Source organism: Facklamia lactis, from assembly GCF_015863205.1.
GTDB lineage: Bacteria > Bacillota > Bacilli > Lactobacillales > Aerococcaceae > Facklamia > Facklamia lactis.
The window spans coordinates 1-57,671 of record NZ_JACBXQ010000005.1 but is presented as its reverse complement, the minus strand read 5'-3'; the positions used below and the strand labels follow the sequence as shown (position 1 = coordinate 57,671).

Here is a 57,671-nt window from a genome sequence, read left to right as displayed (position 1 = left end):
CCTTGTTAATTTTTGGTTTGGGTCCTGTGCCGGCTTTGGGGATTCGGGGGGCTGCGATTGCGACTGTCTTGGCACAAGGAGTTGTTTTCTTGCTCTTTTTAAATATAATTCGTCAACAAGATGACTTAATAGGACAGAGTCATTTGTTGCGATGGACGTTTGATCGATCTGCTTTATTTAAAGTAATTAAAATTGGGATTCCTGCGTCCTTACAAGCTAATATTCATGCTTTGATCAGTGTGTTATTGAATCGTTATGTGGCTTCTTTTGGGGCCTTAGCCTTGGCGGTTGGAAGTGTGGGATCGATGATTGAGTCTATTTGTTGGATGACAACCGAAGGAGTGGCGATTGCGATCACAGCGCTTGTGGGTCAAAATTATGGAGCGCATCGCTATGATCGGGTGCAGAAGATTTATCGTGTCTGTATTCAGCTATTAGGCACGATAGGAATGATCTCGACTTTCATTATAATGGTTTTTCGTTATCAACTGTTCCAACTCTTTGTACCGGGAGATCGGGAGGCAATTGCCTTAGGTGCCGTTTATCTCTTGATTTTGGGAGTCAGTCAATTCTTTATGAGTTTTGAAATCGGGTGTAGCGGCTTCCTCAATGGCATTGGTGAGACTCGACAGCCGGCGATGGTGAATACCGTTTTTAATTTGTTGCGGATTCCGCTTGCCTTGTTGTTGATGCCACTTTACGGGGTTGAAGGGGTTTGGGCGGCGATGAGTCTTTCGACCATTCTGAAAGGGATTTTACTTTTTTTCCTTTCGAACTTTCAAGGGCGACGATTAGACTTGAGAGCTGACCACTAAGTGGTTTTGCCCCAAGGGGAAAGATGGGATCTTTGTTTGTGGTAAAGATGACTGGTAAGGTGATGGAGGCAGTATAGAAGAATAGAGATGAATAGTAAAAATAGATTTTCTTGTGCTATACTCAAGTTAGTTTAAGTTGTGTTGTAGAGTTGGGAAGTAGAAAAGGAGAAAAAAATGAAAAAATATTTTTCAGAATTATTAGGAACATTTATTCTGGTGTTCTTTGGTACAGGGACTGCTATTATGTCGGGATTAAATCCAGATACTTCGGTGGGAGCTTTGGGGATTGCCTGGGCGTTTGGTTTATCAGTAATTGCAGCTGCTTATAGTATTGGTCATATTTCAGGCGGTCATTTAAATCCAGCGATTTCTTTTGCGATGTTTCTCGATCGAAGATTATCGGGACAAGATTTTGCTTTATATAGTGTCTTCCAAACGATTGGGGCACTATTAGCAACTGCCTTGCTGTATTTGATTTTTAGCAGTTTGTCGAGTCCAAATGAATTAGTCCTTGGAGCGAACAGTGTGGGTGAATTAAGTGTTATGACGGCATTTCTTGTCGAATTCATCCTGACATTTGTTTTTGTTTTTGTGGTTCTTTCAGTGACTAAAACTAAGTTTATTGCTCCTAATCTGGCGGTTGTGATTATTGGTTTCACCTTGACAATGGTTCATTTAGTGGGGATTCCCTTAACAGGGACTTCAGTTAACCCAGCCAGAAGTATTGCACCAGCTGTCTTTATGGGTGGGGCAGCCTTATCTGAATTATGGGTGTTTATTGTAGCGCCGATGGTAGGAGCCGCTATTGCGGTCTTGGCTAATAATTTATTGGATTCTTCGGAAGTTCATCCAGAAGTAAACGAGTAAATTTTAAACTCCTCAGCAAAGCCTGGCTTTGTTGGGGAGTTTTTGTGTGGACATAAGATCTAAAAGAAGGATGGTGATCATTTTTATCAATAGGGTATAGAATAGAAAGCTGAATGATGAGAATCGGTTTATTTTTTGTCGAAGAAAGGTTGCGTGCCTCTGGTCGCTATACAATTTAATTTTTTATAGTCTATAATGAGAGTACGGCTTGCTTTTTGTCAAGTGAATCGAAAAAGAGCAAGATGAGAAACACTTATCAGATTGATAAAATACAGGTAGCAATCGATGCTATAGAAAGAGGATATGATGATGGAACCGATTTTTTTAAAGCCTGTTCTCCAAGAGAAAATTTGGGGTGGCAGTCAATTAAAAGAGCATTTTGCTTTAGAAATACCGAGTGATCAAACGGGGGAAGCATGGGTAATCAGTGCTCATCCCAATGGATTATCGACAGTAGAATCGCCGAAGGAATTAGCGGGTATGACTTTAGATCAACTGTATGCCGAATATCCAGCATTGTTCGGTCCTCAAAGAGCTAAGACATTCCCATTATTGGTGAAAATTTTAGATGCGAGAGAGGACCTATCTATTCAAGTCCATCCTGATGATGCGTATGCTCAGCAACATGAAGGAGTAGATGAATTAGGGAAAACGGAATGTTGGTATGTGATTTCTGCAGTGGAGGGGGCCAAAATTGTCTATGGCCATCATGCACAGAATGAAGAGGAATTTCGTGCTTATGTCAACCAAGGGCGCTATGAAGAATTGTTTAGAGAAATTCCGGTACAAGCTGGTGACTTCTTTGATGTTCCAGCTGGTACGATTCATGCGATCGGTGGCGGCATTACCATTCTAGAAACGCAACAAAGTTCAGATACGACCTATCGGGTGTATGATTTTGACCGAGTGGATGCAAATGGTAACTATCGAGAGTTGCATTTGGAGCAATCAGTGGAAGTGACCCTATTTCCTCATCAAGATAGCCCTTATACCAAGCAAGCTTTATCCATTGAAAAAAATACTCTTTTTGAATTGGTAAAGAATCAGTATTTTGAGGTCTATAAGTTGGAGGTATCAGGGACAATGGCTCATCAATTTAAGCCGAATTATTATTTAGCGACGGTTATTGAGGGGCAAGGACAAATGCGTGTAGCGGGGGTTGAATACCCACTCACTCTGGCCGATTCCTTTATTCTCCCTTATGGTTCTGAGAAGGTAGAATTTTCAGGTGATATGAGTCTGATTATTTCTTGCCCTCGGGAAGTAAACTAAGAAAGGATTTAGCATGAGAATAGAACATATCTTAATTCAACTACTGTCTATTCTTGCTAGTCGTTCAACTGTCTTTTATGAGGAGTTAGCGGATCAATTACAGGTGTCAACGCGTACTGTTCAACGTTATCTGCAGGAATTGGAAGAGATTTTTAAGCAGCTTGACCTTGCTTTGCAGATAGAATACTTAGCTGGCCAAGCCGTTCGTCTTCATGGTGATTACGATAAATTGGCTCTAGCTATGCAACAATTAAAACGTTTATCGATTAATGAAGAACGTGATCGAATGGCTTATATCATTAGTCTTCTGATCAATAATGAGCAAGCTGTTACCATTCAATCGATTGCAGACAAACTATTTGTCGGTCGTAGTACGGTTGAGAAAAGTTTGATGGAGGCACGTGAGTTTCTAAAAGCTTTTGAGGTCGAGATAGTAGGAACAAATAAGGGGTTAATTTTAGAAGCGGACGAAAGAACAAAACGAAAGATTTTATCGGAGCTAATAAAGGGATATTGGCATGGGGTGGTGGTCAATCCTCAATCACTTCAAAACAATCTTCCTTTAGACATTGCCCTAAATTTTCAATCGACTTCCATGTTTGAAGAAGAGCTTATCAGAAAGATTCAACTTCTTGTCAATCAATTCATCTATGAGCATCGCTTTAGTGTGACCGAGTATCAATACCAATCGCTCATTATTCATATTGCGATTGCGATTGATCGGATTGAAAAAGGTCAATTTTTAAAATTAAGTGGGCAAGCTGTTAAATTGAATGAATGGACACCACAACTCATCACTTTAATTGAAAAAGAATTTGATCTGACTATTCCCTCTATTGAGAAAGCTTATCTTAACTTGCATATAGAGGGGATTGTCTGTGGCCCTGCTTATACTTTTGATTCGATCCGGATAGAAGACCTAGAATATGGGGCACTGATTCAAGAAGTCTTAAATACTCATTTGTCGTCTCTTTATCCGGATGAAGTCTTGCTTAAAAATATTGCGATTCATTTGAATACAACCTTAAAGCGCTTAAGTCAGAAGATTAGCATCAAAAATCCATATAAGGAAACCATCAAAAATGACTATACGACTTCATTTAATTTAGCAGTGGAGATTGCCTTAGATTTATCTCACCATACGGATTTAATTTTTAATGTGGATGAGATTACTTATATTGCCATTCATATTCAGTCTTTTTTTGAAAGAAAGCAAAAAGAAAAATTAGAAATCGTGCTCGTTTGTGCGAGTGGTGTGGGGACTGTTCGTTTGTTGGAGCAGCGTATTTTACAACACTTTGGTGATGAGATCAAAATTAGTGAAGTGGTCGGACTGAATCAATTGAACGATTTGAATGCTTCGTCTAAATTGATCATCAGTACGATTCCTATCAAAAGTTCCTCAGATAACATTGTGCTTGTGAGCCCGCTGTTAACAGACCGTGATATTCAGTGTCTTTCCAAGAAAATTCATCGACAAAGAAGTGGAAAGCATGGAGCTTTTAGACAATTGTTATCACCTGAATTTTTGTTTTATTCAAATGGAGAAAATGAGAATTCACGTACGGTGATTGAATTCATTACTAGCCAGTTAATTTTTCGTGGATATGGTCAAGTGGGCTTATTAGAAAGTGCTCTCCAGAGGGAACAGTTATCTTCGACTGCCATGGGATCTTTCTCGATGCCGCATGGGGATCCTCAGCTAATTGATCGGTCAGTGATTTGTATATATGTTAATCCAAATGGCATTGAGTGGGGCGACCAGTCGGTTAAGGTTGTCTTCTTCTTTGCCATTAATCCTCAAGAAACGCTCTCTATCACGCAAGTATATAAAGAATTTAATGATTTGATTTCTACAGAAGCATTGATTGCAACATGCTTAAAGTTTAAAAGTCAGGAAGAATTAAAAGATTATTTTTTAGGAAAAGGTGAAAAATTTGAGTAAAAAAGTGATTGCGATTACAGCTTGCCCGGTTGGGGTAGCCCATACTTATATGGCTGCTGAGAATTTGGAACGTGCTGGAAAAGAATTGGGTATTGATATAAAGGTGGAGACTCATGGTTCGATAGGCGTTGAACATGCTTTTACCCAGGAAGAAATTGAACAAGCAGAAGGTTTAATTATTGCTTCGGATAAAGAAATTGATAAAACGAGATTTAGTGGTAAGCCAATCATTGAAGTGTCAGTTCGCGAAGGGATCGATCGTCCGAAAGAATTGATTCAAGATATTCTAGATGGTAAAGGCAAGAGGTATGAAGGGGCTGGAGAAGTTTCTAAAGAATCAGCATCTGGTCAGGGAAATCTGCTTTACCGGGCTTTAATGAATGGTGTTTCTTACATGGTACCTTTTGTGGTAACAGGTGGATTACTGATCGCCATAGCACTCTCTATTGGGGGAAATCCAACCGCAGCTGGATTTGAAATTCCTGAGGGAAGTTTTTGGTCACAAGTAAATGCGATTGGTGGAGCGGCCATGGGATTCATGGTGCCGATCCTAGCCGGATATATTGCGTATGCGATTGCCGATCGACCAGGTTTAGTTCCAGGGATGGTAGGGGGAACGATTGCGGCTAATGGTGCTTTCTATGGTTCTGAAGCGAATACTGGTTTTATTGGCGGGATTATTGCTGGTTTTCTAGCGGGTTATATTGCCAAAACGATTAAGAAAATACCGGTTCCTAAAGCTCTAAATTCGATTATGCCGATTATTGTGATTCCTGTCTTTTCTTCTTTAATCGTTGGTTTACTTTTTATTTATTTGATTGGGCAACCGGTTGCCTCTCTCTTCTCATCGTTAACGAATTGGTTAGCGAGTATGCAAGGTGCCAACTCTATGATCCTTGCTTCAATTATTGGCGCCATGATTGCAGTGGATATGGGGGGACCCTTTAATAAAACGGCGTTTTTATTTGGTTCCGGTCTGATTGCTGAAGGGGTTTATAATGTGATGGGGGCGGTTGCAGTTGCCGTTTGTATCCCACCGATTGCCATGGGATTAGCTTCTCATATACTTAGAAAGAAATTTACGGATGCTGATCGTCAAGCTGGAACGGCAGCAGCCTTCATGGGCTTCTTTGGGATTACAGAAGGCGCGATCCCTTTTGCAGCCAAAAACCCAGCCCGAGTGATTCCAGCTATCATTGGTGGTTCGATGGTGGGATCAGTGATCGCAATGTTAACCAATGTTGGAGGACACGTGGCTCATGGGGGACCGATTGTAGCACTACTAGGCGCTGTTGATCAAGTTCCAATGTATTTTCTCGCTGTTTTGGTAGGGGTTCTAGTGACCTTATTATTAATTGCTGTCTTATTACCTAATATTGAAGAAACAGTGGATGTATTAGCGAATGATAATCAAGTAGAGACTTCTAAGGATAACGTCATTGACGAGGATGCATCTTCCTCAAAGGCTGAAGTTGCTAATGAGACGATTGCTTTAACTGATTTAATGTCAGAAGATTTGATTATGATGGATCTTCAAAGCAATGATAAAAATCAAACCTTGAGTGAATTGCTTAATTTGACCGCTTTATCAGAACGAATTGACCAGCCGGCAGAGGTATTAGCGGCTGTTCAGAAACGTGAATCACAAGGTTCAACAGGTATGGGAGAAGGGATTGCGATTCCGCATGCCAAATCAGAGAGTATCATTGCCCCGACAGTTCTATTCGCTAGATTATCAGAGGAAGTGGACTGGGAAAGCTTGGATGGATTACCAGTTAAGATGGTCTTTCTTATTTTAGTGCCAAAACGTCACCAAGGAGACGTTCATTTAAAGATTTTACAAATGTTAGCTCGTAAATTAATGGATGATGATTTCAAGAACAATTTGTTAAATGCGAAGACCACTGAAGAGGTCTATCAAATTTTAAGAACAGTCAAATAACAACCAGGACCAAGTGATGGTGTGAGTATAAATAGATAAAATAGTGAAGCTGTTTCGAGTGTTTATCTCGATCAGCTTCTTTGCATTTGGGTTGACATAACTTACTACTTTTTATAGGCTATAGAAGAATAGGTGTTGAAGAGACTAAAAAGGAGGTAATATGGAGTTAAAGATTAGACAGATTGAACAAAAAGATATTGGATCGATGGTGGACTTGATCCATGAAGCATGGTTTAAGGGAACGTATTCTAATGAAGCGTTTGAGAAAGCGGCCTCGACTATTTCCTTGAATAAGGCCTTGTATCATACAACGATTGGACGGGTTGCTGAAGTAGATGGAGAAATACTTGGTTTAATTCTCTGTGCGGTGAAGGATCAGAAGCCGATTTATCGACAATTTCAGGTTCATCCATTAGACCCCTTGATTGAACTTTCTTCTCATGGGAATAATGAGGAGTTTGATCGATTGATTGAAACCTTTAAAGCAGAATGCACTGTTTATGACCAATTTTTAGAAGAAATCGATCAAAGTTTTGATGCCAGTATCGAGTACATTGCTGTTTCATCTAAAGCTCAAGGTAAGGGAATAGGCAAAAGTTTAATCTTTGAGAGCTTACAGGAATTCAAGCAGGAAGCATGTCGGAATTTGTATTTATTTACAGATACAGATTGCAATTATAAATTCTACGATTATTTAGATTTTGATCGGATTGCTCAGTCGACGATTGATCTCCCGACCCAGGAGGGGAGTCGACAGCGTGAAGAATTTATGTATGCTTATTCGTTAGATTAGAATCAAAAGATAGCTAAATAAATACCCTCTTGATTGGACCGTCAAGAGGGTGTTTTGCTTTCCAATGTGACCAGAGAAAATTCATGAAATATTATTTGAATTTGGATGCATTAGATTTATTCTATACTTAATCCATTTGTATAGAAAGAAGGTCGCTCATATTATTAAGTTATATGGTAGGCAAAAGGATAAAATAGTCGAGCATAACCCTGCAAAGTTATTTCTATTCAGTTACCTTGCCTTAATTATCATTGGAGCCCTTTTGTTGAATTTGCCGATCGCTAACCAGTCAGGGCAAAGTCCTCCTTTTATTGATAGTGTCTTTACCGCTACCTCAGCGGTTTGTGTGACTGGGTTGGTCACGCTGACATCTGCGACTCATTGGACAAGTTTTGGTCAGCTGGTGATTATCCTCTTGATTCAAATTGGAGGAATTGGAATCATGACGGGCGCGGGAGCGATCAGTTTGCTAATTAATAGAAGGTTCTCGATTAGAGACCGATTGTATTTAGCGGAAGAGAAAAGTGTTAATTCAATTAAGGGTATTGTGAAATTGACAAAGAATATTATTTTTCTTACTTTATTTATTGAATTGATTGGAGCCTTGCTTTTATCTTTTCAATTTGTTCCTGAATTCGGTTGGTTAAAAGGGATTGGTTTCTCAATATTCTACTCCATCTCAGCCTTTTGTAATGCTGGATTTGATATCATTGGAGAAGCCAGTTTGGCCCCTTATGTGGATCATGCATTAGTATCGCTAACGATTATGGGATTGATTATATGTGGGGGATTGGGCTTTTCGGTTTTTATTGATTTGTTTATTTGTCGGAAGTGGCAACGATTTAAGTTACATACGAAATTAGTACTGGTGACGACTGGCTTGTTAATTATGATTCCTTTTCTCATATTCTTAATAGCCGAATGGAATAATCCTGATACGATGGGACACTTAGATTTAAATGGGAAGCTAGTGGCTTCTTTATTTCAAGCGGTGACGCCGAGAACAGCTGGTTTTTTAAGTATTTATCAGGATAAACTGACCTCGCCGAGTTTATTGGTGACTCTTTTTCTCATGTTTGTAGGGGGAGCACCTGCAGGGACAGCAGGAGGACTAAAGGTGACCACGCTCACTATTATCTTACTTTTTGTCTATTCAAATATTATTAAAAGGAAAGATACGGTGATTTTTCATCGTCGAATTCCTAAGTATATTATTAATAAAGCCATATCGATTATGGTTGTTTCGATCGTTTGGATCGGGGTGGTCCTTTTTCTATTGACCCTAACCGAACCGCATTTAAGTTTATCAGATTTGGTTTATGAAGTGGTCTCGGCTTATGGAACGGTCGGCTTATCAAGAGGGATTACGGCTGATCTATCGTTGATCGGTAAGTTATTAATAATGGTGACCATGATCTTTGGTAAGATTGGACCCATGGCAATGGCTTATGTCTTTTTGACGAAGAATGCTAGTAATAGTTATCGCGAAGCAGAAGAAAGTGTGATGGTGGGATAAAATGAAAGATTATTTAGTTATTGGAGCAGGACGATTTGGCCAGAGTTTATCATTAAGTTTAATGGATTTGGGAAATGAGGTCGTGGTGATTGACCAGAACGAAAACACGATTAATAAGATTTCGCCTTATGTGACCCATGCCATTTGTGCAGATATTCAACGAATTGAAATTCTTGAAGAACTAGGTCTTGGCAATATTGAGACAGCGATTGTGGCGATTGGGTCGAACCTTGAGGCTTCCGTACTGGCTACCATTACTTTAAAAGAACTGGGTGTCTCTCAAATTATTTGTAAGGCGAAGACGAAGACCCATTCAAAAGTTTTGAAAAAAGTAGGAGCGGATCAAGTGGTGATCCCGGAGTTTGATATGGGGAAAAAATTGGCCTATAATCTCTCGACTCAAAATGTTGTAGAGTACTTTAATATTGTGGAAGATTATTCTATTTTTGAAATCCTTGCTCCTCAAAAATGGTGGAATAAGGCCTTGGTTGATCTGGATATCCGTAATAAATACGGAATTAATATTATTGGGATCATACGAGAGAATGATCAATTTATTGGGAATCCAGGACCGGAGACCATGATTGAAGAAACCGATAAATTAGTGATCATGGGAAGTTCTGAAGACTTTAGAAAAATCGAGAAATTATTAAATAAGAAATAGTAAGTGAAGTCCTGATTAACAATGATCAGGACTTTTTTGGTGGGCTGAAGTGCTATTGGTTCGAGTCTTTTTGAGTCGAAAGATTTATTTGATCTTTAATTTTGAGTGGCGGTTTTATTAAATTTCGACTGGCAGAAGAAAAAAACTGAAATTATAAACCAAATTATGTTAGGATAAAAACAATAAAATCCAGAAAATTAGAAAAGAGTGAGAAAGATGGAAGTGTGTATAAGAAAAGTAAGTTTAGGCGACGAAGGTCAGCTAGCTTATATTCAGATCGAAAGTTGGAAAGCTGCTTTTGGCGATATTCTTGATCAGGCAACCTTAGACCAGTATACAGAATTCAAGCGTATCGAAGACATGTATCGTCAGCTGTTAGAAGAACACACAGGCAACGGCTATATTCTTGAATTGGATCACCAAGCGCACTGTATGGCGTGGTGGAATCAAGCGAGAGACTCTGATAAGCTTGGAATGGCTGAAATTATATGTCTTCATAGTTTGCCTAATAATTGGGGAAAAGGGTATGGGTCACTCATGATGAGTAAAGTCTTACAAGAGATTAGAGAGGCGGGGTATGATCAAGTGATCTTATGGGTATTTGCTGAGAATGATCGCGCAAGAAAATTTTATCACCATCATGGTTTTAGAGAGACAGGAGAAAGTAAACGGTCATGGGATTGTCAGGAATTGTGTTATCTGAGGCCTTTATAGCTAGTAATGTTAGAAAGTTGCGTGAATGAAAATCATCTACATCATGGAAGCGCAAAGGGGAAAGCCCTCAGATCGACTCCGATACTTTTTAAGCAAACTGGAAATGGAAGGATTAACTTTACATAATCTTAACACGAAAGGTAAGACTCTCGATCGGAAGTTTGATATGATGAAAGAAACTAAAAGAAATGAGGGGTTAAGCATGGCAAAGTGGTGGAAGAAACATTTGATCCTGTTGGCAATGACCAGTGTTTTATCTCCAAGTATGGTGGGAGTTCAAGCTTTTGAAGGAAAAGAAGTCGATCTTAACGAAACGTTAACGGAACTAATTGAAAGTGAGCGCGTTTATGAGAAAGCTCATTTCAACGGAGAGGCCTTTTTATCGATTAAGAATCCAAATTCTTATGTGGAAGAAGGAAATTGGGAGTTTGACCTTGAGTTTGAAGGGGCTTATAATTTGATCGAAGAGCCTGAAGCTCAATTAGCAGTGCGTTTGGAACACCAGATGAAGACACCAAATGCTGAATCAGACCCAAGTCGCTTTAGAGCCAATGAGATGAGTGCTACTTATACAGCTGATGCAACACTCGTGGAAGGAATCCTTTATGCCTATTTCTTAGATGAATGGATGGTGCAAGATGTTAGTAATGAGATAAAGAAAGCTCGTTCAGACATTGAGTTAGGCTTAGAAACCGGTAAAGAGACTGTTCTAGAAGGAATGAAGGATGTGACGGAGGTTTTTGCTGATTTTATCTGGGTGGGAGATAATGGATCCGACTATGTTTTTGCGCTTGATCAAGAGGCTTATACACCTGAAAAATTCTTGAACAGTTTAAAGTCTAATCAAAAGTATTTAGATTTGAAACAAGATTTTCTGAATGAAGCGAAAAAGAAAACCCCTCAAAATGAATCTTTTAACAAAGTCGAAAAAGAACGCGAGTGGGATTCAGGGGTGACGATTTTTGCTTATTTGATGAAGGAATTTGAGGTTCGTTTTGATAAGGAAAGCAAGCATTTAACTTACTTGAATCTGGATTTTTCGATATTTGATGAGGAAGTGGCAAAAATTAAAGAGCATTTCTTAACCCTCTATCCCGAATATGAAGAAGAGATTATGAATCAAGTGGAGGGAAGCAATGCGGCGGCGCGGATTGAAATGGAGTTTACAGACTTTGATCGTCAAGTGGAAATTGAGAAACCAGAAGATGCCCCCAATTTAGAAGAGTTTCAGCGAGAAGCAAATCAGGCATATTAGGAAGTGCGAAAAGTTGAATGAATAAAAGTCATGGGTTAAACTATGACTTTTTTGTTTGGAGAGGAAGTTTCTTTCCCAAATTGGAGGGTTTCCTTGATATGTTCTTGAAGTCGGCTTAAGATGGAGAGAAGAAAGATGTTAGAAAGGTGGAACATTGATGAAGAAAGAAGAAATCTATCAATGGCTAGAGGATCAAGGAATTCCTTATGAGGTAACCGAGCATCCAGCCGTCATAACGATGGAAGATTTAGAGGCGATTGAGTGGCCTTATCCTAATTCAAATGGGAAAAATTTGTTTGTGCGAGATGATAAGAAGAGAAACTACTATCTCATCACTGTTAAGAATGATAAGCGGGTGGATTTGAAAGATTTTAGGAATGAGCACGGAACACGGCGCTTATCCTTTGCTTCTGCAGAGGAATTGAAGGAGCGTTTGGGCTTGGAACAAGGATCGGTATCACCTTTAGGTCTAATCAATGATACGACGCATTCGGTTCATTACTATTTTGATCAGGCCTTCTTAAAGGGGACTGGCATGCTAGGGGTTCATCCGAATGATAATACGGCCACAGTTTGGCTGAAGGCGGAAGACTTGATCGCTTTGGTTGAGAAACTTGGAAATCCTGTCCATGTGGTGGCGATTGACAGTCCCGAGCTTTTTTAGAAACGTTACTTTTGAATCTTTAAGGAGAAGCGGTTCTGAGTAGGCATGAAAAATGCCTAAATCTTTTCGCATTAGAAAAGGGATTATCATTTTTAAACCTAAAGAGTATAATGACCATAGAGTAACTTCAAGGAGGAATGAAGATGGAAAGAATTATGAAATCGACATGCAAAGAGGTATTCGATTATTTTCAGGAGTTAAATCAAATTCCAAGAGGATCTGGTAATGAACAAGCAGTCAGCGATTGGTTAGTTGCATTTGCAAAAGATCTCGACTTAGAAGTCATTCAAGACGAGGCGCTGAATGTGATTATTAAAAAGCCAGGAAGTGTTGGCTATGAAGAATCTGATGTGGTAATTCTACAAGGCCATATGGACATGGTGCCTGAGAAAGCGGAAGGATCTGATCATGACTTTGAGCGCGATCCGATTGATTTTATCGTAGAGGGAGATTTTGTCCGGGCTAATCAGACGACTTTGGGCGCGGATAATGGGATTGCGGTGGCTTATGCTTTAACGATTCTAGCCTCTAAAGAAATTCCTCATCCTCCTCTTGAAGTGTTAATCACGACTAATGAAGAAACAGGAATGGATGGGGCTTTAGGGTTGAATCCAGCTCACCTACAAGGTCGTAAGTTGATCAACATTGACTCGGAAGTAGAAGGCGAACTCCTCGTCTCTTGTGCGGGAGGAATTGGAGCGGTGACTTCTCTTACTTTGGATAGAACCATGAGTCAAGCGGATACTAGCGTTGAAATTAAAGTGTCTGGCTTAAAAGGTGGGCATTCAGGGATGGAGATCCATAAGCAAAGAGGAAATGCTGTTCAAATTTTAGGGAGAGTCTTAAGTGAAATCGCAAAGGAAGTTAGCTTTGAAATGGTTTCGATCGAAGGGGGAAGCAAGCATAATGCGATTCCATTGAGTGCGGTAGCGCAACTTGTCCTTGCTCAAGCGGACGTAGCAGCTTTCGAAGCGTTAACAAAAAATTGGAGCCAGCAATTAAAAGAAGAATTGCATGGCATTGATGAGGGGGTTGAAGTGGTGTTGACGCAAACAGAAGCGACTCCTGAACAAGTGATGACTCAAGAAGTGAGAGATAAGGTCTTGGCGATCCTCAATTTGACGCCGACGGGTGTTCTGATGATGAGTCAAGATATTGAGGGGCTGGTTCAAACTTCTAATAATTTAGGCATTGTTAGAACAGAAGAAGACCAGGTGACCTTCCAATCAACCGTTCGTTCTTCTATAAGAAGTCTGAAATTTGAAGTGGCAAATCGATTAGAACAATTAGCAAACTTGGCAGGTGCAAAGATTGACTTTGATGGAGGCTATCCTGAATGGCAATATCGTCAGGAGTCCGAATTAAGAGAGGTTTTTGTGGCAGCTTATCAGAAGCAATATGGTCAAGAGCCAGTGGTTACCGCTCTTCATGCTGGGCTAGAGTGTGGAGTTTTCAGTGAAAAATTTGAAGGGGAAATTGATCAGATTTCCTTTGGTCCAAACCTTTTCGATGTGCATACAGCCCAAGAGAAGATGGAAATTTCTTCGGTTGAACGGACCTTTGACTTGCTAAAGACGGCCTTAGCCATGTTAAAATAATGGATGCTAAATGTCAGAATGAGGCCTTAGAAATTTCTAAGGCCTTTTTAATTGGCGATTGTGAGTGAATCTCTTTAGCGCTTTCTCAAAGTTTATGAAAGGAGGTAAGGTAAATGAACTTGGTACAATTTATGAAGTTACGTGAATCATTAAGTCCAACAGAAGCATTAGTTTTTGATTTCTGTTATGAGAATAAAGCAAAGCTCGAGCAGATGACGATCCAAAGTTTAGCGAATCAACTTTATATTTCTCCGGCGACGATTTCAAGAATGGCTCAAAAAATGGGCTTTTCTGGGTTTAAAGAATACAAATACACTTTGTTATTATTGAATACGGAACCAATTTCGAGGGATCAGCCCTTGCCAGACTATCTTGAGCATTATCAGCAAGAGGTGGTGCAGAATATTAATCACACTTTCCAATCGATTCATTTAGAACAAATTGAGAGTTTTATGGATTGGATGACGCAAGCTCAAAGCATAGAAGTGTTTGCGATTGGAGGCAGTAGTATTTCTGGCCTGGATTTCGCTAGAAAATTGCAAAGTCTCAATTATAATATCCATGCCCGTCAGGATTGGGATGATCTGCTTCGTATCTCTAAATTACTTAAAGCCAATGACCTTGCAATCTTCTTTAGTTTATCAGGAACGACGAAGTTAATATTAGATTGTGCAAATAATTTGTTGGCCAATGGTGTAAAGATGATCGCATTTGTAGGAAATCCTGAAGCAGAATTGTTAGAAAGGTCGGATTTATCCTTTGTGTGTCCTTCTATCTATCATTATCAAGGAGAGGCTGATCTCAGTTCTCGAATCAGCTTTAATACGTTAACTGATTTGCTTATCTGGCGTTTAAATGAAAAAAATTGAGAACTAGAGAAAAAATTTTCGCTTTGTTTGTAAACGATTTCCACCTGTCTATTCTTCGATATAATAGAAAAAAGGAGATGGATAGAATGAATAAAAAAAGTAGTAAAATGGAATTTTTGCAAGGCTTAGGAAAGACCTTCATGTTGCCGGTGGCTCTATTGGCTTTCATGGGGCTTTTATTAGGGATCGGTAGTTCTTTTGCGAGCCCTGCTGTGAGGGAACAAATCCCAATACTCGATCATGAGGGCTTGCAATTTTTCTTTAATTTTTTATCAACGGTGGGCGGTTTTGCCTTTACTTATTTGCCGGTTATGTTTGCGATGGCGATTCCTTTAGGGCTTGTTAGAAAAGAAAAAGGTGTGGCAGCATTTTCAGGTTTTGTTGGCTATACGGTCATGCATTTGACTATTAATTTTGTGTTATCAGCTCGCGGCTTATTAAGTGATGAAGAGAACTTACGAATGGCTGGGCAAGGGTTAGTTTTTGGTATTCAGACTTTGGAAATGGGAGTATTAGGAGGTATCATTGCAGGGTTAGTGATTTATCAATTACATCAGCGTTTTTATCGCATTCAACTGCATGACAGCTTTTCTTTCTTTTCGGGTGTGCGTTTTGTTCCCATTATTAGCGCCTTAGTCATGGCGATCTTGGGCTTGTTTCTTCCCTATGTATGGCCGATTTTTGCTTCAGGGATTGCTTTAATTGGAACACTTATTCAGAAGTCAGGCGTTTTTGGGCCATTTCTATTTGGGGCAGGCGAGCGGTTACTGTTACCTTTTGGTTTGCATCATATTCTAGTCGCGATGATTCGTTTCACTCATGCAGGAGGATCGGCTCTAGTTGATGGCCATCAAGTGGATGGAGCTTTAAATATTTTTTATGAGCAATTAAGTAAAGGTGAACTTATTTCTCCTCAAGCAACTGCTTTCTTATCTCAAGGAAAGATGCCAACTTTTATTTTTGGTTTGCCGGCTGCAGCATTAGCCATGTATCACACCGCCTTACCTGAGCGAAGAGATTCGATCAAAGGGTTATTAATTTCAGGTGTGGTGGCAACAGCTGTGACAGGTATTACAGAACCGATTGAATTTTTATTTTTATTTGTGAGCCCACTATTATGGGTATTCCATGTGGTGATGACAGGGCTTGGTTTTATGGTAATGGCTTTGTTAGGTGTGACGATTGGAAATACGGACGGAGGCATCCTTGATTTCGCTATCTTTGGAGTGCTTCAAGGAAACGGTACGAAATGGTACTTGGTGTTACTTGTGGGGCTCATCTGGTTTATTGTCTATTATTTCGTATTTAAAATCGTGATCCGTAAGAAAAATCTTCAAACGCCAGGACGTGCTATTAAAGAAGTTGAGACTAACTATTCTGATCAAGAACTTACGACATCTGGAAAGGGGCATTATGATATCCCTGCTATTCTAGCGAATTTGGGTGGGAAAGATAATATTCTTTCTTTAGATAATTGTGTGACACGCTTGCGTTTGGTTGTAAAGGATGGATCTATGGTGGATGATCAAGCTTTAGAAGACTTAGGCGCTCTCGGAGTGGTTCATCTGGATGATCAGAATGTGCAGGTTATTATTGGGACTAAAGTGACGTCGGTTAAGAATGAACTAGAAGATTTGATATAAGGTTGTGGTAGGATGAATTTTGATAAAGTAATTGACCGAAGAGGAAGCTACTGTACGCAATGGGATTATGTGGAAGATCGTTTCGGTCAGAGTGGACTTTTACCTTTTACCATTTCTGATACCGATTTTGCACTGCCCGACATGGTGCTATCAGCATTACATGAACGAGTGGAGCATGGTGTTTTTGGTTATACGAGATGGAATCATGATGATTTTAAAGGAAGTGTAGCAAGCTGGTTCGAACGTCGCTTTAGTACAGACATTGATTCGAACTGGGTCGTTTATAGTCCGAGTGTAATGTATGCAGTCTCTCAACTAATCCGGCTCAAATCGGAGCGGGGACAAGGAGTAGTGATTCAAACTCCAACCTATGATGCCTTTTATAAAACGATTCAACAAAATCAGCGCCAAGTGATAGAAAACCCTCTTTTGTTTGACGAGACTGGGTATACGATTGATTTTGAACATTTAGAAGCGGTTCTGAGTCAACCTGAAAATGTGATTTTACTTTTTTGTTCGCCGCATAATCCTTCTGGGCGTGTGTGGACACCCGAAGAGTTAGAGAAAGTGGTTCGTTTATGTGAAAAGTATCAGGTATTTATGATTTCAGATGAGATTCATATGGATGTTATTCGTTCAAAATTTCATCATATTCCTGTTTGCCAATACAGTCAGAAGAATGTGGCGCTTTTGAGTTCTGGATCTAAAACGTTTAATTTTGCAGGTTTATTATTTGCTTATGCGATGATTCCAGATGCTGAATTGCGAGCAGCATTCCTGAAACAATTAAAGCAAGCGGATGGTCTTTCTTCGCCAAGTGCCTTGGGAATGATAGCAACAATGCAAGCTTATCATGATTGTGAGGACTGGGTTGATCAATTGAACTTCTATATTGAGAAGAATGATCAATACGTTTGTGCTTTTTTAGAAGAGCATTGCCCTAAATTAAAAGTGATCAAGAGTCAATCGACTTATCTGATGTGGATTGATATTAGACCAACAGGGGTCACGATGGACACTTTACAGAGCTATTTGGTAAAGGAAGGGAAAGTAGCCATTATGGACGGAAAGGTGTATGGCGGAAATGGTCATCACTTCCTAAGATTAAATATCGGGTGTCCCCGAAGTAAGCTAGCGGAAGGGTTACAACGTTTAGCAAAAGTCTATCAGATGTTGATAGAAAAGTAAGAGATGTTAAAGTATCTAATTCAATTAAACAAGCTAGTCAACGAGCATTACGACGTTGACTAGCTTGTTTTGTCTTAACAAATGAGACATTCTATTTATAAATTTTTAAATTATTGTTGAGGAAGACTCCACGCTTTGAGTGTTTGTTCTAACTCAGTATAGGATTTAGGAATGGAATAAGTCTTGGATTTTTGTTTCTCATCCGTGTAGCGAATGTCAAAATCATTGTCACTTTCTCCCATCCATTTCGCTTCATACATTGGGGTGATGGTAGTGCCTGCCTTGATTAAATCTTTGATTTGCTTTGAATGTGGATCTTTTTTATAGGTGGTGACGATATCGAAACTGTATTGATCGTTTTGCGCGTTCTTACGAACTTCTTGGGATTGTTGGTAGATCTTCTTAATTCGACCGAATTTTGTGATGGCAAAGTCTGGATTTCCTCCACCTTGGTGGAATAAGCGCCATAGAATTTGGTCTTCATCAATCACATAAACTGAGCGATATTTGATTGCTAGTTGGGTTTCAAAGATGATGGCGGCAATAATAATGGCGAGACCAACTAAGAGGGCTAGAATGAAAATGACTGGATTTCCGTCACTGGTGGAAATCGAGAAATAGAGAAGCAAGAGGGCAATCGCAATGGAGCCAATTCGCATTAGAAACGAGAGAGTAGAACGAAACTTTTTTGTGTTACGATAAATGGTCATATGAAACTCCTTTTTTAATAGATAGTTTAGGATCATTATATAAAATGTCCCTTATTTCTCAAGTGTCTTAGAGGGAACTTATAGGAAAAAAGAGTAGGAAAGATTGATTAACAAACTTTATAAAGGTTTAACAAGTAAGTTTACAGTAATTTTACATTTTATTTTATTTTTTTTACATAAAATTAATATTGGGTCGTTAAACTGAACCTATCAAATATTATTTGGAGGTTATGATGAAAAAAGTTTTCCCTTTTAAACCAACGGCCATGTTGTTATCCTCTGTGGTAATGTTCGGAGTATGTCATCAAGAAATTGTGAAAGCGGCAGATGCAGAAGAAGTTCAAGAAATGATTGAAGAAGCTCCAGCTGAAGCGGTTCATACGGTTGTTAATGAGAATGGTGAAGTAGAAGTAGAGAATACGGGCGACTACTATCAGGAAGAAGCAGATCCGCTTGACTTATCGGAAGAAGGACAGTTAAAGACTGATGACAGCATTCCAACTGATGAGCGGACGGTGACAGGAGAATTCCATAGTCATACGAACCAGTCAGGTGATGCCTCTGAACCGTATATGGTTCTGGAAAACGTTCTGGATGCGGCATTCCATGAAAATGTGGATCAGTTACCGGAAGAAGGGAAAGCATACCTAGAAGAAGGAGAAGCATTTGATTATTATATGACCGCTGACCATCTTCGTAAATCTCCCCGTGATGTGAATGGGGAAGAAGTTGATCCACAGCCTACTTGGAAAACGATTCGCGATGATGTGAATGAATTTATTCGTCTACAAGAGGAAGAAGGAAAATATAAAGGAAAAATCTATTATCCTGGTTTTGAATGGGATATGTTTGGTTTAGACCATGCGACAGTTGCGATTGTTGAAGATGGCAGCAACCGCGTACCGATTGAAGCTTACCGCCACTTCGAATGGCTGTATGCCTATGATACACCCACTGAAGCCTTCACGGATAACGAATTGGAAGTCTTTGGTCCTCGTGACAATGTAAAAGAAGATAAAATGAATTCTTACGATGGCTTGCGCTGGTTACAGAAATACTACCCAGAATCGTTTCTTCAAGCCAACCATCCTTCCCGTCATAACGGTGGTGGCGGAGAAGTTCGAGCAGAAGATTTACGGGATATGCAAGATATTGCACCTGATGTGGTAGCTGGCTTCGAAGGAATGCCGGGTAATCAGTTAGGTGGAGACCGTGGCGAAATGCGCGATATCTACGGTGGAGCAGATGAGATGATTGCGAAGGTAGGGGGAGTATGGGACTCTTTACTAGGTGAGGGACGTGATCTCTATAATTATGCGAACTCAGACTTCCACTTCAAGGTTTCATCCAATGAACTTTATTCATCTGGCTACTGGCCATCAGAATACTCACGTAATTATACAGAAGTGGAAGGTAATACCTTCCAAGATATCGTCAAAGGATTAAAATCAGGGAATTCATGGTCAGTATTTGGTGATTTAATCTCGGGTCTAGATTTCTTTGTGACAGCAGGAGACCAGACAGCTACCATGGGTGAGACGCTTCATTTAGATAAGAATACAGAAGCTAATTTAACGATTCGTTTCCAAGAAACGCTAAAGAATAATTACAAGCACCTCTTCGAAGATTATGAATCAGATGTTACCAATAATCCGATCTTAGATCATATTGATTTAATCGTGGGAAATATCTATGGTAAGGTAGCGGATAAGCGAACAGACTTCAACCCGACGACGCGAATTCAAGAACGTTTTGATGCGGATGATTGGGGACAAGCGGATGAAAATGGTTGGTATTCCATGAGCTTGCCTTTCCATGTCAATGAGGATATGTATATGCGCTTGCGTGGTACTAATCATGAACTTGGAAGTGAAGGTGAAACAGATTGGGAAGGCAATCCATTATTAGATGAATACATGGAGAAACCTAACCAAGATGATTTCGAAACAGAAGAAGACTTCATGGCCGCTTTACGTCTATACTTTGATCAGATCAATGATCGTAATTACAGTGACTTATGGTCCTACTCGAACCCGATCAAATTATTAGTGAACGACAACCATACTTATACGGTGCCAGAAGTGTTTGAATCAGCCGTTAAAGACATTGTCGAAGATCCATCCACGATCAATGTGGCTGCTGCAGAGGAACCCTCTGAGGATCAGCCCTCTGAAGATCAACCTTCAGAGGACATCCCAGCTGAAGAAAGCCCAGAAGTTGAAACACCTGAGCAAGAAGATTCGGTTGTTGAAGCGCCTACCCCTTCGAAAACCACTAAGGAACAAAGAGGAACATCAGAGACTCCTGCTACGGTTAGTCAAGCCAGCGTTTTACCGGAAACAGGTGAGGGAGATAACACCATCCTTTATACTAAAGCCGCTTTTGCGATTCTAGCAGGTCTTGGCTTATTAGCGATTGAAGGACGTAAGAAAGAATATTAAAAGAAGTCTGTTTTTATCATGGATGACTTTGCCCTTTTCATTGCGGGAAGGGCTTTTAGTTTGTCTTTTTTTGAAAGCCCTTTAATCAAACTTTAACTCGACTTTTGTAGGTAAAAGGAGTATCGTTTAGGGTGTCCTAAAGATTACGAAGTTTTATATTTAAAAAAGATTGAAGGAGTGTTAAGAATGGCTTGTACAACTTTATTAGTGGGGAAGAAGGCTTCTTATGATGGGGCAACCATCGTCACACGTTCAGAAGATGCCCCAACTGACATCTTCGATGCCAAGCATTTTGCGGTCGTTCAGCCAGAAGACCAACCCAAGCGATATAAGGCCGTGATTTCTGGCTGTGAATTTGATTTACCTGAGAATCCGATGCGGTATACGCATTTACCTAATAATGATTTAAAGGATGGGATTTGGGGAGCCGCTGGAATTAATGCAGCCAATGTGGCGATGACAGCGACGGAAACTATTACATCAAATGCCAGAGTTCAGGGAATCGACCCGATTCTAGTGAATCATAAGGATGGCAAAAAAGAAGGCGGATTGGGAGAAGAAGACTTTGTAACCGTTGTTCTGCCTTATATTCATTCAGCTCGAGAAGGCGTGGAGCGTTTGGGTCAGTTATTAGAAGAACATGGAACTTATGAAATGAATGGGATGGCCTTTCAAGATGTAGAAGAAATCTGGTGGCTAGAAACCATTGGTGGACATCATTGGATGGCTCGTCGGGTTCCAGACGATGCCTATGTGGTCATGCCTAATCAGTTAGGGATTGATTACTTTGATTTTGAGGATGCTTACGGAGAACAAAAGGAGTTTATGTGTTCGGCTGATTTGAAGGAACTCACAGAACGTTATCACTTAGATCTTTCGATGGATCCAGAAGCAGGTTTTAATCCTCGTTTAGCTTATGGCTCTAAAGCAGACTCTGACCATCTCTATAATACACCCCGGGCTTGGATGATGTTGAGGCATTTTAATCCTAGAACCTATCTCTGGGATGGGCCTGAGGCAGATTTTCGGCCAGAAGATGATGACCTTCCATGGGCGATGGTGCCAGAGTGCAAGATTACGATGGAAGAAATTAAGTGGGCTTTATCGAGCCATTATCAGGGAACCCCGTATGACTGTTATGGCAAATATGGTGAAAGTAACCAACGTGGTAGGTACCGGCCGATTGGAATCAGTCGTCAGAATGTGACCGCCTATACGCAAATTAGACCTTATTTACCAGAAGCTATTCGAAGTCTTCAATGGTTATCCTTTGGTTCGAATGTCTTTAATGCGATCGTTCCTTTCTATACCAATGTGAAAACAACGCCTGAGTACGTTGCTCACCCAGCAAAATCTGTTACAACGGACAGCTTTTATTGGACTAATCGAATTATTGCCGCCCTTTGTGACGCTCATTACCAAAAAACTGATAAATATGTGGGACGCTATCAAGAGGCTGTTCAGGCGAAAGGGCAGGCCTTGCTAGCCAAATATGATGCGAAATTCTTAGCAGGTCAATATTCAGCGGAAGAGACCCAAGACTTGCTGGAGCAGTCCAATGAAGAAATGGCAGACTTCCTTAGACAAGTGACGAATCAATATCTAGATAAAGTGCTCTATGCCGCTAGTTGTGAAATGAAGAATGGCTATGCACGGAGTGATAATTAGAAAGTTTGAACGCTTAGACATCCCGATAAGGGGTGTCTTTTTGATTTATAGCAAAGAAAGATGGCTTGTCTTTTTTAAAAGGAAAGAAACTACCTTTGATTTGCTTAAACATTTATAAATGGAGAGATATGGCTAGAAATACAAAAAATTTGCTGTTTTTTTGTTGGAAAATCGGTATGATTAAAGCACTATTATATTTAAAGAGGTGAAGGAATGGGGCAGAAGCGTCGAATCCTTTTCGCAGCGATTCCTCTAAGTGGGCATTTAAATCCCCAATTGGATCTTGCGCGTTATTTGGATCCTGATCACTATGAGATCTCTTTCTTATCGACTCGGCATGCGGCAGGAAAGTTTCAGGACAAGGACTATACGTTTATAAGTATTTTGGATCAGCGCTATGAAGAGATTTCAGCCTTATTAGAGGTCTCGACTGATCCAACGATTGAGCAGACTTATTTTAGGCTTTACAATACGGTGAGTCAATTGTTGCCAATTCTGATCGCAGCTTATCAAGCGATGACGATCGAGATAGAACACTTGCAGCCTGACCTCGTTGTGACGGATTTTTCAACTTTGTTTGGGAGTTTTGCGTGTGAATCAGCCGGAGTTCCTTATATGACGACCAATCCTTCGATTGGGATTGTGGAGTCTACTAATCAGTGGGAGGATGCTCCTTATTTCCTAGGGGGGTGGAAACCTGCCTCGTCGTTCTGGGGTAAAATTAAAAATCGATTGGGTTGGTTGTTTCTCTCTTGGGTGAAAAGATCAATTTTTCTGTTTCATCCTAGAGTGAAGGAAACGCCGATGCGAATTTATCGATCGGATGGAACGGAAGCCTATTATTCGAACCGGATGATGTTAATGTTGGGCTTGGAAGAATTAGAATTTAATCGTTATTTACCAACTTATCTGAGATATATTGGTCCTTGTATCAGTCCCTCAACCTCTGTTCAACGGGAGGCTTTGCCAGACAAGTATGAGAAAAAAGTCTTGGTGACCTTTGGAACGCTTCTTGACGGGAGACAGGACCAGCATTTAGACCAGATCAAAGTGCTAGCTCAAGCCTATCCTACTTATTTATTTATTTTGACGGATGGAAAGGTTGAGTGCCAAGGGGATGCCCCGACCTATGAAGCAGATAATATTATGCGTTATGGCTACTTGTCTTATAGTGAAAATTTTGATCAATTTGATTTTGTGATTCATCATGGAGGAGCTGGGATTCTCCATGAGTGCCTCAAACACGCTATCCCGAGTCTGGTCTTACCTGTGATGTGGGATCAATTTGACCAAGCGGCTCGCTTAGAAGCGGCTGGAGCGAGTCTCTGGCTGAAAAAAGGAGAAGCAATTCTTGACCGGTTTACACAACTTCAAACAATGGATCGAACAAGGCTCAAGCAATTACAAGCAGCGTTGAAAGGTTATGATACGGCGCAATTATTCAATGAAGCGATTGATGAACTTTTAGGAGGGAGTATGGATGATACTCGTAACAGGAATTAGTGGCTTTCTAGGGCGGTATGTTGCTCAACAACTATTAGCACAAGGTTATGAAGTGGTGGGCGTTTCTCGGCATTCTAATGATCGCATTCCGAAAGGTGTGGATTACCAGTCGGTCGATTTGGCTGATCAAGCGGCAGTAGCGGCCCTCTTTGAGCGTTATGATTTTAAAGGGGTGATCCACTGTGCAGCCAAGTCCTCGGCCTGGGGAACTTATCAAAGTTTCTACTCTGCCAATGTCCTAGCGACTCAACATATTGTCCAAGCTTGTCAAAAGCATGGTGTTGACCGCTTAGTTCATATTTCATCTCCTAGCGTTTATGCTCGGTTGGACCACCAACTAGCTGTCAAGGAGACCGAACCTTTTAGCCAGCCACCCTTGAATCATTATATTGAAACCAAGGGGAAAGCAGAAGCAATCGTGAAGCAGTCAGGCTTGTCATATAACATTTTGAGACCTCGGGCTTTAATTGGAGATGGCGATACGAGTGTGATTCCACGCCTACTCCAGACAGAAGCGAAATCAGGGATTCCGCTGTTTAATCAGGGGCAAAATTTGATGGATGTGACCTGCATTGAGAATGCGGCTTATGCGTGTCTTTTGGCACTGGAGAGTGAGTCCAGCGGGGGGATCTATAATGTGACCAATGGTGATCCTAAACCTTTTATTGAGTTAATGACTCTCTTATTTGACCACTTGGGACGTTCGCCTCGTTTTAAACGTTTACCTTATGGTTTACTCATTAATTTGGCTCGTTTAATGGAGAAAGTCTATCCAGCGCGTAAGGAGCCACCTTTGACTGTTTATACCTTATCGACGATTGCCTTTAGTCAAACGTTGGATATTTCTGCCCTCCAAGAGGAACTTGGCTATCATCCTCTGGTGACTTTAGAAGACAAGGTAGGTGATTACGCTGACTGGTATCGTCACTTCTTGTCATAAAATAGAAGTTGGAGGGTGTATTCGACCTGAAAAAACCTTGATTAAAGGGGGATCACCCAATTCTCTCTACTTTCCGGCTTCTTCTTATCTGATTGAACATACCGAAATGGGAAGCCTCTTAGTCGATACGGGTTACGGCGAAGCTGCTTACCAGGTGATGCGCCAACGACAGGCCGGTCGCTTACCGATGAGCCAATTTTTATTGAATATTTATGACCGCCTATTGCCGATTCAACCCTATGAAGAGGATCTTGCTACGAGTTTGGTCAAGAGAGGTTATCGTGCTGAACAAGTCAATCATCTCCTGATTACTCATGCGCATCTGGACCATATCGGCTGCCTAGTGAACTTCCCTCAGGCAAGACTTTGGATGAGTCGGTCGACCTATCGACACTTGTGGTCTTTCAGGAAGTATTTGCCCCAATATGGACGAGCTTTTTTAGGCGATTTGGAGCAAGACATTCACTTAATTGATTTTAATGAAAGGTTATGGATCGATGGGGTGGATACAGGAATTGATGCTTATCGATTGGCAGACGATTTAATTGCGCTAGACCTAAGTGGGCATGCAGAGGAGATGACCGGTCTCTATCTGCCTAGCTTGCGTCTCTGTCTAGCCATTGATGCTGGCTGGCGGAAGGCTTATTTATCACCGGAAATGTTGGACCGCTTTACTTGGATTGCTCGCCGAGTTCAATGGTCTTGGCCGCATTATCGGGCAACTTGTGAGAAATTAAGCGGGTTAATGCAATTAGGAATTACCGTTGATATTTGTCATGAACAAGGAGGTGGCGATCAATGATTCTCGATTTTTTGAAAACTTTTTACCAGACGCGTTATCAAATGAAGACTTGGTCGAAAGACCAATTGAAAGCTTATCAAGAAAAAATGTTGCATCAGCATTTAGCTTTTTTAGAACAGCATTCTCCCTTCTACCAAGGAGTGTCGTGGGAGAACTTTGACCAAATTCCGATCGTCAATAAAAAAAGGATCATGGATCAATACGATCAAATGAATACCCGAGGCTTAGTGCTAGAGCCGTTGATGGAAGCAGCATTAGAAAGTGAGCGAACGCGTGATTTTTCTCAGCGTTTTGAGGATATATCGGTGGGACTCTCATCGGGGACGAGTGGCCATCGAGGCATCTATACGCTTTCGCGGGCAGAAGAAATTCGCTGGGCAGGCAATGCTCTGGCCAAGTTCTTACCCCAAGGGAAGTGGTTGGGACATCGGATTGCCTTTTTTATGCGGGCGAATAATAATCTGTATTCCTCTTTAAATTCTCCCTTTCTGAGCTTAGATTATTTTGATATTGAACAAGCTTTTGATTCCTTGATGGAGCGGTTGGCTAATTATGACCCGAGTATTTTAATTGCACCTGCTTCTGTCCTTTATGATATCTGGCAATATTTTGACCAGAATCCTTGTCCACACCTGATCAAGGTTATTTCAGTGGCAGAAGTTTTGGAAGAGGCTTATAAGGATGACCTGGCTCAATTCTTTAACGTCCCTTTTATTGATCAAGCCTATCAGTGTACGGAAGGTTTTCTAGGCTACACTTGTCACCATGGTTCCTTTCATCTCTGTGAAGATGTGGTCTATTTTGAACGAGAATGGCTAGATGAGCGACGTTTTATCCCAATTGTTACGGATTTTAATCGTCGGGTTCAACCGATTATTCGTTACCGTCTCAATGATATCTTGGTAGCCGGATCAACATGTGCTTGTGGTTCACCTTTGGCAACGATTGAGAAGATTGAAGGGCGTGAAGATGATGCCTTTCGGATGCAGGGAATCGAAGGGAAAGAAGTGACAATCTATGCGGACTTTATCCGGCGTGCCCTTTTATTTGTGGAGGGGATTAGCCGTTATCGCGTGACTCAATTAGCGGATGCGATTGTCATTGAATTAGAAGATGCAGGAGATGAGCGGATTCAATCGGACTTGACGAGCGAATTGGAGAAACTTTTTGCCCATTTTCAAGTTCAGCCTTTACCTTTAAAATTTGAAACATTGAAACGACAACGAACAACAAAATTAAATCAAGTAAGAGTAAATAAGGAGCAAAATTATGAGACATTTAAAAATTGTGAGTCATAGTCGAACGCAAGGGAGTGAAAAACTTGAATTTCAAGATGGAACGCGTTATCGGTTTCCATATCAAGCCCTTAATGATTATCAATTACAGATGTATGAAGAAGTGGCTCAAGAGGCCTTAAGTCGTGCTGAGATCACCATTCAAGACATTGATCTGATAGTGGTCGGCTGTGCCGGAATGGTCCAGATGATTCCCTCTACTTCAGCCTTATTACAAGAAAGAATCGGCAAAGGAACGGGGATTCCGTGTTTCGACGTGAATTCGACATGCACTTCCTTTGTGACGGCGCTTGATGTGGTTGGCTCCTTATTAGAAACGGGTCGTTACCATCGGGCCTTGGTGGTCTCTGGTGATTTGGTTTCACATTATATTAATCCAGCCCAAGAAGAAAGTTATCGTCTCTTCAGCGATGGGGCAGCGGCCTTTATTGTCGAAGCAACTGAGGAAGAAGTAGGGATCGTATACGCTAGTCAAGAGACTTGGTCAGAAGGGGCTCACGAAACGGAAATTCGTGGCGGCCTCACGCATTTATCACCGACGCTTTGGTCGGAAGACAATGCCCAGGAGTATTTATTTGATATGGATGGTTTTGCCGTTTTGAAAATCGCCATGCGTAAACTGCCAAAAATGTTTAAACGAGGTTTGCAAGAAAGTGGCTTAACAGTGGATCACTTGGATAAATTAATTCCTCATCAGGCTTCACCGGCCCTATCCTTGGTAACCAAGAAGCTTAAATTAAAAGAAGGACAACTGATTGATTACTATGCGGAATTTGGGAATATGGTTTCCGCTTCCATCCCTTACACCCTCTCTGAAGCTTTAGATCGTGGTGAGATCCAAGAAGGAGACTTGGTGGCCTTATATGGAACCGCAGCGGGCTTGACACTTAATTTGATGTTTCTGCAGTTGTAAAAGCAATAGATTAAAAATACCAGCACTTTCCTTTCAAAAAGGAGGTGCTTATTTGTTTTATGGAATAATATGAGCGAAAAAATATTGAATTTAGGGAAAGAGGAAGGAGCAATTAATGGAAAAGCTCAAATTAAAAACTTCTAATCTTTATTCTTAGAATCATAAAAGATATGGTATTCTATAATTGAATGATAGCGTTTGTGTTATATGATAGGGTGGTCTTATGAATATTAATCATATATTGGAAATTGATAACCTAGCAAATTTAGAAGTGTTGGCAGGACATAAAGGGCTAGTGAATGAAGTAGAAAGTGTTTCGGTCTTAGAAATCCCTAACTCCCAGCTCTATATCAAACAGGGGGAATTATTAATTACGGCGTTTTTCAGTATTAAAGATGAAATAGAACAACAAGAAGCTACGATTAGAATGCTCAAAGAAGCTGGAGCAAGTGGGCTAATTTTGGCTCATGTTGGAGTGATAATGCTCCACATTGATCAAAGAATTATTAATTTATGTGAAGGATTGGAGTTACCACTATTAAAGGCACCGAAAGATCTTGCCTATATAGACATTATTTCGCCCATATTGGATCAGATTTTAACTCGAAAAAATAAAGAATTAGAAAAAGTAGTAGAAATTCAAAATTTGATTTCAAATGTATCAATTACAGATAATAGCTCGGAGAACTTATTGAATACATTATCAAATATCTTAGATGATGATGTTTATTATATTGATATAAATGGGCTGATCCATCAATCAGCTACGAAAAGATATCAACTAAAACAGTCAGATTTAAGTACTAAATTACAAGATAGTTCTTTAGATAAGAAAGATGTCATTAAAATTCAGGATGAAATCTTTTTGAATTATCCCATAATAAATGAACAGAATTTTTATGGAAGCCTACTTTTTAGAAAAAGAAAGGCTTTTAATAAAATAGAAGAAGTAGCTATTCAGCAAGTGGAATCATCACTTATCAGATCGGCTTTAAATAAAGTCAGTAAATTAGAATATAATAATCGATTGAGGTCAGAGATGTTTAATGAATTACTTTTCTCAAAAGAAATCAATACGAATTTAATGAAAAAAAGGGCAGAGTATTTAAATATAAATCTACAAGAATTCATTGCGATTATAGTATTGGATCTCAAAGGATTTAATATTTTAGCGAATCAGACTTCTGAAGTTCACCTCTCTAAATATAAAGAAGAAGTTGTTAATAGGGTAAAAGAGGTGATGCCGATCGCATCAAATAGTTATATTATGACCCAAATGAGTGATAAAGTAATTATTTTGTTGAAGCATATTCCTACTTATGAAGATGAGTATTTGATTGATTTTATTTGCGATTCTCTCTTAAGAAAATTGATCAGTCATCATAACATTGAGATTAGAATTGGATATAGTAGAGGGATTGAATCGATTGAAACGATTAAACATCATTATGATAAAGCGATGTGTGCGATCAAAATCACCAAAAAATTATCCCCTGATCTTTTTGTTACAGATTATGAAGAGATCTTTATTTATGATCAATTGAGTAAAAAATACACTGAAAGTGACGTTGCTAAAATAAAGGATAGTTTGTCTCCATTAATTGAGTATGATAAGTACCATCATAATAAATTGATAGATACACTATATACATTGATTCGCTTTCAAGGGAATGTTTCGAAAACTTCGGAAGTGATGTATTTACATAGAAATACCATTAATCAAAGGATAGCTAAAATTGAAGAATTATTAGGTGTAAATCCTTTATCAGAAAATAACATTATGCGATATACTTTATTATTAAGTTTATACAAATTAAATGAGTAGTGTGCAAAGTGCACAGAAATTGAATGATAAAATGTATGCGTTTTCCTTTTCGTGTTTATATACTAAGGATGTATATATAAGCTTATATAAAAAAACACAAAAGGGAGATTTTACTATGGGGAAAAAGGTATTAAAAACGAGACAGGAAGTAGAAGATTTTGTAAGAGGTTGTACCTTTTATGGTGTAGGGGGTGGGGGATTGCCAGAGAATGGGATTCAATCTTTGATGTCAGAAATTGAGAAAGGAAACGAAGTTGGTTGGATTGATCCAGATGATATTGCAGATGATGCAGTCACGATCTGTCCATTCTTGATGGGGTCCATTGCTCCGCATACGGAAGAAGTTAAGAAAGAGATGGAAGGTTTTGGATTAACAGAAATAAAATATTCAGAAAAAGAACAATTAGCGATGGCTATGAAGTCGCTAGCTGATTATATGGGAGTTAAGATTGATGCGATGGTTCCGATTGAATTAGGTGGAGCTAATACTCCTGGGGGCATTGCGGCTGGTGTGTTAAATGGCTATCCGAGTGTAGATGGTGATTACACAGGAAGAGCGATCCCAGAAGTTCTACAAACAACTCCTTATATTGCGCAAAAGAAAATATGGCCGGTTGCTTGTGTAGATGCTTATGGGAATAAGTCATTTATTGAAGATGTTGTGAATCATCGAATGGTTGAAAGAATTGGTAAATTAATAGCTTCAGGTTCCTATGGTTTAGCAGGTCAAGCTGGATTTATTCTTTCTGGAAAAGAAATGAAGGAATTAGTTGTTAAAGGAACAATGACAGAATGTTTAGAATTAGGGAAACGAATAAGAGAAGCGAGAGAAGCAGGTGAAAATCCGGTTCAGGCCAGTATTCAACATTTAAATGGTCATCTGATGGCTGAAGGAAAAGTTATAAAAAAAGAAACGGATGATCGCTTAGGTTATTATTGGGGTACTTATACAATTGAAGGACAAAATGAGTATGCGAATAATGAATATAAGATATGGTTTAAGAATGAAAATCATATGATGTGGGAAAATGAAGAACCGATTATTACGAGTCCAGATGTGATAACGATTGTGGATATCAAGACAGGGGAGCCTTTCCCTAATCCAATTCTTGCAGAAGGTCAAGAAGTGGCTGTTATCGGGGTGAAATCTAGAGAAGTCTTTAATAATAAGCGAGGATTAGATGTCTTAGGACCACGCTATTTTGGATATGATGTCGATTATATTTCTGTTGATGAACGACGTAATGGTCAGAAAGGATAATATTCATGGAACAGGAGAATCGAGAAAGAGAAGATAAATTTTATGATTTTCCAAGTGAACCAGTGCCGACAGAAAATCGTCGATCTTTTTTTAACATCGCAATGGTGACGACTGGAATGGCTGTCGCTATGTCCACCTTATATACCGGTGCAAGTTTAGCCATGGTTCTGACATTTAAAGATGCTGTGTTAAGTGTTTTAATTGGTTGCGTAATTTTGTTCATCATTGCCTCATTAACGGGTAGTATCGGTGCTAACGAAGGGGTGGCATTTGCGATGTTAGCAAGGTATCCTTTTGGTAGAAATGGCTCAAAATTAGTGGGATTAATTTTTGCTATTTCTATGTTGGGTTGGTTTGCTTATCAAACAGGTTATTTTGGAGAAACCATTTATATTCTTGCACCGGATCATTTTTTGACTTCTGTCAAAATAGCCTCTTTATGGGGTGGTCTCCTGATGATGTCTACTGCCATTGTAGGCTATAAGGGGATGACGATTTTGAGTTATATCGCCTCTCCGTTATTATTAATTCTTTGCATTTATGGTGGTTATATTGCAATCCAACAAGTAGGCTTAGAAACAATAATTAATAATGTTCCGGAGAATCCACAATCATTGGGAACAGGTATTACAATTGTGATTGGTGGTTGGATTACAGGAGGAATTTTACAGCCGGATATTTCAAGATATGCCAAGAAGGCAACTGCGAATGTCGGTGGAGTCTTTATTGCCATGATCATCTTTTCAGTTGCCAATATTGGTGGACTATTAATTGCTAAGGCGACCATGGCAAATAATGTGATGGAAGGGCTTGTCATCTTGGGAATGGGGACAATAGCGCTGATGATTGTAATACTTGGCCAGTGGACAAGTAATGATAACAATTTATACTCGGCCTCTCTAGGGATTATTAATATATATCCTCATCTAAATAAACACGTTGTGAGTGCTGGAGCGGGTATCTTGTTTACGGCGATTGCTATTTTAGGGATTCAAAATTATTTTGTTGAATTTTTAAATTTCTTAGGTACCTTTTTACCTCCTTTTGGTGCCGTTCTCATTACAGACTATTATTTGTTGAATAATAGAAATCAGTATGATTTTAGTGACACCGCTGTGTTTCCGCCGATTAATTATTTAGCTTTTCTTTCGGTTGTAGTGGGTGGAACTTCGGCTTTCATATTAAAATGGGGATCGGGAGCCATTAATTCAATCCTTATAACAGTGATCGTGTATTATCTTCTGATGAAGACTTTTAAAAAGAAATAGTGATTATATAGAAGATGTAATTAGCTTTTAAGAAATATTCAATAAAACAAGACTAAGAAAAATATTCTTAGTCTTGTTTTATTTACAGATCATTATATTTAGTGAGTATAAATGAAGCCTGCTAATGTTTCTGTGTTCTTAAGACATATGCATCGAGTAAAATCCGAGCTAAGATTGATAAGGGTAAACGGGACCTCACTTCATAATCAGGGAAGAGTGAAACTTCAGATTTAAAGCCGATAAAGGGTATTTCAATATATTTCATGATGCTACCTGTCCGGTTTGCGGTTAATAAGATCGTGCCTATTTCGTTTCGGTAACAATTTTCTGCAGCAATTACCAGTTCTTCTGTTTCACCATTTAAGGATACAAAAATGACCACTTCATCATAAGTGATGCGTTTGCTGATACTTTTGATAATTTCTGGATCAGTGTGTAATTCGCAATATTTATCAGTTAATTGGAATTTAATCATCATTTCTTGAGCGATTAATTCTGAAAATCCACGTGCAAAAATAATGACTCTTTTAGCGACGCTGATTTTTTGTATGGCATCTTCTATATTTCCTATTTCGATCATATTGATGGTTCTAATCACTTCATGTTCATTTTTTAAGATAGCGGTACGGATTCCATGATCTGCTTTATCAAGGAGTGAGAAATTTATGTTTTGGCTGTCTTTTTCTTTTAAGTGATGTTTAAAAGCTGTAAAGCCTTCAAAGCCCTTTTTTTTCATTAGTCGAACAATGGTCGCAGTCGAAACATTTGCCTGTTCACTTAATTTTACAATCGAAATATTAGAGATTTCACTGATATTTTTTTGAATAAAATCCCAAAGATATTTTTCTGATTCACTTAAATTATGATCCATACTATCACCTCTATTCATATTATACGAATAAAATTTCGTAATATTAACTCTATTGAGAGAATATTGTAAAAGTTTTCTATCTTTTATTTGAATGTTGAAAACATATTCATCATATTTTAAAGGATAATAAAGTCAGAGGAGGCGACAGGGTGAAAATATATACTTGCACATTAAATTTAGCTATAGATCTGTTTATCGAGACGGATGAAATGGTTCCCTTAAAAGTAAATCGAACGATTGATGATGATATTCAAGCGAATGGAAAAGGAATTAATGTTTCTTTGGTATTAAACAAATTAGGTTATCAGTCAACAGCTTTAGGTTTTAAAGCCGGCTTTACAGGGCAGTTTATAGAGGACGAAATTAACCAAGAAGGGATTCAATCTAATTTTATCGAAGTTCCTGGTAATACTCGCATAAATGTATTCACTAAAGTTAATAATGAAGGCAAAGAATATAAATTAGTTAATAAAGGACCTTTTGTACCTCAAAAAGCAATTAGATCATTATTAGAACAGATTGAACAAATTGAACCGGGTTCGTATTTATGTTTGTCAGGCAGTTTTCCTAGAGGTGTAAAGCCAAGTCTTTTGATTGAAATTAGTGAAATTTGTTATCAAAGAAATATTAATTTGATTATTGATAATAGTTCGGCAGAGGTTATTGAGACTTTACCTTTTAAGCCGTTTTTAGTGAAGCCAAATGAAGAAGAAATATATGAATGGTTAGGGAAAGCAATTGGAAGTATCGATGATGCGAGACAACAGGCACAAAAATTAGCAGAATTGGGAGCACAACACGTTCTATTATCATTGGGTGCTAAAGGTTGTGTATATGCAAGTAAAGAAAAAACGTTATTCGGAAATTCTCCGAAAGGGAAGGTGATAAACACTGCTTGTTCTGGCGACACATTATTGGCTACTTTTTTGGCAAATTATTTAAGTCATAAGTCGCTTAAAGACGCTTTAAGAGAATCAATTGCAGCTGGAAGTTCAACGGCGTTCAGACAAGGTTTGACAGATTTTTCAGATGTGGAAGAGTTAAAGAAACAGATCAAAATAAAATAAGGAGAAATGAAAATGGAAAAATATAAAATAGTGGCAGCTACAGGTTGTCCAACTGGTATTGCTCATACTTACATGGCTCAAGAGGCACTTGAACAAGCGGCAAATGCGAAAGGTGTCTCTATAAAAGTAGAAACTCATGGTCAAGTGGGGATTGAAAATGAATTATCAGAAAAAGAAATTGCTGAAGCAGAGGCTATTATTATTGCTTCAGATAAGGATGTTCAAGCTGAGCGATTTGCTGGTAAGCGGGTCATTGATGTTTCTGTTGGAAAAGGGATAAAAGAAGCAGATAAGTTGATCGAAGATGCTCTAAGTGGAAAAGGAAAGATTTATAAAGGTGAAAACTCAGAATCGAAAGTTGAACCTATACAAGATGATCATGATGATCGGACTTCTCTGGGACATAATATTTATAAGCATTTAATGAACGGTGTTTCTCATATGCTTCCATTTGTTGTAGCTGGAGGAGTTCTTGTGGCAATATCTTTTGCTGTTTGGGGAGTGTTCTCATTTGATCCTGAGCATGCACAATACAATCCAATGGCTGCAATGTTAAAAGACATTGGAGGGACTGCGATGGGGCTCATGGTTCCCATACTCGCCGCTTTTATTGCGGAAAGTATAGCTAAACGATCTGGATTGGTTGCTGGATTTGTAGGAGGGGTAGTTGCTAATAATGGAGGTACTGGATTTTTAGGAGGTATTCTTGCGGGATTCCTTGCAGGATATGTTATTTTATTGCTTCAAAAAGTGTTTCAAAAATTACCAAAATCTTTAGATGGATTAAAAGCCATTTTTCTCTACCCAGTTTTTGGTGTAGCAATTGTGGGGATAAGCATGTCTTTACTTTCCGGTCCAATGAATGCGATTAATCAAGGTATGATGGATTTTCTAGCTAGTTTTGAAAATTCTAATCCGCTATTATTAGGGATTATTGTCGGTTGTATGTCCGCATTTGATATGGGAGGTCCTGTTAATAAGGCTGCTTATGTAACCGGAACAGCGTTATTAGCACAGGGTAACGCAACGTTTATGGCAGGAGTTTCAGCAGCGTGTATTGCTCCCCCGTTGATTACTGGGTTTGCGACATTATTTTTTGGGAAATATTTTTCTAGAAACGATCGTAATGCCGGACTCGTTAATTTTATTTTAGGATCGACACATATTACAGAAGGTGCCATACCGTTTGCTGCTAAAGATCCCTTGCGTGTCCTTCCGACGATGATGCTGGGCTCATCCATTGCAGCAGTCATGACCTACTTGTTTAAAGTTAAAGTTCCGGCTCCTCATGGGGGATTTCTTGTATTACCGGTTGTTGAAGGGAAAATACAGTGGGTTTTAGCTATCTTAATTGGATCAATTATTGGTGGTATTATTCTAGGATTTATACAAAAAAATCAATTTCAAAAAGATAATGCAAAATAAATAGAATGGTTAAGGAGAGGTGCATATGAATTTCATTAAGCCAGAATTGGTATATTTAAACCAAAAATTTCTGAATCAAAATGAAGCATTAAACTTTATCGCAATACAAGCGGTAAAAAATAACATCGCAAAAGATCAGGATTCATTATTAAGTTCTTTCATTCAAAGAGAAGAAGAAGGTTCTACTGGGATGATGGATGGTTTTGCGATTCCGCATGCTAAGCATGAAACAATTAATGCCGCTAGTTTAATGATCGTTAAATTAGACTCAGGATTAGATTGGGCAAGTATGGATGGATTGCCAGTAGAGGTGATTATTGCCTTAATGGTACCGTCGGAAGAATCAGGAACCACTCATTTAAAAATTTTATCAAAATTGGCTCGTTTATTGATGCATCAGGATGTTGTGAACTATATAAAAGAGAGTCAGTCAGAAAATGCTATTGCAGAGTTTTTAAATTCTAAATTAGAGGAAGCATAGTATGAAAAAAATCAATAAAGAAAAGTGGAAACATGTTGAAAAGTTATTGAATGATCAAGGGATCATTGGGGCTCTAGCGATTGATCAGCGAGGGGCTTTAAAACGTATGATGAAATCATATAAAGAGCCGTCTGATCGTGATATGATTGATTTTAAAACAATTGTTTCAGAAAAGCTTACTCCTTATGCCTCTTCCATTTTATTAGATCCTGAATATGGTATTCCTGCAGCTGATAATAAAGATGCGAACTGTGGTTTACTGCTTGCATATGAAAAGACGGGTTATGACAGTAATGATTTAGGAAAAATGCCAGATTTGCTTGATGAGTGGTCTGTTAAAAGATTAAAAGAGGCAGGAGCAGATGCTTGTAAATTTTTAATCTATTATGATGCTGACCAAATAGAAATTAACCGATTAAAGAAAATTATAATTGAGCGAATTGGTTCAGAATGTATTGCCGAAAACATACCTTTCTTTTTGGAAATCTTAACCTTTGACCAGGAGATATCAGATAATAAGTCAAAAGAATTTGCAAAGGTTAAGCCACAAAAAGTCATTGATGCTATGAAGGAGTTTTCTGATGATCGCTATAATATTGATGTATTGAAGGTAGAAATTCCCGTTAATATGAATTATGTTGAAGGCTATGGGCAGGAAAGTGTATATACGCAACAAGAAGCAGCTCAATTATTTATTGAACAGAGTAAATGTACAAATTTACCCTTTATTTTTCTTAGCGCAGGTGTGAGTCCTGAAATGTTTCAGGAGACTTTATTATTTGCTAAAAGTGCGGGTTCTGAATTTAATGGCGTACTATGTGGACGTGCAACTTGGGCAGAGGGTGTCAGAGTGTATGCTAATGAAGGAGAACATCAGGCTAAGCAGTGGATGGGAGAAAAAGGTAAGAAAAACCTTTTAAGCTTGAATGAAGTGATTTCTCAGACTGCTTCACCTGTTTCTCAAAGATTACAATCTTTAGAATAATAGTTAAATTCAACTTTCTAGAAGAAGTTTGGATATTCTTAGTTAAGAAGTCATTAGATAAGAGGCTGTGATAGGAGTTTATTATTTCTTTCATCATTTTAATCATTGCGAATGAATACTGAGAAAAGAGTCGTGGTGTTTATGAAAAACGTTCTTCGAATTTTTACACTCGCAAGACGAAAGAAGATCTACGTAGCTTGCCTTGTTTTAGCAACTTGTTGCTTAGACAAGGCCTAGTAGAGCTAGACCGAAAAAAGAGTTGGCCAGTTGAAGAACTGGCCAACTCTTTTGTAGGGCGGTCTCTTGCGAGGCAAAGGTTCGGAGGATGGATCGTTTTTTCAAAAACAAATAACGGATGTCACATCCTCTTCTTTGCGAGATCATCGCAAATGTGTTGAGCGATTTTACCTGACTCGTTTCCATATAATGGATGCCAGAATTAAGAATTAAAATTTTAAAAGATTGAAAAATAAATTTATTTTCATAAAAACCTATTGCTGCAGTCATAAGAGCTGTTTTCGCTCGTCGGATTCGACTGTGACAATGCAAACTTTTTGCTTGAAATTTAATTTATATTTATAATTTATAAGCAAGGAGTGAATTTATGAAAATAACCTACAAGAGGTTTTTGAAGAAAAGTTTAATAATGTTGCTGTTTTTATTTTCAATTTTGGGTTCTTTGACTGGTCTCCAGGTAAAGGCGACGGAGTCAGGTGACCAAGAGACGTATTCGATCATTACGTCTTCAGATTATGCCCCTTTTGAATTTACCGATAATAAGGGTGAATTGGTGGGGATTGATATCGAAATTCTTGAAGCGATTGCGGAAGAAGAGGGCTTTGAGATTGAATACAAATTAATGCCTTTCTCTTCTGGCTTACAAGCTTTAGAGAGTAACCAGGCAGATGGAATGATCGCTGCCATGGGGATTACCGATGAACGGAAGAACTCTTTTGATTTCTCTGATCCCTATTTTGAAGTGGGATCGATGTTTGCGGTTAAGAAGGATTCTTCGTTTGAGTCTTTAGAGGATTTGGAAGGTCAAATGGTGGCGACCAAAATTGGTTCACAAGGGGCTGATATTGCCAACCGTTTACAGGAAGAATATGGTTATAAGATTACGACCTTTGAAGATTCGGTCAATATGTATCAAGACGTGATTGCAGGGAATAGTCAGGCTGTCATTGAAGACTATCCCGTGATGGCCTATGCCGCAAAAACCGGAGCTGTTGATTTAAGGTTAATTGGGGAAGAAATTGATCAATTGCCTTTAGGCTTTGCGGTTAATAAAGGGCAGAATCCTGAACTATTAGAGAAATTTAACGCTGGTTTGGCTAAGTTGAAAGAGTCAGGCCAGTATGATGAGATTATTAATCGTTATGTAGGTGATGAAGTTGAGGCCATGGATAAATCATTCATTGGTCAATTTGTTGCTAATTTTCCTGCCTTGATGAAAGGGCTAGGCAAAACCGTTATCGTGACCATCTTATCTTTACTGATTGCGTTTATTTTGGGGATTATTCTAGGACTCTTCAATTCGTCCAGTAATAAGTTACTATCAACTATCTCCAGTTTTTATATTGATATTATGCGGGGGTTGCCACTTTTAGTCTTAGCTTTCTTCATTTACTTTGGGATTCCGCAAATGACCGGTATGAAATTCTCTAACATGACGGCGGGGGTCTTGACCCTTGGTTTAAATGCGGCGGCTTATATTGCAGAGATTGTCCGTGGAGGGATCCAATCGATTGCCAAGGGGCAGATGGAGGCCGGTCGGTCTTTAGGTTTAACTCGTAAAACGACCCTCCGCAAAATTGTCTTACCCCAAGCCTTGAAAATCATGATCCCTTCGTTTGTTAACCAGCTGATTATCACGCTGAAAGATACTTCGGTTCTCTCCGTGATTGGTCTAGTCGAACTGACTCAAACAGGTCGAATTATTATTGCGAGAACCTATCAATCAGGTTCCATGTGGCTAATTGTCGGGATAATTTATGTGGTGATTATTACCATTCTAAGTAAATTATCGAACCGACTTGAGAAGGAGTTGAGAGTCTAATGTCAATTATTGAAGTAAAAGGTTTAAAGAAGTCTTTTGGTAAGCACCAAGTGTTGAAATCAATTGATATGTCAGTGAATAAAGGTGAAGTGGTCTGTATTATCGGTCCATCCGGATCGGGGAAATCGACCCTTCTGCGTTGTCTGAATCGTCTAGAGAAGATTAATGGGGGAACGGTTGTGATTGATGGGGTGGATATCACTTCACCAGATATTGATATTAATAAAGCTCGGGAACATATCGGAATGGTTTTCCAACATTTTAACCTCTTTCCGCATTTAACGATTCGTCAGAATATTACCATGGCACCCGTAGAGTTGAATAAGATGACTCAGGAAGAAGCTGATCAAGAGGCTGAGCGTCTCCTAGAAATCGTTGGCATGTCGGAAAAAGCGGATGTTTATCCGGCTTCTCTATCAGGGGGCCAGAAGCAGCGGGTGGCGATTGCGAGAGCCCTCGCCATGAAGCCAAATGTTATGCTGTTTGATGAACCGACTTCCGCCTTGGACCCTGAGATGGTTGGAGATGTCTTGGCTGTTATGCAAGACCTAGCTAACGATGGAATGACCATGGTGGTCGTGACACATGAAATGGGCTTTGCTCGGGAAGTTTCTGATCGGGTAATCTTTATGGAAGAAGGTTATGTGATCGAGGACGCGAGTCCTGACCAAGTCTTTGACCACCCAGCTGAAGCCCGAACCAAAGAGTTCTTGGATAAAGTATTATAGAAGAATAGACAGTAAGAAGAGAGACACCCTTTGCCTGTCTGCCAAGGTCAGTTCAATCTGAACCTGGAGACGGCTGAGGGTGTCTTTTTATTGAATTTGTTGGCTAGCTTTAGGACATTGGTGGACAGGCGCTTCATTGGTTTGGGCAATCTTGCGCACGTCTTTTGAATGAATTCCCTTGTAGCGTTTGAAGAGGGTAGTCAACCGGCTGGCCGATTGATAGCCAACAGATTTTGCGATATCTTTGATTTCCATATCGGTAGTTAGCAGCAAGTTTTCGGCAATATTGATGCGCTTGCGTTGGGTGTATTCGGTAATAGACATGTGAAAGTGCTTCTTGAATGTTGTTTTTAATTTGGTACCACTCATCAAGGCAATGTCTTCTAAGAGTTTTTGGGGAATTTCACTGGCGTAATGGTTGTTGATGTAGGCGGCGACCTTCTCAATGGCTTCGCGATCGTTGTGTTTAAGCGGTTTTTCTTCTTGTTCTTGCATGAGCGCTTGGAGGGTGATGCTGAGCCATTCCTTACTTTTCGCTTCAAAGAATAGGTGACTGGCAGTGGGGCACATACTGCAATGAATCATCTCTTGGGCGATCGAGCCAATTTTTTGAGCGAGGGCTGGGTTGGTTTTGACAATGGGTTGGGACGGATCGAAAGCTTCTAAGGGGCGGTCCCAATATTGTGCAATGAGAGGCTCTTTGAAGAGAATATTCAAACTGAGCCAAAGCGCCTGCCGGTGTAAGACAAAAGAAGGAAGAGGACGACTTGCGGGATGAATATACAGCGAATTGCTCTCGATGGATTGGTAGGGCTGTAGCCATTCTCCCTTGGCAGATGAGAGGTAAGTTGATTCAATACTGGTTGAATCAACATCAGCTGTCATGGAATTAAAGACAATATTCTCTTTGATGAAGAGATCATGAATGGTGAGGGAGAAGGAGTCAGTCTCATAATGCCAAAGGTTTCCTTGGTAGTCTTCTTGGTCAATGAGGAAAGTTTTGCCAATGGGATTAAATTTTTGGCATAAGTGACAATCCTCACAATTTAAGCTGGTGTGGGTGGGCTTAATCGGAATCATGGTGGGCTCCTTTCAGAATGGTTCGAATAGACACTCTCACAATTAGACTTGTTTAGTAGTTAACATTGTATCAAGGAATAGGGATTGATACAATAACTTTACGTGATTGATGGTTGCATACAAACTTTTGCTTAAAAATTGGACGATTAAATTTTTGTTTGTTTATGTCTAATTGGTATGTTGAACTAGCAAAGAATATTTCAATTAAGAGTGCGGAAGCGAGCCGAGCGAATCTTGAAGAGGTGTCGATTCTGCGTAAAGTTTGTTAAATAATAAACAAATAGTAGGGGAGGTTGCATCGTGAAAGAAGTTTCTTTGAACTACTTGCGTAAGGGCGATCGAGGAAGAATTCAAGGGATTTCGACTTCAGAAGAAGGCCGTAAACATTTGAATCGTTTGGGTTTAGTGGTAGGGGCGACTGTGGAGGTAGTTGCTACCTATCAAGAGGAAATGATTGTAGGGGTGAAAGGAAGTCGTTTGGGTCTCTCTAAGGAATATACCCAAGCGATTCAGGTAGAGAGAGTGGCCTTTGAAGCATCTGCTCTTGTGCCCTTAAGCCAAGTTGTAATTGGGGAAACCGTGAGGATTGCTAATGTAAAGGGGGAACCCCTTTTGCGTAAAAGGTTGATGGATATGGGGATTACCAAGAATGCGAAGATTCGAGTTTTAAAAATTGCCCCCTTAGGCGACCCTTTGGAAGTGAGAGTACGAGGCTATCAATTGTCTTTGCGGAAGCAAGAGGCTGATTTTATTGAAACCGTGGCGATCGGAGGGACAAATGATGCGTAGAATTGCTTTAGTAGGGAATCCTAATAGTGGTAAGACGACCTTATTTAATGCTTTAACCGGTTCGAATCAGAAGGTAGGGAATTGGCCCGGGGTAACGGTGACGAAGACGGAAGGCCGCTTAAGAAAAGCGTCTGATACGGTGGTTGTTGATTTGCCAGGTATTTACTCTCTGTCTCCTTATACGACGGAAGAAGTGGTAGCACGAGACTTTCTCTTAGATGAAAGACCTGAACTGATTTTGAATGTGGTCGATGGGACCAATCTTGAGCGCAGTTTATACCTTACGAGCCAATTATTGGAATTAGAATTACCCATGGTCATTGCCTTTAATATGGCGGATCTAGTTGAAAAAGCGAAGACCGTAGTGGATTTGAAGCAAATGCAAGCCCTATTCAAAGTGCCGGTGATGGCCATTTCCGCTAATAAAAGAAAAGGCTTGGATGCGTTGATTGAAAGGCTTCAAACGGCAAAAGCAATCGGTCAGCCCATTAGCTTCTCGCCCGTCGTAGAAGAGCAATTGACTAAGATTCAACAAGAACTTAATAAAGAAAGCTTACCCAAATTCTGGGCGATTAAATACTTTGAACGTGATCAAAAGATGATCCGGAAAGATTGCCTGGAGGGAGAATGCCCAATCATTGAATCGATCATTGCCCAGTCGGAAGCATGGTTGGATAGTGATGGTGAGTCGATCATCGCGAGTGAACGCTATGATTGGATCGAAACGGCGATGGATCAGATTTATTGTCAACGTTCAGCTGGAAAGACCTTGACCGACCGAATTGATGAAATTGTTACCCATCGCTGGTTGGGGATTCCAATTTTTCTAATGGTGATGTATGGGGTATATTATTTATCGATCACGACATTGGGGACTTTGGGAACGGATTGGGTGAATGAAGTCTTGTTTGGTGAGATTGTTCCCGAAACGGTGACTCACTTTCTGGAAGGCCTGGCCATTCATCCACTCTTGATTAGTCTGGTGGTGGAGGGCATCATTACCGGTGTAGGGGCTGTGCTAGGTTTTATTCCTCAGATGGCCATGCTCTTTCTGTGCTTGGCAGTCTTAGAAGATTGTGGTTATATGGCTCGAATTGCCTTTGTCATGGATCGAGTGTTTAAGAAATTTGGCCTCTCAGGTAAAAGTTTTATTCCTCTTTTAGTAGGGTCTGGCTGTTCAGTTCCTGGTATTCAGGCTTCAAGAACAATTGAGAATGAACAGAATCGCCAATTAACAATTTTGACGACGTCCTTTATCCCTTGTTCTGCCAAGCTCCCGGTTATCGCCTTGATTGCGAATGCGATCTTTGACGGATCGCAGTGGGTGGCGTTCAGCATGTATCTTGCAGGGATTGCCTCAGTCTTGATCTCGAGTATTCTCTTGAAGAAGGTGCTCTTTGGTAAAGCTGAAGCCATTCCCTTTGTGATGGAATTGCCAGCCTATCATCTCCCAGAATGGACCTCTTTACTCAAGGTGGTCTGGAAGAAAGTTCGCTCTTTTGTGACCCGAGCTGGTTCAGTGATCTTTATTTCTTCCTGTCTGATTTGGTTTCTGGCTTCCTTCTCCTATCAGCTAGCGCCTGTTGAAGAGGCGAGTCAGAGCTTGTTGGCTATGCTGGGTGGCCTCTTTTCTCCTCTTTTTGCGCCTTTAGGCTTTGGTGATTGGCAGTCAGTGACGGCAACCATTCAAGGTTTTATTGCGAAGGAGAATGTGGTCTCTACTCTTGGGGTGATTCAAGGCCTCGGTGGCGAAGTGGATGAGAGTTCAGCTTCTTTATTAGTTGGGATGGGCCAGCAATTTACTCAAACTTCTGCCATTTCTTTCTTAGTTTTTAATATGTTGTGTATGCCATGCTTTGCTGCGGTTGGCGCGATGCGAACGGAATTTAACGATGATCGTATGGCTTTGATGGCCGTCCTGTATCAAATGTTTTATGCTTATAGCATCGCTTTTATCGTCTACCATCTGATGGGATTCTTTAGCGGAAGTCTACCCTTGACAGTGGCAACGGTTGGGGCTTTCCTTCTTTTAGGAAGCTTACTTGTCTTATTGCTAGCTCCTGCTAACCTTGTTTACCAATGGACCCATTGGTCGATGCTTTCTCCAAGTAAGGAGGCTGCTTAATGAACTTGCAATCGATTTTATTGCTAGTGGGCATTTTGGCTGTGATCGTCTCTTTAATCAGAAAAGAATGGAAGCGCAAGTCGCAAGGAAAGGCGCCATGCTTCACGTGTACAGTGACGGATTGTCCTTTAGCGGGATTGCCTATTCAGAATCAACAACACCGTCTACGAGCAAATTGTGTTCAGTCTTCTTCCCTTAAGATGCAGGCAAGTGCTTTGCAGGAGAGGTCCCAAGAACCAAGCGCAAAAGTAAAATGGAATGGCTAATCCATGAATAGAATCTATTGAGGATGACAAGCGTATCGAGCAATCGATACGCTTTTGTGCTTTGCAAGGGTGTTTTTAGTGGGAGAGGGGTTGAAATGGAGACTTGATAAGAAACAGAGACCCTTTTTGCGAGATCAGCCCAACAATAAAATTTGTAAACGGAACAAATTGGGCTCAATGGCTATTTAGACCGTTTAAAGATTGCGCTATAGTAAGTATAGGAGGAAATGAAATGCTTAATAATGATATCATAAAAAAACTTCCAATTTTCTCTCAATACAATGGGTATGCCATTGCAGACCTAGAACGGATCCTAACAACCTCTCGTAAGAATATTCTTATGGATATCGAGCGGATTAATGAGGTGCTAAGCTATTACGACTACCCTTTAGTGACGACTAAGGAGGATCGCATTAGTTTACCACCAATTGCGATTAAGGATTTATTTGTTCGCATGTCACCCGAGATGAGTCAATATTACTTTCAAGAAGAAAGAGTTTGGATGATTCTTCTCTATCTTTTCTTGGAAGAGGATTATATTTCTAATTTTCATCTGCAAAGCTACTTAAGAGTCAGTAAAAATACGGTTCTTTCTGATATTAAGAATGTGAGGGAATTCTTAACGAAAGAAAAGGTGCAACTCGCTTACTCAAGAAAACTTGGCTACTATCTTGAAGGAGAGTCGCTTAAGGTAAGGGCAGTATTAGAGAAAGCAGTCAATGAAATTCTGAAGTTTGAAAGTGGAAAATGGATTATCCGATATACCTTTTATGCCTGTCAGGTAGACTTTGAAATTGATGAAATCATTGAAATTTTTCTCGCTTATACGCAACAGAATCAATTGTCATTTATTGCGGAGCGGATCGAGGCTACTTCCTATTTAATGCTCTTCTTATTAAAAATCAATAAGCTGAGTAAATGGAATTGTTGTGTAGAAGAAGTTGAGATGATTAACCGATCCAATGTCTTAGATTTGGTTGATCATTTTGTGAGTCGATACCCGAAATTAGCAACTGAAAAGTACTTTATTGCTTCCCGTTTATTGGGGTGCATCCAGGGAGATTTCTATCTTTATCCTGACCAGCAGATTGTGACGATCATGAATCAGATTATTGAATTGGTGTCTGCCAATACTGGGATTGTCTTTCGGAATGATGAACAGTTCAAGATGAATTTATATAACCATCTTGCACCTGCCTATTACCGTCTTTCCTTTGAAATGACGCTTTTAAACCCTTTAAAAGAACAGATTATTTCAGAATATAGTAGCTTGTTCTATTTGGTAAAGAAGAGTCTGTCTCCTTTATCGGAAGCCTTGCAGAAGGAAATCTCGGAGGATGAGATTGCTTATTTTACCATGCACTTTGGCGGTTATATTACAGCTTGTCAAGAGGGGGAAAATCAACGACAGATTGTGGCCTTAGCGGTTTGTCCAAATGGCGTGAGTTCTTCTTTGATCTTAACTTCTGAATTAAGAAATATCATGCCTGAAATTGATTTTAAGAGTCTCCACCAACTTGAGTTGCTGCCTACACTGCCTCCAAGGGAATATGATTTGATTTTCTCAACTGTTTATTTTGAAACGGATAAACCGCTATTTGTCGTTCAACCCTTTATGAACCCTGTTGAGAAGTCACTCCTCAAGAAAAAAGTCTATCGGGAATTTCAGATTAAATCGGAAGATGACTCAGCCGTTGACGAAATGATGAAAATCATCGCTAAACATTGTCAGGTTCAGGATGAAATGCTTTTACGAAATGAATTGTTAGCCTATCAGCTAACGAAGAATGAAAATAATGTTAGATGGGAGGGGATCTCACTGAATGATTTATTACAATTAGATCGAATTCAAATGGCAGATCGGGTGGACAATTGGCAGTCAGGGATTGAATTGGCTGCTCAACCTTTACTGGAAAAAGGCTTTATCGAAGCGTCTTATATTGAAGCTATGATTGATTCGATTCATCAATTAGGCGCCTATATTGTCTTAGCCCCGCGTGTGGCGGTTCCGCATGCTTCACCGGATAAAGGGGTGAAGCGTCTAGGGATGAGTCTGCTGCAGTTAAAGGAAGCGGTTGATTTTAATCGAGCGAATGAAGAATATGATGAAGATCGTCAGGTGCACTTAATTTTCGTGCTCGCAGCGATTGATTCATCCGCTCACCTCAGGGCTTTACAGCAATTGGTGATGATCTTAGATAATGAAGAGACCATTGATCGCTTGATTAAAGCGGAGACTTGTGACGAAATGTATCAAATAATCAATGAATGTTTAAAGGATGGGGAATAAAATGTTAAAAATAGTGACGGTATGTGGAAATGGAATTGGATCAAGTTTGTTATTGAAGATGAAAGTAGAAGCCATCGCCAAAGATCATGGGATTGAGGTGCAAGCAGAGTCTTGTGATTCGAATGCAGCCGTGGGCAAAGATGCGGATTTATTTGTTACAGTTAAAGAATTTAAAGATATTTTTCCACAAGAGGCAAAAGTTTGCATCGTACCAAGTTATACTAATCGCAAGAAAATTGAAGCCGAATTGTTGCCAATTTTGGAAGAAATGCAGAAATAATAGAGGAGGAAGAAAGAATGGTTGTGTTAGATTTTCTAAAAGATATATTAAGTGAACCGGCTTTCTTAATGGGCTTGATTGCCTGTTTAGGCTTGCTGGCGTTGAAATCTCCGGCTCATAAGGTGATGACCGGAACGTTAGGGCCAATTCTAGGTTATTTAATGTTGTCCGCAGGTGCAGGGGTCATTGTGGCTAATTTGGAGCCTTTGTCCCAAATGATCGAGACGGGTTTCCATATTACAGGGGTGGTTCCGAATAATGAAGCGGTAACCTCTGTAGCTCAAGAAGTCTTAGGTGTTGAAACGATGTCGATTCTAGTGGTGGGCTTGCTCTTTAATTTATTAATTGCTCGGCTGACACGCTTTAAATACATCTTCTTAACCGGACACCATAGTTTCTTTATGGCTTGTTTGTTATCGGCCGTTCTGGGTTCATTAGACTTTAAAGGACTTGTCTTAATTGTAGTGGGAGGCTTTATCTTAGGAGCTTGGTCAGCTATTTCCCCAGCGATTGGTCAACAATACACCTTAAAAGCAACCGATGGAGATGAAATTGCGATGGGTCACTTTGGTTCATTGGGTTATTATTTATCCGGTTGGATTGGCTCGCTTGTAGGAAAAGGTAGTCAAAGTACGGAAGACATCCAAGTCTCTGAGAAGTGGAATTTCTTAAGAAATACAACGATCTCAACGGCTTTGATTATGGTGGTCTTCTATCTCATTGCGGCGATCGCAGCGGGAACCAGTTTTGTTGAGACCTTATCTGAGGGTCAAAACCCTATTATTTTCGCCATTTTATCAGGCTTGAAATTTGCTGTCGGGGTAGCCATTGTGTATGCAGGGGTGCGAATGATCCTGGCTGACCTCATTCCGGCTTTTGAAGGAATTAGTTCGAAGTTAATTCCGAATGCTGTACCGGCAGTCGATTGTGCAGTATTCTTCCCTTATGCTCCAACAGCAGTGATCTTAGGATTCGCCTTTAGTTTCTTAGGCGGTTTGATTGGAATGTTTATTCTAGGTGCAGTCGGAGGTGTTCTGATTATTCCAGGTATGGTTCCACATTTCTTCTGTGGTGCGACAGCTGGAATCTATGGAAATGCCACCGGTGGTCGTCGCGGAGCGATTGTGGGGTCCTTCGTGAATGGGTTATTGTTAGCCTTCTTACCGGCTTTATTATTACCAGTCTTAGGAAATCTCGGTTTCTCGAATACGACTTTTGGTGATGTGGACTTTGGTGTCTTAGGGATTTTATTAGGACGTTTAGGTTCAATGGCAGGGTCATTGGGGGTTTATTTGATAGTGGGTATTTTAGCCGTGATTTTAATCTTCCCATCTTTTGCTCATCAATCGAATGAAGCCATTAATAACCACGAATAGGAGAATGATTATGAAAGATTTATCGATTAAAATTTATGCCGATGGGGCTGTGGTTGAAGAGATGCTTGATGCTCTTAAATCAGGTGTGGTTACTGGCTTTACCACGAATCCAAGCCTTATGAAAAAAGCTGGAATTACCAGTTATATTGCGTTCGCAGAAGAAGTTTTGGCTTCGATTACAGAGTATCCAGTTTCCTTTGAAGTCTTTGCCGATGATCTTGAAACGATGGAGAAAGAAGCGATCAAGATTGCGGGCTTAGGGGAGAATGTTTATGTGAAAATTCCGATTACCAATTCTTTAGGAGAAACCACTATTCCATTGATTAGACGCTTATCAGAACAAGGGATCAAGTTGAATGTGACGGCAATCTTTACACTTGATCAGGTAAAAGAGACGGTTGCTGCTGTGAAAGATGGCGTTCCGACGATTGTGTCGGTTTTTGCGGGAAGAGTGGCGGATACAGGAGTCGATCCGGAACCTCTAATGAAGGAAGCCCTAGAGATATGTCGATATAAACAAGCCGTTGAATTGTTATGGGCGAGTCCGCGTGAAGTTTACAATGTGTATCAAGCAGACCGTTTAGGAGTCGATATTATCACCTGTACACCTGCGATTATTAATAAACTCTCTTTAAAGGATAAGGACCTTAATGAGTATTCTTTAGAGACGGTTCAAATGTTCTTGAAGGATAGTCAAAGTCTAGGTTTTTCAATCTTATAAATAATTTTTAGTGGGATAAGATAAAGTTTGAATAACCAATTAACGGCCGATTTCAATGGTTGGAGGGGCATTCCAATCTTGGAGTCGGTTTTTTGCATAGACAGACTTGGATAAGAGTTGAGGGTCTGGTATTTGCGTAAAAATTTAATTATTAAAATTTTTATATCATTTGACTGTTGGTAGAGAGAGTATTACCCTTAACGAAAGGAGGTTTTATGATGAAATATTCTAAATGGATGACTCTACCTTTAGCCTTATCGATGTTGACAACAGTGACGGTTAATTCGAATGTGTTGGATGGTCAAGTATCGGTTTTTGCGCAAGAAACGGCTCCTGATGCTCATGCTGAGACGGTCTTGGAAGAGTTGAAAACCCTCTTTCCCGATGAAGATTTTCCAACTTATCTTTTGATGAATGATTTGCCCCCTTACTTAGCTGCAACGACAACGACACCTAGTGACCAAGAGAATTTTAATGTTCTCTTTTATGCAGAAGATGAAGCCTTTTCCGTGAATGATCAGGCACTCAATGAACGGACGCCAATCGCTTCCTATTCCAGAACGACCTATGGTTCAGAGGATGAAGCGATTCATGCGGTGAATCAAATGATTGATCTGCAGGGCGAAGAGGTTGACTTGGGGTATGGTATCACCGGATATTACCAAGGGGCAGCCGGTTCTACTTATCTCAATTGGCAAGAAGGAAATTGGGGGATTGTTGTAAAATCGAATAATATCGAGAATGAAGATCCTCTGCCTTTGGCACAAGCGATCGTTGAACATTTAGAAGCAGTTCGTTTACCAGCTCCTTCTGTTGCAGGTCAAATGACTTTGAAGAATACGAGTGGGGGAGCTTCTGATGAGAACACGATTATTTGGCAAGAGGAAAATGTCGTGTATGAAGTAACCCACTTTGATCCCCTCCAAGCCGTTAAAATGACCGGATCTATTTCTGAACCGACTGAACAATAGCTTTGGATGATAGAGAATTCCAAGCAATAAGCTCAAACATTGAAAGTTCCGACCCGTGATTTCACAGGTGGGAGCTTTTTTGTTGGAGAGGACCGGAAATAAGGGAGGTGCTTTTCTAGGGGACTCTTGACAAGAGAAGATGAAAGGGGTAAATTAGGGTTACCTAATATTTTTAGGTTAACCTAAAAATAACTGCCGAATAAAATATTTTTTAAGGAGGTGGCGGAATGATGTTTGGAGTTTCAGCTTATGAATTAGAGTTACGAAATCGCTTATTCGTTGAACGTTGGCAAGAACAAATTTCTAACTATAAGAAAGGATAGGTGCTAATCCCCTTGTCTTTAGATAGGGGATATTTTAAAAATCAGATTCAAAACAGACTTTTGTTTTAAATTGAATCCAGAAATGGCTTGTGTTGGAAGGAAATTTTATGTTTTATTGCGGGGAACACTTTGCTATACTAAACATATACGGATTTTTTTGGTGGTGGTTTGTTAGCGCTGCCAAAAAACAAAATTAATCTAAGGAGGTATGTAATGGAAGCACCACAAAAAAAGCGAAGTGTTGTGCAGCGATTTTTGGATTGGGTGGAGAAAGTAGGGAATAAGCTACCGCATCCGGTTTTTGTGTTCATTTTCCTGTCTTTGATTACGATTATTGTATCGGAAATTGTTTATCGGGCGGGCGTAACGGTTGATTTCTTTGATGCGAAGGCGAATGAGCAGACTTCTATTCAAGCAGTTTCACTCATGAACCCAGAAGGGTTAAGGTACATCTTTAATTCGGCTACTTCGAATTTCACGGGATTTGCCCCAATGGGGACGGTCTTAGTGACGATGTTAGGGGTTGGAGTGGCAGAATGGTCTGGTATGATTGGATCAGCCTTAAGAAAATTAATTTCGAAGGTTCCTCATTCCTTGCTAACGATGGTGATTGTGTTTGCTGGTATTATTTCTAATATTGCATCTGATGCAGGGTATGTGGTGGTAGTGCCACTAGGAGCGATTATGTTTGCAGGAGCACGCCGTCATCCGATTGCGGGTCTAGCAGCGGCTTTTGCCGGTGTATCGGGTGGTTTCTCGGCGAATCTTTTATTTGGTCCAACGGATGCGCTCTTAAGTGGGATTACTAATGCAGCTCTCCAAGCAGCCGGCAATCCCTATGAAGTAGCGATTACTAGTAACTGGTATTTCTTAATTGTTTCAACGATTTTTCTAACAATTGTCGGAACGTTGATTACGGAGAAAGTAGTGGAGCCACATTTAGGTGACTACCATGGCGACTTTGAAGAACATGAGGCAGAAGAATTAACAGTTCAGGAAGAGAAGGGATTAAGTCGAGCAGGTTGGACACTGTTAATCTCCCTAATCGTAACCTTTATCTTGGTGAACCCATGGTTTGGACCGCTTCACGAGATTGATCCCGAGACAGGTGAGAAGACCCTGCAACCCTTTATGAATACAGGGATTTTATTCTTAGTCTTCTTGCTATTCTCAGTACCAGGTGTGGTCTATGGTAAGACCACCGGTAAAATCAATAGTAGTTTTGATATTGTAGAAGCGATGACGGAGGGAATGCGATCAATGAGTGGCTTTATTGTGATGGCCTTCTTTGCCTCGCAATTGATTGCTTACTTCTCTCATACCAATCTAGGAATTATCTTAGCGAGTACAGGGGCAGAGTTTCTGAAAGCTCGAAACATTTCGGGTATTCCCTTGATTATTGCCTTTATCCTCTTCTCAGCCTTTATCAATCTCTTTATTGGGTCGGCTTCGGCTAAATGGGCGATTTTGGCTCCAATCTTTGTGCCAATGTTTATTGCCATTAACCTATCACCTGAAATGACGCAAATGGCTTATCGGGTAGCAGATTCATCGACCAATATTATTTCACCATTGATGAATTACTTTGCCATGATTCTTGTCTTTATGCAACGCTATGATAAGAAGAGTGGAATTGGTACCTTGATTTCAACCATGTTGCCTTACTCAATGGCCTTCTTGGTTTGTTGGACCATTCTCTTACTGATTTGGTACAGCTTGAACCTACCATTGGGTCCTGGAGCACCGGTGACACTCTCTATGATTCGTTCATTGATGGTTTATATGTAATTTTTAACTAGTAAAAAACACTCTCACCAGTTTTGGCTTGTGAGAGTGTTTTTGTTTTAGACAGGATGGACCTGATATTTCTTGCCATCTAAGACTAAGTCATGATCTTCTACAAGGGGGTCAGTTCTAACCGGTTGGGTTAATAATTGGCGGAAGTGATCCATTTCTGCTTGAGAATAACCAGGACATTGGGTGTTGGGGTTGACTTCCCAGTGGCCTTTGACTTGGTGAGCGGGGAGAGTTAATTGTGCCATCAGTTGGCGGGTAATCCAGTCGCGAGTGCGAATTTGTTCGGCGGAGTAGTCTGCCTTGCTATCCGCTTCCACTGAAATATGAACCGTATCCTGATTGTGGTCTGCAACGCCCCAAGTGATGCGTTCGAGGTCATAGTTCTGATAGAGAGTGCCGTCACTATCAATATAATAGTGGTAGCCGCCTCGATCCCAACCGCGATCATTGTGCCAATATCGTTCGTGGTCCCAAATCTTACGGCGAAGTCGGCGCGAAACGGCTGTGTAGTGCCAGACAATGGTGGTAATGTCGGAGAGTCGGCGGACCCCCTAGGGCTTGATCGCGTCGATCTATCAGAACGGGTTGCCATTGAGGCGTCGTTCTCTGATTGTATTGGGTCAGTTGATAGGTCTCAATCAGATCAATCAACTTGTCCCCATAGTGGGGATCACCAGCATAGACACCGGAAAGAGCTTGAGCTTCTGCTTGATAAGTCTTGGCCTCAATCGCTGGTCGGTAAGCGATTTGGGCGCGGTAGGGAGTCGAAGTGAAGAAGCTGGCATGGTCTTGAATCGAGGCTTCTAAGCTCGGATATTTGCGGAAAAAGGCTGGATGCTTCCGGCCATCGGCTTCCCAAGATTCATGAAGGACTGTCGGTCCTTGCCAAGGAGGTGAGGCCTTGATCCCGAAGCCATTATAAGATTTGCGGAAGAGGTCTGATTTTCCCGCCTTGGATTCCAAGATGAATTGGGCCATCCGGACTGCGACCGAGAGTGGCGACGCATAGCGGTGAAAAAGGGGGGCCGCCTGACGAAGTTTAGTCTGCATCAGTCCGTCATCCCCAATCCGGGAGGGAAGTCATCCTGGTGATAGTGGTGACTGGAAATCTGAAGGATGGTGCCTAAGAAGGCGGTAATGAGGTTCAGACTGGTCACTACGAGGTCGACCGGTTGCCAGAGGTAGAGTTCACCGAGCCCTTTGATTAGCACCGCAAGGGCAGGGAGGAAGATCAGGACTAGCCACTTGCCCCGATCATAACTTTGATTACTTAAGTACATGTTGGCTCATCTCCTTTAAGGTGTTTGAAATATCAGTGAGTTGACCATTGACTGGAGACAGGTAGCCTTCAATGGTATCGATTCGGTAGGCTTGCTGTCGGAGTTGGTCGCTAAGTGCAGCAGTGTCAGCTTGAGTTTGGCTTAGGTCTATTTGTAGGGTTTCAATTTGGTGGAGGATTTTCTGGCTAGCAGATAAGAGGCTGATCATCTTCTGGATGAGACTGAAGACAGCCATCAAGGCACCCGCATATCCTCCGATTTCGATGAGGGTCATACAAGGTCTCCTCTCAAGATAAAAAGCCTCACTTAATAGCGTGAGGCTTAGCGTAGACGCTTAAGGCGTCACAAGGATTAGGCAGGTTGATAAGTTTCAGCATTGAAGATTTCTTGTTCGCTACGTGTTACATAGCGAGCCCCTAAGGCTTCCGCATAGAGGTCGGTACCTTCTTCACTGAAGAAGAGGTCAGAGCCAATAATAGCTTGGGTTGCTTCATAAGTAGTAGGGGCTGTTAAACCTTCGGCTGGGTTCTTAACTGTGATTTTGCGGGCTTTACCAGCCCCATCACGGAATTGTAATTCTAAGACTGTTTGAGGATTCATACGAGTGGGCTCCTTTCAGGATGATTAGTGGTAAACATAAGTGAGACTCGCCTCAACCGCTTGACTCGGATAGGTCATCAGCGGATCAAGGGCTTGACGGATGGCTTGGACTTGGTCAGTTGATGCCTCTTCCTTTAAACCAGTCAGGCTAAGGGATTGGGTCTTTTCGGTCTCAGCATTGAAAGATTTCAACGTTAAGCGACCATTCTTGAAAGTTCTGTTTTCCATGGGAAAACCTCCTTATTGATTTAATGTAGCTACACCCTATAAACAAGTTGAGGATCACTTTAGTCCGGTGGATCTTTAATTTCTTGATAAATAGGAGCCAGCTTATGGGCAATCCGTTGCTTCATCTCGTAAAAAGCCGACCGCTTAATCTCGAGCAAGTCCATCATCTCTTGGGGTGAAAGTTCCCCTTGAATGAGGGCCAGATAGAGAATGAATTCGCGTTGATTGAGTAGTTCCCGGGCTTGGGCTGTATAATGTCCCAGAAGGAGGGAGGCTTGGCCGAGATTCTGAGCCGGAAGCTCAGAGCTAAACGCATCGAGATCAAGGCTAGAACAAGGGGTCTCAGGCACTGCTTGCTTGAACAGATTCAATAATTTCCACGTTAATCCCTTGGAAGCAAAAGCGATAAAGCGATAGCGGTCATCTGCATTTTGCAGCGGTTGTCCGTCAAAGTCTTGGGCAATCTGACACAGCTTAATCCTCAGTTCTTGCACCAGGTCGGGATAATCAGAATGATAGGGTGAAACAGAATACTGACGCAAAAGGCGATAGATCAAGGCTTGGAATTCTTGCAGGATTAAACGGGCATAGTGATCATCGAGCATCTTAATACCTCCCTTGGTCAATCTGATGAGCAAAATAAACGAGCACGACTAGGCGATTAAAGGAAGTCAGGATCATGGTCTGCCTCCTCGTATTCGCGAACATGGAAGAGACTGGTTAAACCTAAACGCTGCCAGTTCCAGAGGATCTTCATAGAATAAGTAAAGATATCTTGCTTATCGAGAGAGCGAAGAAGGGCCTCTCTTACCATCTCAAAGGGCAGTTTATGTAGCCAATTCGCATAGGCAGCTAGCTGGGTTTGGTTGAAGGACAGCTGCTTCACATTGCAGAAGAGTCGGAAAGACAGTAAGACTTCCTCATCGAGTTCAATGTCAGGATTATTGACGACCTGATCGTGGAAGGCAAGGGGATCTTCCTCGAGGGCTTGAATCGCCTGCTGATTGCTTGCTTCTCTTTCTTTCAATGGTTTATCTTTATCTTTGTCATTATTTTTATGCTTATCATTCTCATTATCGAATAGAGCTTCAGAAGATTGAGGTCTTTCTAAATAGTTTTGACGAATCTCAATTTCTTTTGCGAGGAGGTCGCGAATCTTACGATCAAAAGACCGACTTGAAATATCGAAGTAGCGCCGATTATATTCGAGGGTGACTTCAATTAAGTGGAGGTCCTTCACCTGGCTGAGTTCTTTCTCCAAGAGCTTGGCCACGGCAACCCCTCCCTTGATGATGGAGTGACGAAGGGATTCAATTAAGGCAATTTCCTGGGTCTCATAATTATACTTGATGACACAGAGCACCTTCTCAAAGCGCTCTAAGAGTGTCAAAACGACCTCACGGGTAAAGCCTGTTTTATCAGAGATGGTCTTAATCGGAAGTTGGTAGATACCCAGTTGGGTGGTATTGGGGTTGGTCATTAAGTAGAGATAGAAATAACGGTCTTCAATTGAGAAGTGGTCGATGATTTTGGGATCTTCCCAGAAATCAACATCAATCAGTCGTTTAATGCCCATGACAAATAATCTCCTTTCTATTACAGAAACGGCGGTGTGATGGAGCCTGACCGCAAGGGTAGGACGCACCATCACCTTCCATTCTGTATTCAACGAGTAAAAAAATTAATTATTTAATATAAAAAATATATAAGGGTGAGTGAATGTAGGAACCAGAGGGTAAGCGCCTATGTCAATAGGTAGGTCTTCTCAGTTCCATAGGGTGGTTGTTGATCGAAGGCCTGCAGTGACTTGCCAATATGAGGAAGATACTCCTGGTCATTCTCATTAATGAAGAAGATCTCCATCATTTCATGGTCACTTAGCTGAAAGGTGACGAGAAACTTATACATCAGCGAGAATGAGGGGGCATGGGATCCGTACAAAAGATTGTGAACGGAAGCAGGAGACACTTGAAGTAAATGAGCCAACTCGGTGTAGGTGAGATGGTGTCTCTGGATCAATCTCAGGAGCGGCCAATTCGTAGAAGATGTTACTTTAGACATAACACATTCCCTTTCTATACAATATAATAGCGCTTTCTCAAGCTGCAATAAAAGTATATGAAAAAGTAGATGATTTGTAAATATGTAATTCACAATTTACTCCGATTCACAAAAGTTTTTAGGCTTTTGATAACACTTTATAGTGAATTGAAACCGTTAATTTATTAAAAAATTTCATGAACTCTATATGAAAGGTCCTTTAGGATTCGGATGAGAGTTGAAAAAGGTTGGCTAGACTTGAAAAGGGTTGAATTACAAGGATCTATATGGAGTTACACAATATTTATCAAGATAACCAATGAGAAAAGGGCACCTGCCCTGTAGAGAAACAGGATTGAACTGAAAGGGGTTACAAAAGGTGATATAATAGAGATAAATTGAGAAAGGACTGATTGAATGGACGGCTATCAAATTGTTGAAGATAAGTTGAATGAATTGGGCATTCCCTTTGAAATTGTGGAGCACGAACCGGCTTTGACAACTGAACAAGCAGATTCCTTTATTGAAGGAATTGAAGGGGTTCGAACAAAGACCATGTTTCTAACGAACCGCAAGAAGACGGAATACTACCTCCTGATTATGGATGACGCTAAGATGCTGGATATGGATGAGTTCAAGGAGAAGATCCAAGCCAACAAGGTGCGCATGGCTTCCTCAGAAAGTTTGATGGAGAAGATGGGCTTACCTCCTGGGGTCGTTTCACCCTTTGGTTTGCTTAACAACAAGGATAAGGACATTAAAGTCTACTTCGATCAAGCCATTGTCGATGAAGAACGAATGAGCTTCCACCCCAATACCAACGAGAAAACCCTCTTCTTAGCCACTCAAGACCTCTTCAAATATCTTGAAGCGATCGGCTATGAATATACGATATTGGATGTTTAAATGAATTTAGTGTAAATAAGAAAGAAGATTGAAAGCTCTTCTTTTTTGTTTGGATAGATCATTTATTTTCTCTCACGGAATAAGTCTAATGCCTTCATTAAGAAAAGTGATATGTTAGAAAAAAGAACAGATGAAAAAGGTCTGATTTTGATCAAGGATGTAGAAGAGAAGGGGATTAATCGTTTTAAGCTCTCTTATCTAGATCGAATTAAATTAGAGATTATGCTTTTAGATTAGTTTTGAAAATTTAAGTTTAGAGTTCTCATAAGCCTCCTGAATAAAGAGAAAACAATGGAATGTCAACAGTTTCTTAGACACTTTTCATGTGTAAATTTTTAAACGCCACAGGCGTTAAATAATGTAATGAAGAATGTGGTCTAAAATTGTTGTACCCATTCACATAATCAAATAACTCAGTTTCTAGCTGGTTCAAGTTTTCAAATTTTATTTGTTTTACAAATTCAGTTTTGATTGCTTTCATCGTTGCTTCTGCAACAGCGTTATCATAAGGACAGCCTTTTGTGCTTAATGAACGTTTGATGTTAAATGTTTTTAATACTTCATCTATCAATTTGTTGTCGAATTCTTTACCTCTATCTGTATGAAATAATT

52 protein-coding genes and 2 pseudogenes (1 of these 54 running past the window's edge) are annotated in these 57,671 nt (G+C 40.3%); 42 read left to right on the top strand and 12 right to left on the bottom strand.

Going from position 1 to position 57,671, the window contains the following annotated elements:
• From HZY91_RS08310 to HZY91_RS08240, 15 genes and pseudogenes are all read left to right on the top strand, one after another.
• On the top strand, nt 1-815 hold the 3' portion of the coding sequence (locus HZY91_RS08310) for an MATE family efflux transporter (RefSeq protein ID WP_197115818.1). Its footprint begins 538 nt before the window's first position; 815 of the gene's 1,353 nt are visible here — the last part of the coding sequence; the start codon falls outside the window, past its left edge; the stop codon is at nt 813-815.
• Nucleotides 816-983: 168 nt separating this feature from the next.
• Nucleotides 984-1,682: pseudogene (locus HZY91_RS08305) on the top strand (MIP/aquaporin family protein); the annotation flags it as partial.
• Between the two features lie 306 nt (nt 1,683-1,988).
• On the top strand, nt 1,989-2,954 hold the full coding sequence (locus tag HZY91_RS08300; RefSeq protein ID WP_197115816.1) for a type I phosphomannose isomerase catalytic subunit: 966 nt from the start codon (nt 1,989-1,991) through the stop codon (nt 2,952-2,954).
• 13 nt (nt 2,955-2,967) lie between these two features.
• A complete protein-coding gene (locus HZY91_RS08295) occupies nt 2,968-4,899 on the top strand; it encodes a BglG family transcription antiterminator (protein ID WP_197115815.1) in 1,932 nt (643 codons plus the stop codon).
• Entirely contained in the window at nt 4,892-6,841 is a 1,950-nt protein-coding gene (locus tag HZY91_RS08290; RefSeq protein ID WP_197115814.1) for a fructose-specific PTS transporter subunit EIIC, read from the top strand. The genes HZY91_RS08295 and HZY91_RS08290 overlap by 8 nt, the downstream gene beginning before the upstream one ends.
• Before the next feature lie 160 nt (nt 6,842-7,001).
• Entirely contained in the window at nt 7,002-7,634 is a 633-nt protein-coding gene (locus HZY91_RS08285) for a GNAT family N-acetyltransferase (protein WP_197115813.1), read from the top strand.
• Nucleotides 7,635-7,899: 265 nt separating this feature from the next.
• Nucleotides 7,900-9,150, top strand: coding sequence for a TrkH family potassium uptake protein (locus tag HZY91_RS08280; protein ID WP_197115812.1), 1,251 nt, complete (start codon nt 7,900-7,902; stop codon nt 9,148-9,150).
• 1 nt (nt 9,151) lies between these two features.
• Entirely contained in the window at nt 9,152-9,814 is a 663-nt protein-coding gene (locus HZY91_RS08275; protein ID WP_197115811.1) for a potassium channel family protein, read from the top strand.
• Between the two features lie 216 nt (nt 9,815-10,030).
• Nucleotides 10,031-10,528: a GNAT family N-acetyltransferase gene (locus HZY91_RS08270; RefSeq protein ID WP_197115810.1), complete on the top strand. Its 498-nt coding sequence runs from the start codon at nt 10,031-10,033 to the stop codon at nt 10,526-10,528.
• A 202-nt stretch (nt 10,529-10,730) separates the two neighbouring features.
• On the top strand, nt 10,731-11,783 hold the full coding sequence (locus HZY91_RS08265; RefSeq protein WP_197115809.1) for a hypothetical protein: 1,053 nt from the start codon (nt 10,731-10,733) through the stop codon (nt 11,781-11,783).
• 157 nt (nt 11,784-11,940) lie between these two features.
• Nucleotides 11,941-12,447, top strand: a complete 507-nt coding sequence (locus HZY91_RS08260) for a prolyl-tRNA synthetase associated domain-containing protein (protein WP_197115808.1) — start codon at nt 11,941-11,943, stop codon at nt 12,445-12,447.
• A gap of 143 nt (nt 12,448-12,590) precedes the next feature.
• Nucleotides 12,591-14,045 carry an aminoacyl-histidine dipeptidase gene (locus HZY91_RS08255; RefSeq protein WP_197115807.1) on the top strand — a complete coding sequence of 485 codons (1,455 nt, stop codon included), beginning with the start codon at nt 12,591-12,593 and terminating at the stop codon, nt 14,043-14,045.
• A gap of 113 nt (nt 14,046-14,158) precedes the next feature.
• Nucleotides 14,159-14,914 (top strand): MurR/RpiR family transcriptional regulator, encoded by a 756-nt coding sequence (locus HZY91_RS08250; RefSeq protein ID WP_197115806.1) that lies wholly within the window; start codon nt 14,159-14,161, stop codon nt 14,912-14,914.
• A 77-nt stretch (nt 14,915-14,991) separates the two neighbouring features.
• Nucleotides 14,992-16,557, top strand: coding sequence for a maltose/glucose-specific PTS transporter subunit IIBC (gene malX / locus HZY91_RS08245; RefSeq protein WP_197115805.1), 1,566 nt, complete (start codon nt 14,992-14,994; stop codon nt 16,555-16,557).
• 12 nt (nt 16,558-16,569) lie between these two features.
• Nucleotides 16,570-17,745: a MalY/PatB family protein gene (locus HZY91_RS08240; protein ID WP_197115804.1), complete on the top strand. Its 1,176-nt coding sequence runs from the start codon at nt 16,570-16,572 to the stop codon at nt 17,743-17,745.
• A gap of 110 nt (nt 17,746-17,855) precedes the next feature.
• On the opposite strand, the gene HZY91_RS08235 is transcribed toward HZY91_RS08240, so the two are convergent.
• The gene (locus HZY91_RS08235; protein ID WP_197115803.1) at nt 17,856-18,455 is read right to left on the bottom strand and encodes a hypothetical protein; all 600 of its coding nucleotides are present in this window, start codon (nt 18,453-18,455) and stop codon (nt 17,856-17,858) included.
• A gap of 233 nt (nt 18,456-18,688) precedes the next feature.
• Here HZY91_RS08235 and HZY91_RS08230 point away from each other — a divergent pair, with 233 nt between their 5' ends.
• The 10 genes from HZY91_RS08230 (at nt 18,689) to HZY91_RS08185 (ending at nt 32,371) form a co-directional block, all read left to right on the top strand.
• Complete coding sequence (locus HZY91_RS08230; RefSeq protein ID WP_197115802.1) at nt 18,689-20,896, top strand: CehA/McbA family metallohydrolase domain-containing protein; 2,208 nt, start codon at nt 18,689-18,691, stop codon at nt 20,894-20,896.
• 186 nt (nt 20,897-21,082) lie between these two features.
• Nucleotides 21,083-22,564, top strand: coding sequence for a C69 family dipeptidase (locus tag HZY91_RS08225; RefSeq protein WP_197115801.1), 1,482 nt, complete (start codon nt 21,083-21,085; stop codon nt 22,562-22,564).
• 213 nt (nt 22,565-22,777) lie between these two features.
• Nucleotides 22,778-24,067, top strand: coding sequence for a glycosyltransferase (locus HZY91_RS08220; protein WP_197115800.1), 1,290 nt, complete (start codon nt 22,778-22,780; stop codon nt 24,065-24,067).
• The gene (locus tag HZY91_RS08215; RefSeq protein ID WP_197115799.1) at nt 24,045-25,007 is read left to right on the top strand and encodes an NAD-dependent epimerase/dehydratase family protein; all 963 of its coding nucleotides are present in this window, start codon (nt 24,045-24,047) and stop codon (nt 25,005-25,007) included. Before HZY91_RS08220 ends, HZY91_RS08215 begins: the two co-directional genes overlap by 23 nt.
• Nucleotides 24,970-25,809 carry an MBL fold metallo-hydrolase gene (locus HZY91_RS08210; RefSeq protein ID WP_197115798.1) on the top strand — a complete coding sequence of 280 codons (840 nt, stop codon included), beginning with the start codon at nt 24,970-24,972 and terminating at the stop codon, nt 25,807-25,809. Before HZY91_RS08215 ends, HZY91_RS08210 begins: the two co-directional genes overlap by 38 nt.
• Nucleotides 25,806-27,107 (top strand): F390 synthetase-related protein, encoded by a 1,302-nt coding sequence (locus HZY91_RS08205; protein ID WP_197115797.1) that lies wholly within the window; start codon nt 25,806-25,808, stop codon nt 27,105-27,107. The genes HZY91_RS08210 and HZY91_RS08205 overlap by 4 nt, the downstream gene beginning before the upstream one ends.
• Entirely contained in the window at nt 27,079-28,017 is a 939-nt protein-coding gene (locus HZY91_RS08200; RefSeq protein ID WP_197115796.1) for a 3-oxoacyl-ACP synthase III family protein, read from the top strand. The genes HZY91_RS08205 and HZY91_RS08200 overlap by 29 nt, the downstream gene beginning before the upstream one ends.
• Before the next feature lie 223 nt (nt 28,018-28,240).
• Entirely contained in the window at nt 28,241-29,842 is a 1,602-nt protein-coding gene (locus tag HZY91_RS08195) for a PucR family transcriptional regulator (RefSeq protein WP_197115795.1), read from the top strand.
• Between the two features lie 115 nt (nt 29,843-29,957).
• Nucleotides 29,958-31,103 carry an S-methyl thiohydantoin desulfurase family protein gene (locus HZY91_RS08190; protein ID WP_197115794.1) on the top strand — a complete coding sequence of 382 codons (1,146 nt, stop codon included), beginning with the start codon at nt 29,958-29,960 and terminating at the stop codon, nt 31,101-31,103.
• A gap of 5 nt (nt 31,104-31,108) precedes the next feature.
• A complete protein-coding gene (locus HZY91_RS08185; RefSeq protein WP_197115793.1) occupies nt 31,109-32,371 on the top strand; it encodes a cytosine permease in 1,263 nt (420 codons plus the stop codon).
• A gap of 121 nt (nt 32,372-32,492) precedes the next feature.
• Here HZY91_RS08185 and HZY91_RS08180 read toward each other — a convergent pair whose 3' ends face one another.
• Nucleotides 32,493-33,242 carry a MurR/RpiR family transcriptional regulator gene (locus HZY91_RS08180; protein WP_197115792.1) on the bottom strand — a complete coding sequence of 250 codons (750 nt, stop codon included), beginning with the start codon at nt 33,240-33,242 and terminating at the stop codon, nt 32,493-32,495.
• Nucleotides 33,243-33,391: 149 nt separating this feature from the next.
• On the opposite strand from HZY91_RS08180, the gene pfkB reads away from it, so the two are divergent.
• From pfkB to HZY91_RS08150, 6 genes are all read left to right on the top strand, one after another.
• On the top strand, nt 33,392-34,309 hold the full coding sequence (gene pfkB, locus HZY91_RS08175) for a 1-phosphofructokinase (RefSeq protein ID WP_197115791.1): 918 nt from the start codon (nt 33,392-33,394) through the stop codon (nt 34,307-34,309).
• 12 nt (nt 34,310-34,321) lie between these two features.
• Nucleotides 34,322-35,734, top strand: a complete 1,413-nt coding sequence (locus HZY91_RS08170) for a PTS fructose transporter subunit IIC (protein WP_197115790.1) — start codon at nt 34,322-34,324, stop codon at nt 35,732-35,734.
• 25 nt (nt 35,735-35,759) lie between these two features.
• On the top strand, nt 35,760-36,215 hold the full coding sequence (locus HZY91_RS08165; protein ID WP_197115789.1) for a PTS sugar transporter subunit IIA: 456 nt from the start codon (nt 35,760-35,762) through the stop codon (nt 36,213-36,215).
• 1 nt (nt 36,216) lies between these two features.
• Nucleotides 36,217-37,200, top strand: coding sequence for a tagatose-bisphosphate aldolase (gene lacD, locus HZY91_RS08160; RefSeq protein ID WP_197115788.1), 984 nt, complete (start codon nt 36,217-36,219; stop codon nt 37,198-37,200).
• Nucleotides 37,201-37,804: 604 nt separating this feature from the next.
• On the top strand, nt 37,805-39,259 hold the full coding sequence (locus HZY91_RS08155) for an ABC transporter substrate-binding protein/permease (protein ID WP_197115787.1): 1,455 nt from the start codon (nt 37,805-37,807) through the stop codon (nt 39,257-39,259).
• Complete coding sequence (locus HZY91_RS08150) at nt 39,259-39,987, top strand: amino acid ABC transporter ATP-binding protein (RefSeq protein ID WP_218957783.1); 729 nt, start codon at nt 39,259-39,261, stop codon at nt 39,985-39,987. The genes HZY91_RS08155 and HZY91_RS08150 overlap by 1 nt, the downstream gene beginning before the upstream one ends.
• Before the next feature lie 87 nt (nt 39,988-40,074).
• On the opposite strand, the gene HZY91_RS08145 is transcribed toward HZY91_RS08150, so the two are convergent.
• The gene (locus HZY91_RS08145; RefSeq protein ID WP_197115786.1) at nt 40,075-41,067 is read right to left on the bottom strand and encodes a helix-turn-helix transcriptional regulator; all 993 of its coding nucleotides are present in this window, start codon (nt 41,065-41,067) and stop codon (nt 40,075-40,077) included.
• 300 nt (nt 41,068-41,367) lie between these two features.
• Between HZY91_RS08145 and HZY91_RS08140 the strand changes: the two genes are divergently transcribed.
• The 9 genes from HZY91_RS08140 (at nt 41,368) to HZY91_RS08100 (ending at nt 51,996) form a co-directional block, all read left to right on the top strand.
• On the top strand, nt 41,368-41,856 hold the full coding sequence (locus HZY91_RS08140) for a FeoA family protein (RefSeq protein ID WP_197115785.1): 489 nt from the start codon (nt 41,368-41,370) through the stop codon (nt 41,854-41,856).
• Nucleotides 41,846-43,981: a ferrous iron transport protein B gene (feoB, locus tag HZY91_RS08135; protein WP_197115784.1), complete on the top strand. Its 2,136-nt coding sequence runs from the start codon at nt 41,846-41,848 to the stop codon at nt 43,979-43,981. Before HZY91_RS08140 ends, feoB begins: the two co-directional genes overlap by 11 nt.
• The gene (locus HZY91_RS08130; RefSeq protein WP_197115783.1) at nt 43,981-44,247 is read left to right on the top strand and encodes a hypothetical protein; all 267 of its coding nucleotides are present in this window, start codon (nt 43,981-43,983) and stop codon (nt 44,245-44,247) included. Before feoB ends, HZY91_RS08130 begins: the two co-directional genes overlap by 1 nt.
• Before the next feature lie 232 nt (nt 44,248-44,479).
• Nucleotides 44,480-46,537, top strand: a complete 2,058-nt coding sequence (locus HZY91_RS08125) for a BglG family transcription antiterminator (RefSeq protein WP_197115782.1) — start codon at nt 44,480-44,482, stop codon at nt 46,535-46,537.
• Between the two features lies 1 nt (nt 46,538).
• Entirely contained in the window at nt 46,539-46,817 is a 279-nt protein-coding gene (locus tag HZY91_RS08120) for a PTS sugar transporter subunit IIB (RefSeq protein WP_197115781.1), read from the top strand.
• Between the two features lie 17 nt (nt 46,818-46,834).
• Nucleotides 46,835-48,193 (top strand): PTS ascorbate transporter subunit IIC, encoded by a 1,359-nt coding sequence (gene ulaA / locus HZY91_RS08115; RefSeq protein WP_197115780.1) that lies wholly within the window; start codon nt 46,835-46,837, stop codon nt 48,191-48,193.
• A 4-nt stretch (nt 48,194-48,197) separates the two neighbouring features.
• Nucleotides 48,198-48,914 carry a transaldolase gene (locus tag HZY91_RS08110; protein WP_197115779.1) on the top strand — a complete coding sequence of 239 codons (717 nt, stop codon included), beginning with the start codon at nt 48,198-48,200 and terminating at the stop codon, nt 48,912-48,914.
• A 218-nt stretch (nt 48,915-49,132) separates the two neighbouring features.
• A complete protein-coding gene (locus tag HZY91_RS08105) occupies nt 49,133-49,885 on the top strand; it encodes a hypothetical protein (RefSeq protein ID WP_197115778.1) in 753 nt (250 codons plus the stop codon).
• A gap of 536 nt (nt 49,886-50,421) precedes the next feature.
• Nucleotides 50,422-51,996, top strand: a complete 1,575-nt coding sequence (locus HZY91_RS08100; protein WP_197115777.1) for an AbgT family transporter — start codon at nt 50,422-50,424, stop codon at nt 51,994-51,996.
• Nucleotides 51,997-52,052: 56 nt separating this feature from the next.
• Here the strand turns inward: HZY91_RS08100 and HZY91_RS11000 are convergent.
• From HZY91_RS11000 to HZY91_RS08065, 8 genes and pseudogenes are all read right to left on the bottom strand, one after another.
• Nucleotides 52,053-52,481 (bottom strand): annotated as a pseudogene (locus HZY91_RS11000) (peptidoglycan recognition protein family protein); the annotation flags it as partial.
• A 1-nt stretch (nt 52,482) separates the two neighbouring features.
• The gene (locus HZY91_RS10995; protein WP_235991620.1) at nt 52,483-53,055 is read right to left on the bottom strand and encodes a glycoside hydrolase family 73 protein; all 573 of its coding nucleotides are present in this window, start codon (nt 53,053-53,055) and stop codon (nt 52,483-52,485) included.
• A complete protein-coding gene (locus tag HZY91_RS08090; RefSeq protein WP_197115776.1) occupies nt 53,055-53,285 on the bottom strand; it encodes a phage holin in 231 nt (76 codons plus the stop codon). Before HZY91_RS08090 ends, HZY91_RS10995 begins: the two co-directional genes overlap by 1 nt.
• Complete coding sequence (locus HZY91_RS08085) at nt 53,272-53,559, bottom strand: hypothetical protein (RefSeq protein WP_197115775.1); 288 nt, start codon at nt 53,557-53,559, stop codon at nt 53,272-53,274. Before HZY91_RS08085 ends, HZY91_RS08090 begins: the two co-directional genes overlap by 14 nt.
• A 77-nt stretch (nt 53,560-53,636) precedes the next feature.
• Entirely contained in the window at nt 53,637-53,885 is a 249-nt protein-coding gene (locus tag HZY91_RS08080) for a DUF2922 domain-containing protein (protein ID WP_197115774.1), read from the bottom strand.
• A gap of 24 nt (nt 53,886-53,909) precedes the next feature.
• Nucleotides 53,910-54,113 carry a DUF1659 domain-containing protein gene (locus HZY91_RS08075; protein ID WP_197115773.1) on the bottom strand — a complete coding sequence of 68 codons (204 nt, stop codon included), beginning with the start codon at nt 54,111-54,113 and terminating at the stop codon, nt 53,910-53,912.
• A 59-nt stretch (nt 54,114-54,172) separates the two neighbouring features.
• On the bottom strand, nt 54,173-54,718 hold the full coding sequence (locus HZY91_RS08070) for a sigma-70 RNA polymerase sigma factor region 4 domain-containing protein (protein ID WP_197115772.1): 546 nt from the start codon (nt 54,716-54,718) through the stop codon (nt 54,173-54,175).
• Nucleotides 54,719-54,774: 56 nt separating this feature from the next.
• Nucleotides 54,775-55,689 carry a hypothetical protein gene (locus HZY91_RS08065; protein WP_197115771.1) on the bottom strand — a complete coding sequence of 305 codons (915 nt, stop codon included), beginning with the start codon at nt 55,687-55,689 and terminating at the stop codon, nt 54,775-54,777.
• 881 nt (nt 55,690-56,570) lie between these two features.
• On the opposite strand from HZY91_RS08065, the gene HZY91_RS08060 reads away from it, so the two are divergent.
• Together HZY91_RS08060 and HZY91_RS11085 are read left to right on the top strand one after the other, a co-directional pair.
• Nucleotides 56,571-57,059: a prolyl-tRNA synthetase associated domain-containing protein gene (locus HZY91_RS08060; protein ID WP_197115770.1), complete on the top strand. Its 489-nt coding sequence runs from the start codon at nt 56,571-56,573 to the stop codon at nt 57,057-57,059.
• Between the two features lie 111 nt (nt 57,060-57,170).
• Nucleotides 57,171-57,296, top strand: coding sequence for a hypothetical protein (locus HZY91_RS11085; protein ID WP_268888823.1), 126 nt, complete (start codon nt 57,171-57,173; stop codon nt 57,294-57,296).
• A gap of 73 nt (nt 57,297-57,369) precedes the next feature.
• Here the strand turns inward: HZY91_RS11085 and HZY91_RS08055 are convergent.
• Nucleotides 57,370-57,671 (bottom strand): IS3 family transposase (locus HZY91_RS08055; protein ID WP_197115769.1); only part of this gene is annotated, 302 nt, incomplete at its 5' end.

Coding starts and splice junctions, on each gene's coding strand:
- HZY91_RS08070 (WP_197115772.1), bottom strand. CDS start 54,718: ATGCTCGATGATCACTATGCCCGTTTAATCCTGCAAGAATTCCAAGCC.
- lacD (WP_197115788.1), top strand. CDS start 36,217: ATGAAAAAAATCAATAAAGAAAAGTGGAAACATGTTGAAAAGTTATTG.
- HZY91_RS08185 (WP_197115793.1), top strand. CDS start 31,109: ATGGAACAGGAGAATCGAGAAAGAGAAGATAAATTTTATGATTTTCCA.
- HZY91_RS08250 (WP_197115806.1), top strand. CDS start 14,159: ATGAACTTGGTACAATTTATGAAGTTACGTGAATCATTAAGTCCAACA.
- HZY91_RS08230 (WP_197115802.1), top strand. CDS start 18,689: ATGAAAAAAGTTTTCCCTTTTAAACCAACGGCCATGTTGTTATCCTCT.
- HZY91_RS08265 (WP_197115809.1), top strand. CDS start 10,731: ATGGCAAAGTGGTGGAAGAAACATTTGATCCTGTTGGCAATGACCAGT.
- HZY91_RS08260 (WP_197115808.1), top strand. CDS start 11,941: ATGAAGAAAGAAGAAATCTATCAATGGCTAGAGGATCAAGGAATTCCT.
- HZY91_RS08125 (WP_197115782.1), top strand. CDS start 44,480: ATGCTTAATAATGATATCATAAAAAAACTTCCAATTTTCTCTCAATAC.
- HZY91_RS08215 (WP_197115799.1), top strand. CDS start 24,045: ATGATACTCGTAACAGGAATTAGTGGCTTTCTAGGGCGGTATGTTGCT.
- HZY91_RS08150 (WP_218957783.1), top strand. CDS start 39,259: ATGTCAATTATTGAAGTAAAAGGTTTAAAGAAGTCTTTTGGTAAGCAC.
- HZY91_RS08235 (WP_197115803.1), bottom strand. CDS start 18,455: ATGACCATTTATCGTAACACAAAAAAGTTTCGTTCTACTCTCTCGTTT.
- HZY91_RS08285 (WP_197115813.1), top strand. CDS start 7,002: ATGGAGTTAAAGATTAGACAGATTGAACAAAAAGATATTGGATCGATG.
- HZY91_RS08255 (WP_197115807.1), top strand. CDS start 12,591: ATGGAAAGAATTATGAAATCGACATGCAAAGAGGTATTCGATTATTTT.
- HZY91_RS08275 (WP_197115811.1), top strand. CDS start 9,152: ATGAAAGATTATTTAGTTATTGGAGCAGGACGATTTGGCCAGAGTTTA.
- feoB (WP_197115784.1), top strand. CDS start 41,846: ATGATGCGTAGAATTGCTTTAGTAGGGAATCCTAATAGTGGTAAGACG.
- HZY91_RS08075 (WP_197115773.1), bottom strand. CDS start 54,113: ATGGAAAACAGAACTTTCAAGAATGGTCGCTTAACGTTGAAATCTTTC.
- HZY91_RS08155 (WP_197115787.1), top strand. CDS start 37,805: ATGAAAATAACCTACAAGAGGTTTTTGAAGAAAAGTTTAATAATGTTG.
- HZY91_RS08085 (WP_197115775.1), bottom strand. CDS start 53,559: ATGACCCTCATCGAAATCGGAGGATATGCGGGTGCCTTGATGGCTGTC.
- ulaA (WP_197115780.1), top strand. CDS start 46,835: ATGGTTGTGTTAGATTTTCTAAAAGATATATTAAGTGAACCGGCTTTC.
- HZY91_RS08240 (WP_197115804.1), top strand. CDS start 16,570: ATGAATTTTGATAAAGTAATTGACCGAAGAGGAAGCTACTGTACGCAA.
- HZY91_RS08130 (WP_197115783.1), top strand. CDS start 43,981: ATGAACTTGCAATCGATTTTATTGCTAGTGGGCATTTTGGCTGTGATC.
- HZY91_RS08105 (WP_197115778.1), top strand. CDS start 49,133: ATGAAATATTCTAAATGGATGACTCTACCTTTAGCCTTATCGATGTTG.
- HZY91_RS08270 (WP_197115810.1), top strand. CDS start 10,031: ATGGAAGTGTGTATAAGAAAAGTAAGTTTAGGCGACGAAGGTCAGCTA.
- HZY91_RS08080 (WP_197115774.1), bottom strand. CDS start 53,885: ATGAATCCTCAAACAGTCTTAGAATTACAATTCCGTGATGGGGCTGGT.
- HZY91_RS11085 (WP_268888823.1), top strand. CDS start 57,171: ATGTTAGAAAAAAGAACAGATGAAAAAGGTCTGATTTTGATCAAGGAT.
- HZY91_RS08205 (WP_197115797.1), top strand. CDS start 25,806: ATGATTCTCGATTTTTTGAAAACTTTTTACCAGACGCGTTATCAAATG.
- HZY91_RS08190 (WP_197115794.1), top strand. CDS start 29,958: ATGGGGAAAAAGGTATTAAAAACGAGACAGGAAGTAGAAGATTTTGTA.
- HZY91_RS08220 (WP_197115800.1), top strand. CDS start 22,778: ATGGGGCAGAAGCGTCGAATCCTTTTCGCAGCGATTCCTCTAAGTGGG.
- HZY91_RS08110 (WP_197115779.1), top strand. CDS start 48,198: ATGATTATGAAAGATTTATCGATTAAAATTTATGCCGATGGGGCTGTG.
- HZY91_RS08295 (WP_197115815.1), top strand. CDS start 2,968: ATGAGAATAGAACATATCTTAATTCAACTACTGTCTATTCTTGCTAGT.
- malX (WP_197115805.1), top strand. CDS start 14,992: ATGGATAGAATGAATAAAAAAAGTAGTAAAATGGAATTTTTGCAAGGC.
- HZY91_RS08225 (WP_197115801.1), top strand. CDS start 21,083: ATGGCTTGTACAACTTTATTAGTGGGGAAGAAGGCTTCTTATGATGGG.
- HZY91_RS08180 (WP_197115792.1), bottom strand. CDS start 33,242: ATGGATCATAATTTAAGTGAATCAGAAAAATATCTTTGGGATTTTATT.
- HZY91_RS08090 (WP_197115776.1), bottom strand. CDS start 53,285: ATGTACTTAAGTAATCAAAGTTATGATCGGGGCAAGTGGCTAGTCCTG.
- HZY91_RS08200 (WP_197115796.1), top strand. CDS start 27,079: ATGAGACATTTAAAAATTGTGAGTCATAGTCGAACGCAAGGGAGTGAA.
- HZY91_RS08145 (WP_197115786.1), bottom strand. CDS start 41,067: ATGATTCCGATTAAGCCCACCCACACCAGCTTAAATTGTGAGGATTGT.
- HZY91_RS10995 (WP_235991620.1), bottom strand. CDS start 53,055: ATGCAGACTAAACTTCGTCAGGCGGCCCCCCTTTTTCACCGCTATGCG.
- HZY91_RS08100 (WP_197115777.1), top strand. CDS start 50,422: ATGGAAGCACCACAAAAAAAGCGAAGTGTTGTGCAGCGATTTTTGGAT.
- HZY91_RS08165 (WP_197115789.1), top strand. CDS start 35,760: ATGAATTTCATTAAGCCAGAATTGGTATATTTAAACCAAAAATTTCTG.
- HZY91_RS08120 (WP_197115781.1), top strand. CDS start 46,539: ATGTTAAAAATAGTGACGGTATGTGGAAATGGAATTGGATCAAGTTTG.
- HZY91_RS08065 (WP_197115771.1), bottom strand. CDS start 55,689: ATGGGCATTAAACGACTGATTGATGTTGATTTCTGGGAAGATCCCAAA.
- HZY91_RS08060 (WP_197115770.1), top strand. CDS start 56,571: ATGGACGGCTATCAAATTGTTGAAGATAAGTTGAATGAATTGGGCATT.
- HZY91_RS08170 (WP_197115790.1), top strand. CDS start 34,322: ATGGAAAAATATAAAATAGTGGCAGCTACAGGTTGTCCAACTGGTATT.
- HZY91_RS08195 (WP_197115795.1), top strand. CDS start 28,241: ATGAATATTAATCATATATTGGAAATTGATAACCTAGCAAATTTAGAA.
- HZY91_RS08300 (WP_197115816.1), top strand. CDS start 1,989: ATGATGGAACCGATTTTTTTAAAGCCTGTTCTCCAAGAGAAAATTTGG.